The 57,671-nt window shown below is 41.0% G+C and carries 39 protein-coding genes and 4 tRNA genes (2 of these 43 cut by a window edge); 17 read left to right on the forward strand and 26 right to left on the reverse strand.

Features of this window, described 5'->3' with window-relative positions; translation table 11 throughout:
- Both W7W_RS0105365 and W7W_RS0105370 read right to left on the reverse strand, forming a co-directional pair.
- Nucleotides 1-1,925, reverse strand: the 5' portion of a protein-coding gene (locus W7W_RS0105365) for a UvrD-helicase domain-containing protein (RefSeq protein WP_010662798.1). It extends 1,357 nt beyond the left edge of the window; 1,925 of the gene's 3,282 nt are visible here — the first part of the coding sequence; its start codon is at nucleotides 1,923-1,925; its stop codon lies beyond the left edge, outside the window.
- Between the two features lie 86 nt (nucleotides 1,926-2,011).
- On the reverse strand, nucleotides 2,012-2,560 hold the full coding sequence (locus tag W7W_RS0105370; RefSeq protein WP_010662799.1) for a glutathione peroxidase: 549 nt from the start codon (nucleotides 2,558-2,560) through the stop codon (nucleotides 2,012-2,014).
- 442 nt (nucleotides 2,561-3,002) lie between these two features.
- Here W7W_RS0105370 and W7W_RS0105375 point away from each other — a divergent pair, with 442 nt between their 5' ends.
- Nucleotides 3,003-3,770, forward strand: a complete 768-nt coding sequence (locus W7W_RS0105375; protein ID WP_010662800.1) for an MBL fold metallo-hydrolase — start codon at nucleotides 3,003-3,005, stop codon at nucleotides 3,768-3,770.
- Between the two features lie 324 nt (nucleotides 3,771-4,094).
- Here W7W_RS0105375 and W7W_RS0105380 read toward each other — a convergent pair whose 3' ends face one another.
- Nucleotides 4,095-5,273 (reverse strand): MFS transporter, encoded by a 1,179-nt coding sequence (locus W7W_RS0105380; RefSeq protein ID WP_010662801.1) that lies wholly within the window; start codon nucleotides 5,271-5,273, stop codon nucleotides 4,095-4,097.
- Nucleotides 5,274-5,479: 206 nt separating this feature from the next.
- Here W7W_RS0105380 and asnA point away from each other — a divergent pair, with 206 nt between their 5' ends.
- From asnA to W7W_RS0105400, 4 genes are all read left to right on the forward strand, one after another.
- The gene (gene asnA / locus W7W_RS0105385) at nucleotides 5,480-6,520 is read left to right on the forward strand and encodes an aspartate--ammonia ligase (protein WP_010662802.1); all 1,041 of its coding nucleotides are present in this window, start codon (nucleotides 5,480-5,482) and stop codon (nucleotides 6,518-6,520) included.
- Between the two features lie 134 nt (nucleotides 6,521-6,654).
- Nucleotides 6,655-7,857: a cofactor-independent phosphoglycerate mutase gene (locus W7W_RS0105390; protein ID WP_010662803.1), complete on the forward strand. Its 1,203-nt coding sequence runs from the start codon at nucleotides 6,655-6,657 to the stop codon at nucleotides 7,855-7,857.
- Between the two features lie 29 nt (nucleotides 7,858-7,886).
- Entirely contained in the window at nucleotides 7,887-9,188 is a 1,302-nt protein-coding gene (gene thrC, locus W7W_RS0105395; RefSeq protein WP_010662804.1) for a threonine synthase, read from the forward strand.
- Between the two features lie 122 nt (nucleotides 9,189-9,310).
- A complete protein-coding gene (locus tag W7W_RS0105400) occupies nucleotides 9,311-9,955 on the forward strand; it encodes a tetratricopeptide repeat protein (protein WP_010662805.1) in 645 nt (214 codons plus the stop codon).
- Between the two features lie 534 nt (nucleotides 9,956-10,489).
- Here the strand turns inward: W7W_RS0105400 and W7W_RS0105405 are convergent.
- Nucleotides 10,490-13,060, reverse strand: a complete 2,571-nt coding sequence (locus W7W_RS0105405) for an ATP-dependent Clp protease ATP-binding subunit (RefSeq protein ID WP_010662806.1) — start codon at nucleotides 13,058-13,060, stop codon at nucleotides 10,490-10,492.
- 254 nt (nucleotides 13,061-13,314) lie between these two features.
- On the opposite strand from W7W_RS0105405, the gene gyrA reads away from it, so the two are divergent.
- Entirely contained in the window at nucleotides 13,315-15,846 is a 2,532-nt protein-coding gene (gene gyrA / locus W7W_RS0105410; RefSeq protein ID WP_010662807.1) for a DNA gyrase subunit A, read from the forward strand.
- A 35-nt stretch (nucleotides 15,847-15,881) separates the two neighbouring features.
- Nucleotides 15,882-17,033, forward strand: a complete 1,152-nt coding sequence (locus W7W_RS0105415; RefSeq protein ID WP_010662808.1) for a tetratricopeptide repeat protein — start codon at nucleotides 15,882-15,884, stop codon at nucleotides 17,031-17,033.
- Between the two features lie 392 nt (nucleotides 17,034-17,425).
- Here the strand turns inward: W7W_RS0105415 and W7W_RS0105425 are convergent, their stop codons facing one another.
- The 10 genes from W7W_RS0105425 to W7W_RS0105475 form a co-directional block, all read right to left on the reverse strand.
- The gene (locus W7W_RS0105425; RefSeq protein ID WP_010662810.1) at nucleotides 17,426-18,721 is read right to left on the reverse strand and encodes a serine hydrolase domain-containing protein; all 1,296 of its coding nucleotides are present in this window, start codon (nucleotides 18,719-18,721) and stop codon (nucleotides 17,426-17,428) included.
- Between the two features lie 402 nt (nucleotides 18,722-19,123).
- Nucleotides 19,124-20,227, reverse strand: coding sequence for an Lnb N-terminal periplasmic domain-containing protein (locus W7W_RS0105430; RefSeq protein ID WP_234409096.1), 1,104 nt, complete (start codon nucleotides 20,225-20,227; stop codon nucleotides 19,124-19,126).
- Nucleotides 20,228-20,404: 177 nt separating this feature from the next.
- The gene (locus tag W7W_RS0105435; RefSeq protein ID WP_010662812.1) at nucleotides 20,405-21,316 is read right to left on the reverse strand and encodes a dihydroorotate dehydrogenase; all 912 of its coding nucleotides are present in this window, start codon (nucleotides 21,314-21,316) and stop codon (nucleotides 20,405-20,407) included.
- Nucleotides 21,310-22,083 (reverse strand): dihydroorotate dehydrogenase electron transfer subunit, encoded by a 774-nt coding sequence (locus W7W_RS0105440; protein WP_010662813.1) that lies wholly within the window; start codon nucleotides 22,081-22,083, stop codon nucleotides 21,310-21,312. The genes W7W_RS0105435 and W7W_RS0105440 overlap by 7 nt, the downstream gene beginning before the upstream one ends.
- Before the next feature lie 319 nt (nucleotides 22,084-22,402).
- Nucleotides 22,403-22,948 carry a helix-turn-helix domain-containing protein gene (locus tag W7W_RS0105445; RefSeq protein WP_010662814.1) on the reverse strand — a complete coding sequence of 182 codons (546 nt, stop codon included), beginning with the start codon at nucleotides 22,946-22,948 and terminating at the stop codon, nucleotides 22,403-22,405.
- Nucleotides 22,949-24,036: 1,088 nt separating this feature from the next.
- A tRNA-Lys gene (locus W7W_RS0105450) sits at nucleotides 24,037-24,112 on the reverse strand.
- 88 nt (nucleotides 24,113-24,200) lie between these two features.
- Nucleotides 24,201-24,719, reverse strand: coding sequence for a flavodoxin (locus W7W_RS0105455; protein ID WP_010662815.1), 519 nt, complete (start codon nucleotides 24,717-24,719; stop codon nucleotides 24,201-24,203).
- A gap of 39 nt (nucleotides 24,720-24,758) precedes the next feature.
- The gene (locus tag W7W_RS0105460) at nucleotides 24,759-26,810 is read right to left on the reverse strand and encodes an alpha-ketoacid dehydrogenase subunit alpha/beta (RefSeq protein WP_010662816.1); all 2,052 of its coding nucleotides are present in this window, start codon (nucleotides 26,808-26,810) and stop codon (nucleotides 24,759-24,761) included.
- A 174-nt stretch (nucleotides 26,811-26,984) separates the two neighbouring features.
- Nucleotides 26,985-28,325 (reverse strand): dihydrolipoamide acetyltransferase family protein, encoded by a 1,341-nt coding sequence (locus W7W_RS0105465; protein WP_010662818.1) that lies wholly within the window; start codon nucleotides 28,323-28,325, stop codon nucleotides 26,985-26,987.
- 226 nt (nucleotides 28,326-28,551) lie between these two features.
- Nucleotides 28,552-30,015 carry a tryptophanase gene (locus W7W_RS0105475; protein WP_010662819.1) on the reverse strand — a complete coding sequence of 488 codons (1,464 nt, stop codon included), beginning with the start codon at nucleotides 30,013-30,015 and terminating at the stop codon, nucleotides 28,552-28,554.
- 351 nt (nucleotides 30,016-30,366) lie between these two features.
- On the opposite strand from W7W_RS0105475, the gene W7W_RS0105480 reads away from it, so the two are divergent.
- Nucleotides 30,367-33,702, forward strand: coding sequence for a ligand-binding sensor domain-containing protein (locus W7W_RS0105480; RefSeq protein ID WP_010662820.1), 3,336 nt, complete (start codon nucleotides 30,367-30,369; stop codon nucleotides 33,700-33,702).
- 57 nt (nucleotides 33,703-33,759) lie between these two features.
- Nucleotides 33,760-33,831, forward strand: a tRNA-Gly gene (locus tag W7W_RS0105485).
- 57 nt (nucleotides 33,832-33,888) lie between these two features.
- Here the strand turns inward: W7W_RS0105485 and thrA are convergent.
- Together thrA and W7W_RS0105495 are read right to left on the reverse strand one after the other, a co-directional pair.
- A complete protein-coding gene (gene thrA / locus W7W_RS0105490) occupies nucleotides 33,889-36,324 on the reverse strand; it encodes a bifunctional aspartate kinase/homoserine dehydrogenase I (RefSeq protein WP_010662821.1) in 2,436 nt (811 codons plus the stop codon).
- A gap of 188 nt (nucleotides 36,325-36,512) precedes the next feature.
- Nucleotides 36,513-37,382, reverse strand: a complete 870-nt coding sequence (locus W7W_RS0105495; RefSeq protein ID WP_010662822.1) for a histidinol-phosphatase — start codon at nucleotides 37,380-37,382, stop codon at nucleotides 36,513-36,515.
- 361 nt (nucleotides 37,383-37,743) lie between these two features.
- Here W7W_RS0105495 and W7W_RS0105500 point away from each other — a divergent pair, with 361 nt between their 5' ends.
- Together W7W_RS0105500 and W7W_RS0105505 are read left to right on the forward strand one after the other, a co-directional pair.
- Nucleotides 37,744-39,318 carry a peptide chain release factor 3 gene (locus W7W_RS0105500; protein ID WP_010662823.1) on the forward strand — a complete coding sequence of 525 codons (1,575 nt, stop codon included), beginning with the start codon at nucleotides 37,744-37,746 and terminating at the stop codon, nucleotides 39,316-39,318.
- 11 nt (nucleotides 39,319-39,329) lie between these two features.
- Nucleotides 39,330-39,908, forward strand: a complete 579-nt coding sequence (locus W7W_RS0105505; protein ID WP_010662824.1) for a DUF2179 domain-containing protein — start codon at nucleotides 39,330-39,332, stop codon at nucleotides 39,906-39,908.
- A gap of 13 nt (nucleotides 39,909-39,921) precedes the next feature.
- Here the strand turns inward: W7W_RS0105505 and W7W_RS0105510 are convergent, their stop codons facing one another.
- The 3 genes from W7W_RS0105510 to W7W_RS0105520 all read right to left on the reverse strand — a co-directional run bounded on the left by W7W_RS0105510 (nucleotide 39,922) and on the right by W7W_RS0105520 (nucleotide 42,188).
- Nucleotides 39,922-41,298, reverse strand: a complete 1,377-nt coding sequence (locus tag W7W_RS0105510) for an exonuclease domain-containing protein (protein ID WP_010662825.1) — start codon at nucleotides 41,296-41,298, stop codon at nucleotides 39,922-39,924.
- Between the two features lie 616 nt (nucleotides 41,299-41,914).
- Nucleotides 41,915-41,998: transfer RNA gene (locus W7W_RS0105515), tRNA-Leu, on the reverse strand.
- Nucleotides 41,999-42,115: 117 nt separating this feature from the next.
- Nucleotides 42,116-42,188: transfer RNA gene (locus tag W7W_RS0105520), tRNA-Gly, on the reverse strand.
- 544 nt (nucleotides 42,189-42,732) lie between these two features.
- Between W7W_RS0105520 and W7W_RS0105530 the strand changes: the two genes are divergently transcribed.
- On the forward strand, nucleotides 42,733-44,184 hold the full coding sequence (locus W7W_RS0105530; protein WP_010662827.1) for a glycoside hydrolase family 16 protein: 1,452 nt from the start codon (nucleotides 42,733-42,735) through the stop codon (nucleotides 44,182-44,184).
- A gap of 363 nt (nucleotides 44,185-44,547) precedes the next feature.
- Here W7W_RS0105530 and W7W_RS0105535 read toward each other — a convergent pair whose 3' ends face one another.
- Nucleotides 44,548-46,332, reverse strand: a complete 1,785-nt coding sequence (locus W7W_RS0105535; protein WP_010662828.1) for an SLC13 family permease — start codon at nucleotides 46,330-46,332, stop codon at nucleotides 44,548-44,550.
- A 224-nt stretch (nucleotides 46,333-46,556) separates the two neighbouring features.
- On the opposite strand from W7W_RS0105535, the gene mazG reads away from it, so the two are divergent.
- The gene (mazG, locus tag W7W_RS0105540; RefSeq protein WP_010662829.1) at nucleotides 46,557-47,333 is read left to right on the forward strand and encodes a nucleoside triphosphate pyrophosphohydrolase; all 777 of its coding nucleotides are present in this window, start codon (nucleotides 46,557-46,559) and stop codon (nucleotides 47,331-47,333) included.
- Nucleotides 47,334-47,544: 211 nt separating this feature from the next.
- On the opposite strand, the gene W7W_RS0105545 is transcribed toward mazG, so the two are convergent.
- Genes W7W_RS0105545 through W7W_RS0105555 form a run of 3 tightly spaced genes read right to left on the reverse strand, consistent with a single transcriptional unit; the run spans nucleotide 47,545 to nucleotide 50,662 of the window.
- Complete coding sequence (locus W7W_RS0105545) at nucleotides 47,545-48,141, reverse strand: DNA-3-methyladenine glycosylase I (RefSeq protein ID WP_010662830.1); 597 nt, start codon at nucleotides 48,139-48,141, stop codon at nucleotides 47,545-47,547.
- Nucleotides 48,142-48,166: 25 nt separating this feature from the next.
- The gene (locus tag W7W_RS0105550; RefSeq protein ID WP_010662831.1) at nucleotides 48,167-49,969 is read right to left on the reverse strand and encodes a TrkH family potassium uptake protein; all 1,803 of its coding nucleotides are present in this window, start codon (nucleotides 49,967-49,969) and stop codon (nucleotides 48,167-48,169) included.
- Nucleotides 49,970-50,662: a potassium channel family protein gene (locus tag W7W_RS0105555; RefSeq protein WP_025007181.1), complete on the reverse strand. Its 693-nt coding sequence runs from the start codon at nucleotides 50,660-50,662 to the stop codon at nucleotides 49,970-49,972.
- Nucleotides 50,663-50,811: 149 nt separating this feature from the next.
- On the opposite strand from W7W_RS0105555, the gene W7W_RS23445 reads away from it, so the two are divergent.
- The gene (locus tag W7W_RS23445; RefSeq protein ID WP_010662833.1) at nucleotides 50,812-50,979 is read left to right on the forward strand and encodes a hypothetical protein; all 168 of its coding nucleotides are present in this window, start codon (nucleotides 50,812-50,814) and stop codon (nucleotides 50,977-50,979) included.
- Between the two features lie 187 nt (nucleotides 50,980-51,166).
- Here the strand turns inward: W7W_RS23445 and W7W_RS0105565 are convergent, their stop codons facing one another.
- The 3 genes from W7W_RS0105565 to W7W_RS0105575 form a co-directional block, all read right to left on the reverse strand.
- Nucleotides 51,167-51,559 carry a YidH family protein gene (locus W7W_RS0105565; RefSeq protein ID WP_010662834.1) on the reverse strand — a complete coding sequence of 131 codons (393 nt, stop codon included), beginning with the start codon at nucleotides 51,557-51,559 and terminating at the stop codon, nucleotides 51,167-51,169.
- A gap of 122 nt (nucleotides 51,560-51,681) precedes the next feature.
- Nucleotides 51,682-52,683: an ornithine carbamoyltransferase gene (locus W7W_RS0105570; RefSeq protein WP_010662835.1), complete on the reverse strand. Its 1,002-nt coding sequence runs from the start codon at nucleotides 52,681-52,683 to the stop codon at nucleotides 51,682-51,684.
- Between the two features lie 53 nt (nucleotides 52,684-52,736).
- Nucleotides 52,737-53,714: a carbamate kinase gene (locus tag W7W_RS0105575; protein ID WP_010662836.1), complete on the reverse strand. Its 978-nt coding sequence runs from the start codon at nucleotides 53,712-53,714 to the stop codon at nucleotides 52,737-52,739.
- Between the two features lie 207 nt (nucleotides 53,715-53,921).
- Between W7W_RS0105575 and W7W_RS0105580 the strand changes: the two genes are divergently transcribed.
- From W7W_RS0105580 to W7W_RS0105590, 3 genes are all read left to right on the forward strand, one after another.
- Complete coding sequence (locus W7W_RS0105580) at nucleotides 53,922-54,638, forward strand: membrane protein (RefSeq protein ID WP_029510378.1); 717 nt, start codon at nucleotides 53,922-53,924, stop codon at nucleotides 54,636-54,638.
- 131 nt (nucleotides 54,639-54,769) lie between these two features.
- Complete coding sequence (locus tag W7W_RS0105585; protein WP_010662838.1) at nucleotides 54,770-57,262, forward strand: FtsK/SpoIIIE family DNA translocase; 2,493 nt, start codon at nucleotides 54,770-54,772, stop codon at nucleotides 57,260-57,262.
- A 44-nt stretch (nucleotides 57,263-57,306) separates the two neighbouring features.
- Nucleotides 57,307-57,671, forward strand: partial view of a LolA family protein gene (locus tag W7W_RS0105590; protein ID WP_010662839.1) — the 5' portion only. It continues 292 nt past the right edge of the window; only the first 365 of its 657 coding nucleotides appear in the window; its start codon is at nucleotides 57,307-57,309; the stop codon falls past the right edge of the window.

A 57,671-nucleotide genomic window follows, 5' to 3' on the forward strand; every position in this document is an offset into this window, starting at 1 on the left:
AGATTGCGTTCCCAATGCAGACGGATAAAAGCTTCCAGAACTTTATCATCCGGAGAGAGAATGAATTTAAGATGGTTGATGATAAAAAGCACGGCAGGAGAGCTGTTCAGTCTCAGGGTTTCATTACTGATTACGGGCAAAGGAGACTTGTCAGGATGATATTCTCCCGACAAAAGCGCATTCGTTATGGCAATGCCTTCTTTTTTCTTACGCACCAACACACAAATGTCTGATGGTGAAAACCCGCTGCTCAGCAACTCTTTGATTCTGCCGATGCTGGCTTCAATGGTCTGGTCCCGGAAATCGTCTTTGTTGGCTGCCTCCAGAAACTGAAAGGAGACGTGGCCTTCGTTATGCAGGTTTTTGGAGGCTACTTTTTGAGCTACATCGTGATAAGCTTCCGATATTTTTGTTTCAAATCCTGGAGAATCAGAAATATGACCTTCCGATTTTTGAATCAGTTGTGCCTGCAGTGCTCTTGAAATGTGTTGAAAGAAACTGTTGTTGAAAGCGATGACATTGGCACTGCTTCGAAAGTTGGTGTCCAGGGTGTTTATGCTCGTCCCAAAGGTGTCAAACTCCTTTTCCACCTGCCCGGCAAGCAAAGTCCAGTCGGAGTTTCGCCACCTGTAAATAGATTGCTTTACATCTCCAACGAGCATGGCAAAGTTGTTCTGAGCCAAACTGTTGTTGATGAGTGGTCTGAAATTGGCATATTGCATCGATGAAGTATCCTGAAACTCATCAATCATGTAATGATGGTAACGGGTGCCGGTTCTTTCGTATATGAAAGGAGCATCGTCGTGACGTATGATTCTGGTCAGAAGGTGATTAGTGCCCGACAGAAGAAAAACATTTTGTTCGCGTGATACTTCCAATATTTTTTGATATACATCATTGATAATGCCTAACGTGTAGAAGTTCTTTACAATAGCTTTGGCAGTTTGAAAGTCCTTTCCCTGTTGATTTTTGAGCGACACATATTGCTCCAGGAGGTTATTTAACCCATCATTATAGGCCCCCTCTATGGCCTTGTTGATATGCCCGGAATTGGTCTTTTTTTGCCATGCTTCAAGGTTGTTGTGAAGGGCAAAAATTTGGGCTTCATCATATTTTACTTCTTCACTGAGTTTCTTAAATACCAGGATCTTACTACGGCTTCCTCCATTGAAATCTTTGGAAATATCCAGATCCCATTTCCTGATGATTTCCAATCCCTTAACTCCAATATTTTTAAGTGATTGTTCATGGGTTGAAATAATCTTCTGAAGCTTTGAAAGATATTGATTCATGAAGTTACGGTCGCTCAGTTTTTCAGAGAGTGGACCGGCAACGGATTGATAAGCTTCTTTGAAAATTTCCTGGGAGAAATTACTTATTTCATTGTTGATGTTCCAGCTTTTTCCTTCTGTTATCTTTTTCTCTGCAAAATCAAGAAGCCATTTTTTAAGCGTTTCATGGCCTTTCATGTCCATTTCCAGAACCACCCGGTCGATGGCCTGTGTCATTACCGACTTATGGTCCAGTTCAGTTCTGAAGCCCAGTTGCAGGCCTGCATCACGGGCAAATGCTCTTATTATTTGCTGAAAAAAGCTGTCTATGGTGCTGACGGAAAATCGGGAGAAGTCATGAAGCAGTAACCTGAGAATAAATCTGGCACGTTCCCTGATTTTTTCTTCTTTCAATTCTGTTTCTTGTATCAGTTCGTCCAGATAATCAGGTTCTTTAATAGCAGGATTACCCAACTCAAAGAGTTTTTCCAGTATTCGGCGTCGCATCTCCGCAGTTGCCTTGTTGGTAAAGGTAACTGCAAGAATATTACGATATTCTGATGGTTGTTTGAATAATAATTTTATAAATTCACGGGTTAATGTAAATGTTTTTCCCGAACCGGCGGATGCTCTGTAAATGGTAAGTTGTGACATAATTTGCCTGATGTTTTTCTACATGGTAAAAATAACAAAACAGGCCGGTTTCAGGAAAAAAGAACTCCTTATTTATCGGAATGGCACTACTCATTTGCCCCGGATGTAATCCAGTTTATGACTTCAGCATCGTCGGGTTTTGTTTTGGGAGGTATTACTTTCTCAAGTTTACCGTCGGGTCCAATAAGATATTTTTGAAAGTTCCATTGTACGTTACTATCTGCTACTCCGTTTTTGGTTTTTTGAGTAAGCCATTGATAGAGGGGATGCTGATCGTCGCCTTTAACACTGATTTTTTCCATCATGGGAAAGGTCACACCATAGTTTAACTGACAAAATTCTGCTATTTCCTCTGCAGTTCCGGGCTCCTGATTCATAAAGTTATTGGCTGGAAACCCGATAATTTCAAAGTCTTCACCACCGTATTGCTCATAGATGGCTTGTAATTGTTCATATTGCGGTGTTAATCCACATTTGCTGGCGGTGTTCACTACCATTACTTTTTTACCCCGAAGAGCATTCAGGTTGAATGTTTCTCCCTGCAGGGTCTTAACAGAAAAGTCGTAAAACTTTGTCTGGCTCTGGGCTGCTGCCATCCCCAGACTCAATAAAATAAGGAAAAGTGTGGTTTTCATCCGTTTAAAATTTTGTAATTATCCTACAAATTTAATTCAGTTATGCTTACTCCTGAATCAGTTTTCTAATCTGCACTATCGTGTGTAAACTAATACTATGGTCACACCAAAGTTTTGCTTTAAATTAACACTTGGATAGGAAAATAGTTCTCTCTTTTGCTATTCTGGCAATGTATTCAATGGTGAAACGAATTAGTGTTTGTCTATAAAGTCCAACTTCTGCGTTGTTGCTCAAAATCTAAATCCTCAAATACAATAGTATTCTGCGGTTTAGATTTTTCACACGCCTTGAATTTGAACTTTCTATTTCAAACACGTGAAAAACGCTATAGTTTATGGATAGGCACGAATTAATGTTATTAAGTGGTTAGCGTTCCTTTTTTGATTCTCCTGTCATTGTTTTTAAATTTGCTCAGAAACAGACAGCTAAAACCGGATAATTTTGAAGATAACTTTGCTTGGAACAGGCACTTCTATGGGCGTGCCAATGATTGCCTGCAATTGCGCAGTATGTCGCTCTGCAGATTCCAGAGATAAACGTACCCGGTCATCAGTGAAAATTGAATATGATGACCGGATTATTGTAGTAGATGCCGGACCCGATTTCCGGCAGCAAATGCTGGCTTCTGGTACACAACGTTTGAATGCCATTCTTTTTACGCATGAACACAAGGATCATACCGCTGGTCTTGATGATGTAAGAGCCTTTAACTGGATCAACAGAGAACCTTCTCATTTATATGGCGAGAAAAGGGTTTTGGATGCACTGAAACGGGAATATTCCTACGCCTTTAAAGCTAAGGATGAGCGGTATCCGGGAGTGCCGGAGTTGTTGTTGAACGAGATTGATTTAAACCCGTTTGTTGCTGCCGGTTTGACGGTGCAGCCCATTCGTGTTTTTCATCACAAAATGCCTGTGCTGGGATTCAGAATAGGGGATTTCAGTTATATTACCGATGGAAGTTTAATTCCTGATGAAAGCATGACACTGATTCGTAACAGCAGGGTTTTGGTAATTAATGCTCTCCGGATTGAGCCACATATTTCACATTTCAGCCTGAGTCAGGCTTTGGAGGTTATTGAAGAATTGCAGCCTGAGCGGGCATACTTAACCCACATCAGTCATCACCTTGGCTTTCATGAAGAGGTATCAAAAAAACTGCCTCCCAATGTATTTTTGGGGTATGATGGTCTTGAAATTGATATTTAGTGTTTGTCTATAAAGTCCAACTTCTGCGTTGTTGCTCAAAATCTAAATCCTCAAATACATTAGTATTCTGTGGTTTAGAATTTTCACACGCTTTGAATTTGAACTTTCTATCTCAAACACGTGGAAAACGCTTAGTTTATGGACAGACACTATTTAGCCTGAACTATTCATAAATTATCTATTACAATGTTCAACTACCGGCTAAATACAGGCGTCCTCAATAAAATTGACTTGAAAATAAATTTTTATTCCCTTCATCAATTTTCTTTGCGGTTGCTCGTATTTATTGGTATACTGTATTCAATATAAGAGCGGTTGGTTACATCACCTCTTAAGGGTTCTGAGAAAAAGAGTAACCGTGCTTAGTGCCAGGGCCATAAATACCAGTCCCACAATCCACAAGGCTTCGGAAAGTGACAATGTATCACTTATCCAGCCAAACAGGGGGGCCATTACAGCAAAGATAGCCCGGATAAGCAGACTGCGCACTGAGAGCACTGTGGCGCGAATGTCGGATGGAGTGATCTGATTAATATAGTCTTTTAAAACGGGGGTGGCAATTCCCCGTGCCATATAAAATATGGCAAGTACGGGCAGGAAAAATATGGCTGTATGAGTGAAGCCTGCTGCAATGAATCCTCCTGTAATAATGATGCTGGTGCTTAAAACAGTTACCTTTTTTCCCATTTTTCGTTCCAACTTTGATGAAAAAAGAGTTACCGTACCTACCAGAAGGTTCAGTCCGGTAGCTGTCCCTCCAATAAACAATTCGGTGAAACCAAATTCATGGAGTTTTAGCTGATAAACCCATGCCATGGTTAATGTGGAAGTGCCTATGATTGAGGAATAAATGAGGTTCCATCTCAATCGGTTGTTCTTTATTAAGGCATATTTTACCACGTTCAGAATATCGATGAATCCGGGGCGTTTTCGTTTTTCAATTCGCGGAGGTTCCAGTAAGGTTAGTGCTGCCGGAATTCCGATGAATGCAATACCGGTTTGAAAATAGAAAGGCAGATGAAGACTGATTTCAGCCAATGCTCCACCGGCCAGTCCTGCCAACGCTTCAGAGTAATTTCCAATGGAAAAATTGAGTCCTTCGTATTTTAGATATTTATGACTTTTCCCGTCGGCTTTAAGAGAATCGAAAAGCATAGCCGAATCTGACCCTGAGATAAAACTCTGACCTATACCCAATGTCATTTCGGCGGCCATGAAAATCCAGTATCCTGTGCCCACCGAATAAAAAATAAATCCCATGGTACCCAGTATTGTTCCCAATATCAGAGTGAATTTACGTCCCAGAATATCAGCCAGATACCCGGATGGAACTTCAAATATTACAATGCTGATGCTGTAAATGGCCTTGAGTTGAAATGCTTCTTCATGGGTAAGTCCGGAATCTTTGTAAAAGAGCATTATGATTGGCATGGTCAGCATAAACCATTTGGCAATCTTTATGATGTATAATCGGAGGATATTTCTGCTGAAAGTTCTGTGCATTGCATTTTATTTGCCCGCCAAAGGTAAAGAATTCACAAGTATTATAACAATTGGTTTCAAAAAAAGAGTTTTGCTTTCAATCAGTCAATAAATATTGTCGTAATAATAATAAAATGATAAAAAAAGTCCCCTAAAATTTTTTAATTGTAATTTAACCGTGTAATTTTGTAAAGAAAACAAAAGTTGACCTTGTATTTTTTTGTATTATGATAGATAATTTATTCATTCCCAGAGGGTACCGTCCTTTGTTGGATTTGAAACAAACTGAACATGCCATCACGGTCGTTAAGGATGCTTTTCAGTCCGGATTGTCTTCCGAGTTGAGACTGCGCAGGGTTACCGCTCCGTTATTTGTATTAAAGGGGACGGGAATTAATGACGATCTCAATGGAATAGAGCGGCCGGTCACTTTCCCGGTAAAAGATCTGGGAGACAGGGAAGCCGAGATTGTTCACAGTCTGGCCAAATGGAAGCGGATGGTTCTGACCGATTATGATATTGAGCCCGGTTATGGAATCTATACCGATATGAATGCCATCCGGCCCGATGAAGTGCTGGATAATACTCACTCAATATATGTGGATCAGTGGGACTGGGAGAGACACATTACGAAGGAGGAGCGCAATGCAAAATTCCTGAGAAAGGTTGTTCGGAGTATTTATGAGGTTATAAAACGTACCGAATTTATTCTTTATGAGAAATATCCGCAGTTGACTCCTTTGCTTCCTTCAAAGATCCATTTTATTCACAGCGAAGAGTTATTGCAGATGTATCCCGACCTGACTGCCAAGGAGAGAGAGGATGCTATTTGTAAAAAATACGGGGCTGTGTTTTTGAGTGGAATCGGGGGGGATCTCTCCAACGGAGAACCGCATGACGGCAGAGCTCCGGATTATGATGACTGGATTTCGGAAGATGGCGAAGGCTTTCAGGGGCTGAATGGTGATATTTTGCTGTGGAACCCGGTGCTCGAAAAAGCTTTTGAAATTTCCTCCATGGGAATCCGTGTTGATGCTGAGGCTTTGAATAATCAGTTGAAAGAAAAGAATTGTGAAAATCGCAAGGAATTCCTTTTTCATAAAAGATTGCTCAATGATGAATTCCCCCTGAGTATTGGTGGTGGAATCGGACAGTCTCGCCTGTGTATGTATTTTTTACGGAAAGCACACATCGGAGAGATTCAATCAAGTATCTGGTCCGATGAAATGAGAAGAGTTTGCAATGAAAACAATATTCCGATTGTCTGAATGTCGGTTTGTTTTAAATAATCACTAATTTCGAAGTATTAATCCCTGAAGTACCTGAGATAGGGTGTTTCAGGGATTTGTTTAACGCCGCTCCTACGGGCTCGCAGGAGCGGCAATATTAAACCTTGAAAACTATGAAGTATATCGTAGTATTGGCCGATGGGATGGCTGACAACCCAATTCCCGAATGGGACAATAAAACCCCGTTGATGGCGGCTCACAAACCGGTAATGGATGAGCTTTGTGCTCAGGGACAAACGGGATTGTTAAAATCGATCCCTGTAGGGTTGCATCCGGGTAGTGAAATCGCTAATATGAATATTTTGGGCTTTGATCCACGCAAATATTTTCCGGGACGGGGCGTTCTCGAAGCTGCTGCTTTGCAGGTTCCGATCCGAGATAATGAATTGGTTTTCAGGTGCAATCTGGTGACTATTGAGGATAATAAACTGATGAATCACTCGGCAGGTCATATTTCCAACGACGAAGCCGGTGAATTGATTACCTATCTTAATGCCAAATTGCATACTGAAGGAGTTCGGTTCCATCAGGGGGTCAGCTATCGTAACCTGATGATGCTGGAAGATGGGAAAACCGGTGTTTTTTGCAGGCCTCCGCATGATCATCCCGGTGAAAATCTGGAGGATTTGTTACCCGTTGCTGAAGGGGCAGCGGATAAAACAGCCAGGCGACTTCGTCTGTTAATAAAGCATTCGATTGAGATTCTGAGTAATCATCCTATTAACAAGAAAAGAATTAAAGAAGGAAAAGCACCGGCCAATGCTATCTGGCCCTGGTCGCCAGGTAAGCCCGGAGGATTTCCTACGTTTGAAGAACGCTGGGGGATTAAGTCGGGTGCGGTAATTTCTGCGGTTGACCTGATCCGGGGAATTGGTGGAATGGCCGGTCTGGAGAATATTTATGTAGAGGGAGCTACCGGTTTGTTTGATACCAACTATGAAGGGAAAGCAGCGGCAGCCGTTAATGCACTTCAGAAGGTGGATTTCGTATTCTTACATGTAGAAGCGGCGGATGAAGCAGGCCATGAAGGAGATAAAGATTTGAAAAAGAAGGTTGTTGAGGACTTTGACCGACGTCTTTTGAAACCCTTGTGGCAGGGCATTCAGGGGCTTCATGAGGATGTGGCACTGGCATTGTTGCCTGACCATCCAACTCCGTGTGCGTTGCGTACACATACCTCAGATCCGGTACCGTTTTTTATTGTTAAACCGGGATTAGCTTCGGATGATGTTCAAACTTTTGATGAATTTTCGGTAAAAGAGGGGGCGCTGGGGATGCTTTCTGATGGTGAGGTATTGGAGAAATTGTTTGAGTAACTTATTGTTAATTATTGTATCTTAGGTATATGCAATTTAAAAGTTTGGGAAATAACCGGCAAATCGTTTCATTGCCGGAAGCTGTTTTCAAAGGACTTGCCGATGATGGAAGTCTTTTTATGCCGGAGGAGATTCCGACCTTATCGGATGATTTTTTTGATAAATTACAGGAGATGTCTCTGTCCGAAATAGCTTTTTCTGTTTTGAAACCTTTTCTTGGTGAAGATCTGGGAGCTGACGAACTGAAAGAGATGGTGGAGAGCACTTTTTCTTTTCCCATCCCGTTGAAGCCGGTTGATGAACGAATTCAGGTACTGGAATTGTTTCACGGACCCACTCAGGCTTTTAAGGATGTGGGCGCACGATTTTTGTCGCGATTGATGAGTCGGCTACATCCTGTAACCGAAAAAAAAATGGTGGTACTTACAGCGACTTCCGGTGATACCGGAGGAGCAGTGGCACACGGATTTTACAAGGTTCCGGGTATCGATGTGGTGGTATTGTATCCCGATGGAAAAATTAGTCCTTACCAACAGAATCAGATGACCAGTCTGGGCCATAATATTCACGCCATTGCAGTAGATGGTGCGTTTGATGATTGTCAGCGTTTAGTGAAGCAGGCTTTTAACGATCGTAGTCTCAGACAGGATGTGGCGGTTACTTCTGCCAATTCAATTAATCTGGGACGTTTGCTTCCACAGATGGTTTATTATTTCCAGGGTGTTGCCCGTATCATGGAACAAAACGGGCAGAAACCCCCGGTTGTTTGTGTACCCAGTGGTAATTTTGGCAACATTACTGCGGCTGTGCTGGCCCACAGAATGGGACTTCCTGTGAAGCGTTTTGTTGCGGCAACCAATGTCAATGATGTGGTGCCACGGTTCCTGAATTCGGGAAATTATGAGCCAAAAGATACCATTGTGACTCTTGCCAATGCCATGGATGTGGGAGATCCCAGCAACTGGCCCAGACTTTTCGAATTGTACAATCAGGATACTGATAAAATAAAAAAAGAGATTGCGGCAACGGTGGTCAATGACAGGGAAATACAAGAGACCATAAAAACTGTTTTTTCAAAAAACAGCTATTTGTTAGATCCTCACTCGGCAACAGGTTATCTGGGTTTATCACGCGAGTTGAAAGGCGAGGAGTCCGGATTTTTTGTTTCCACCGCTCACCCGGTAAAGTTTTTGGAAACAATTGAGGCTGTACTTCCCGATGAAGCTCTTAAGATAAAGAGGGAGTTTGGAGATGCATTTGAGGCAAAAGGAACCCATGAAACCATGAATTCCTCTTACAAAGAGTTGAAGGAATACTTATTGAAGTTGTGAAATGTTGCTTTTTTTATATAAATTTAAGGTTTGGCCTGCTTTTTGTTTTCATTTAAACTCAAAAAGGCTATTTTTACAGCCGGAAGAAAAAGAGAAATCCAAACATTAAATTAGATTACGTTATGAAGTACTTATTGACAGTAAGTTTTGTGTTGTTTGCACTTGCAGGAAGTGTGTTTGCCCAGGATAAAACAGCGGCAGATTATAAGAATGAAGGAAATGACGCCCTGAGAAATAAAGACTATCAGAAAGCCCTTGAGCTTTATGAGCAGTCGGTTGCAAACTGGGAAGAAGGAGAACCTCTGGAAGATGCAATGCTTTACAATATGGCTACATCTGCCCGTCGTATTGAAAACTATGAAAAAGCAATTAAGTATTATGAAATGACAAAGGAGCAGGGCTTCCGTCCTGACATTTCTGCCTATTACATTGCTTTTTCGTACAATAAGCTGGATCAAGAGAAGGAAATGGAAAGCTTTCTTGTGGATGCCGTTGAGGAATTTAGTACAAGTAAATATGTAGGTCATATGAAGAAAATGCTTGTGACTTACTATCTTAAGAAAGGTTCTGAGCCCTATAATGAGGCTTCTCAGATTCTTGCCTCAGCGCAAAATGCGGATCCTTCTCAGTACGATGAGATCAATGCCCGTGCTAACGAAGCATTTTCGAATGCCAAACCCTGGTTTGAGAAAGTATTGAAGTATGATGCTGACAATGCCAGCGCTAAAGCTTCATTGCAGGAAATTAATAACAGACTTGCTCAATAAATCAGAGCATAGTTCTTGCATAAAAAGACGGGTGGTTCAATTTTGATGTTGAACTACCCGTCTTTTTTTATATCCTGCTTCTTTTACCTATCATATATACATAAAACAGATAAGATGTACACAGACTGAAAGCCTGGGGCAACGCCCATGCTATTGCTAAAAAACCGTCGCCTATTTTAAAACACAACCTCGCTTTGTTAAATTAGTAGTATGTATTCTCCGAAATGAAAAAAGTCGCGCTTTCAGAACGACTAATTTATTGACTTCGTCGAACTTCGTTTCATCAATTAATTTCTGATGACCGGCTTAAAGGGAAAGAATTTAATGCAATATTTATCATGTTTTGATAAATATTGCATACAAGGGGTTATCTATGTGCTTTGATAATCCTTGTCATAATCAGTTTGTTGTGAAACGGAGTTGTTTCATTAGGTACCAATGATGAAACTTTGCAGAATCAAATGGATGGGGTATAGAATAAAAAAGGGCTGTCTCACATTGGAAACAGCCCCATTAATTGATATCTGCTATGTTTTAATTTTTACTGGCTTGTTTTGATTGTTCTTCTGCATCGTCGGATTTTTTTCCGCCTTTTTTAGGAAATTTCACAATGCGGGTGGTTACCTGCTCGTTTTCCTTGTCAAATCCAACTTCAATGGCATCACCTTCAGAAATACTTGCCTGAATGATCACTTCTGCCATCTCATCTTCGAGGTATTTCTGTATTGCCCGTCTTAAAGGTCTGGCACCATATTGAACATCAAATCCTTTGGCTGCAATAAAATCTTTAGCCTCTTCCGATAACTCCAGCTTGTAACCCAGTGATTCCACGCGTTGATACAGACCTTTTAGTTCAATATCAATAATCTTACGGATATCCTCTTTTTCCAGACTGTTGAAAATCACAACATCATCAATCCTGTTGAGGAATTCGGGGGCAAAGGCTTTTTTGAGGGCTTTTTCAATAACACTTTTGGCATGTTCTCCATCGGTAGCCTGATTGGCGGTTGAAAAACCAATTCCCCGTCCGAAATCCTTCAGTTCGCGGGTACCTATATTGGAGGTCATTATTATTATGGTGTTTTTAAAGTCCACCCGGCGTCCCAAACTATCGGTCAGACGTCCCTCATCGAGTACCTGAAGCAGAATGTTGAATACATCGGGGTGTGCCTTTTCTATTTCATCAAGTAAAACTACTGAATAGGGGCGACGACGTACTTTTTCTGTCAGCTGGCCACCTTCTTCATAACCAATATACCCCGGAGGAGCTCCCACGAGTCTGGAGACACTGAACTTCTCCATATATTCACTCATATCAATTCTGATGAGTGCCTCAGTTGTATCAAAAAGATATTGGGCAAGAATTTTGGCCAGATGGGTTTTACCCACACCTGTCGGACCCAGAAAAACAAATGAGCCAATGGGGCGGTTTGGATCTTTCAGGCCGGCTCTGTTCCGCTGAATAGCTTTAACTATTTTCACAATAGCATCATTCTGCCCTATTACTTTGCCTTTAAGCTGTTCACCCATCTTTAGTAAGCGGGCCCCTTCGGCCTGAGCTACCCTTTGGACAGGAATACCGGTCATCATGGCAACAACTTCAGCTACTTTTTCGGCATCCACGGTTTCTCTGTGTTGCTGAAGTTCTTCTTCCCACTTCGATTTTGAGCTTTCCAACTCATCAATAAGTGTCTTTTCCTTATCCCGGAACGAAGCAGCCAGTTCAAAGTTTTGAGCTTTTACGGCTTTAATTTTATTCTCTTTGGTCTCTTCAATTTTCTCCTCCAACTGGAGGATTGTTTCCGGAACCACAATATTGCTGATGTGAACACGTGATCCTGCTTCATCCAGTGCATCGATGGCTTTATCCGGAAGATGACGGTCGGAGATATATCTTTCGGTGAGTTTTACACAAGCCTCGATAGCTTCACCGGTAAAGCTTACATTGTGGTGGTCTTCGTACTTCTCTTTGATATTATTAAGGATTTCGATGGTTTCATCCACAGAGGTGGGCTCAATCATCACTTTTTGGAAACGACGTTCCAAAGCTCCATCCTTTTCAATGTGCTGACGGTACTCATCCAAAGTGGTTGCACCGATGCATTGAATTTCTCCGCGCGCCAGGGCAGGTTTCAGCATATTGGCCGCATCCAGCGACCCGGTGGCACCACCGGCACCTACAATGGTATGGATCTCATCAATAAAAAGAATAATGTTCGGATTTTTTGACAACTCGTTAAGAATGGCCTTGATACGCTCCTCAAACTGACCACGATATTTAGTGCCGGCAACAATGGATGCCAGGTCCAGGGTTACCACGCGCTTGTCGAAAAGAACACGGGAGACTTTTTTGTCGATGATGCGAAGCGCAAGGCCTTCAGCAATGGCAGATTTTCCAACTCCCGGTTCTCCAATCAGTACAGGGTTATTTTTCTTCCTGCGACTGAGAATTTGTGCCAGCCTTTCAATTTCACGTTCACGTCCCACAATGGGGTCGAGGCGACCTTCTTCAGCAGCCCGCGTAATATCAATTCCAAAGTTGTCCAGTACCGGTGTGTCAGAGCCGGGTTTTCCTGCACCTGGTTTGCCTCCTTCATGGCCTCCGCCGCCACCTCCCTGTGAGGAAAACGGAGAATCCGCATCATCATCATCAGGCATCTGTGCTTTTCCCTGAGGCGACATTTGTTCGGCCAGTAAATGAACCTGTTCGTATTTTACATTATAATCATTCATGATTTCAGAAATTGTGCTACTCCTGTCTTTCAGCAAGGCCAGCAACAGGTGCAGCGTGTTAACTTTGGAGCTTTTTAACGCTCTGGCCTCAAGATGTACCAATTTTAAAATTTGTTCTGTTGATTTTAAAAGAGGTAACTGGTTGTTATTGTTCAGTGGTGTATGTTCTTTTATTTGTTTCTCGATATTGTCGCGCACATACTCCACATCCACCTTCAGGTGTTCGAGCATCTTAACGGCTTTACTGTTTGGGTGATTGAGTAATCCCAGCATCAGGTGCTCGGGAGCCAGGAATGGATTTCCCAGCCGTGAAGCCTCCTGACGGCTATAAGAGATTACCTCTTTTATCTTGGGTGAAAAGTTTAGATCCATAAAGTACCTTTTATAATTATCAGGTTGTTTAATTTACAAAAACTGTGCAATGTTTCATCAGATGTCATATTTACAGTTTTTGCTATGCTCAAAAATACTATAAAAAGCCTAAAAATCCCAAGAACAAAAGGGGATAAAAAACAAGGTCGGTTTTTTTTCGATTCGGGGGGAAATGCTTAATTTAGGGCGGCGAAAAAAATGGCCCTCAGCTATGGGCATTTTTTCATTTTCAGACTCATCTAAAGACTATCTAAATGGCTGATGAAGAAAGAATAATAAAGATTAACATTGAAGAGGAAATGCAATCGGCATACATCGATTATTCGATGTCTGTTATTGTTTCCCGTGCCTTACCTGACGTTCGGGATGGCTTAAAACCGGTACACAGACGTGTACTTTTCGGAATGCATGATCTGGGAATGTCTCCCAACAAGCCTTACAAGAAGTCCGCAAGGATTGTGGGTGAGGTACTTGGTAAATACCACCCGCACGGTGATTCGTCGGTGTATCATGCAATGGTTCGGATGGCTCAACCCTGGTCGATGCGCTACATGTTGGTGGATGGACAGGGTAATATGGGGTCGGTGGATGGCGACAGCCCTGCTGCAATGCGTTACACGGAAGCACGAATGAACCGGCTTTCAGAAGAAATGCTGGCCGATATTGACAAAAACACTGTTGATTTTCAGTTTAATTTCGATGACTCTCTTAAGGAACCAACTGTTCTTCCAACGCGCATACCGGCACTGCTGGTTAACGGTACTTCAGGTATTGCAGTGGGAATGGCAACCAATATGGCTCCACATAACCTGGGAGATTCGATTAATGCCATTGTGGCATACATCGATGACCCTGAAGTCAGTATCGAGGAACTGATTAAGGTTATTCAGGCTCCTGATTTCCCGACAGGTGGTACCATATATGGTTACCAGGGGGTGAAAGAGGGTTACGAAACAGGAAGAGGCCGAATTGTTATTCGTGCCAAATCGGAAATTGAAGCGGATAACAATGGTCGCGAGAAAATCGTGATTACCGAGATCCCATACATGGTCAATAAGGCCGATTTGATTGTTAGAATTGCTGATCTTGTCAATGACAAAAAGATTGAGGGTATTTCGAACGTCAATGACGAGTCGGACCGTGATGGAATGCGCATTGTAATCGACCTGAAAAAAGAAGCTATCGCCAATGTGGTATTGAACCATCTTTATAAATATACGGCGTTGCAGTCTTCTTTTGGAGTCAATAATATTGCCCTGGTTAAAGGTCGTCCGCAACTTTTGAATATCAAAGGTATTGTTCAGAACTTTGTGGAGCACCGCCACGATGTGGTCACCCGCAGAACCCAATTTGAACTGGATCAGGCAGAAAAGAGAGCGCACATTCTTGAAGGACTTATCATTGCCAGTGATAACATTGATGAAGTTATCAAAATTATCCGTGCAGCTCAAAGTCCTGATGAAGCCCGTGAAAAACTCATTGAGCGTTTTGAACTGACAGATATTCAGTCACGTGCCATTGTGGAAATGCGATTAAGGCAACTTACCGGACTGGAGCAAGACAAGCTAAGGGCAGAATATGAGGCACTTTTGAAAGAAATTGATCGATTGAAGGAGATTCTGGAAAAAGTGGAGCTCAGAATGGAAATCATTAAAAACGAAATGCTGGAGATTAAAGACAAATACAACGACCCGCGTCGTACAGATATTGTCTATTCTTCAGAGGAGTTTAATCCAGAGGATTTTTATGCCGACGAACAGATGATTATCACCATTTCTCATCTGGGATATATTAAACGTACGCCATTGGCTGAATTCCGAACTCAAAACAGAGGAGGAGTGGGGTCGAAAGGAAGTACCACCAGGGATGAAGATTTTATTGAGCATATTTACCCTGCGTCCATGCACAATACCATGCTCTTCTTTACCAAATTGGGACGTTGTTTCTGGCTTAAGGTTTATGAGATTCCGGAAGGAACCAAGAACTCAAAGGGCCGGGCCATTCAGAACCTGTTGCAAATTGATCCGGAAGATACCGTGAAGGCCTTTATTCGTGTGAAGAAACTCAACGATGAAGAGTATTGCAAAAATCATCATATTGTGATGGGAACCAAGAAGGGAGTTATCAAGAAATCCCTGCTGGCTGATTACAGCAGACGGCGCCAATCGGGTGTTATTGCCATCAGTATTCGTGAAGATGATGAATTGATTCAGGCTCGCCTGACCAATGGGAACAGTGAAATTTTAATGGCTACTCGTTCAGGAAGAGCGATTCGTTTTAACGAAACAAAAGTTCGAAACATCGGACGTACTGGTCAGGGAGTGAGGGGGATAACCCTTGACTCAGATACTGATGAAGTGGTTGGCATGGTTTGTGTGAAAGATACGGTAGATGATATTCTTGTTGTTTCCGAAAAAGGGTATGGAAAACGTTCCAATCTGGAAGATTACAGGATTACCAACCGCGGCGGAAAAGGAGTGAAAACCATGCGTATTTCAGATAAAACAGGCGATCTTATCACCATAAAGAGTGTTAACGACGACAACGACCTGATGATCATGAATCGCTCGGGAGTGACCATTCGTGTGGCAGTTGCGGATCTGAGGGTTACCGGGCGTGCAACGCAGGGAGTCCGATTAATCAATCTGGATAAAAAGCATGATATGATTGCATCGGTAACCAAAGTAATATCTGAGTCAAAGATGGATGAAGATATTGTGGAGTCTGGTCTTCTGGAGAAACAATCGGATGATGTTGATGATGAAAATAACGAAGAAAAATCATAATTTTAATTTGTAAATCCACTCAAAAACAAATAACAATGAAAAAGTTACTATTTGTAGCACTTGCGCTGTTTGTAGGAGCAGGTGTGTATGCGCAGAAAGGTAAAGTGAATGCTGCAGAAGCCTATATTGACAATGGCGATCTGGAGGCAGCCGAAGAGCGTTTAGAGGATGCTTATACGCATAAGCGTTCTGTTGACTGGCCCAAAACTTATATTGTAGCAGCTAAACTTGAAACTGCAAAATATAAGAAAAGTAAAGATATTCAGGATCTTAAGGATGCTGTTGATCATTATATGAAGGCCATCGAATTGGATAAGGCTGACAAAGGGCGCTTTGAAAATGAGATTAAAGTGGCATTGACTTTCTTTGTAAATGAACTGACCAATGCAGGTATTGAAGGATTTAACGAACAGAACTATGAAAATGCCATGGTGGCTTTTGAAAATGTGCTGAAAGTTAATAATCTGGAGATGTTTCAGAAAGAGAATCCAACTGTGGATACTGCTATTATTTACAACACTGCTTTGGCTGCTTACAACGCAAAGAATTGGGATAAAGCTTCCAAATATCTTGAGGAATCGATCGAATACAGCTATGGAGGAGGAGATGCTGTGTTGCTTCTGCATCAGGTGTATGGAACCATGCAGGATTCAACCAAAATGGCTAAAAATCTTCAGACTGGGTTTGAGAAATATCCTGAAGATGACCGTTTGCTGACTCAGTTAATTAATTATTATTTGGAAACTAAGCAGAATGATGCTGCCAAAGCTTATTTGAATCAGGCCATTGAGCAAGATCCTGAAAATCCGACTTACTATTATGCAAGAGGCGTTTTGGCGGATCAGGCTAAAAAATATGACGAGGCTATTGAAGATTACAAAAAAGCGCTGGAATTGCAGGAGGATTATTTTGATGCTCTGTATAACCTTGGCGTAATTTATTACAACAAAGCCATTGAGCAGATGAATGTTGCCAATGACGAAACTGACCATGCTAAATTCCAAAAGGAAAAGGCTAAAGCTGACGAGTTATTCAAAACGTCGTTGCCTTATATGGAAAAGGCTCATGAGGCCAAACCTGAGGAAGTATCGGTTTTGGAAAGTCTTAAAGGTTTGTATTACAGATTCGAAATGATGGATAAATACGATGAAGTTGATGCGAAAATTAAGGCTCTGAAAGGAGAGTAAACTTACATTCAAAGAGAATAGAAGAACAGCAGGCCAAATTTGGTCTGCTATTCTTTTTATATTTAAAATTAACATAATGTCAATTATAGGACAAAGGGAAAGTTAAGGAAAATAGTAAAATTAGATTTCTCCACCAGGTTCGCTATTATGGGACTTTGCAGAATATTCAGCAATGCGAAGCAAACTCATTAAAAATAGGACTATCACACAATAGTTACTTCTATTAATAACTCTTTGAATCATCCTGACCGACATAATAAAATTGATTTTTAAATGGGTTGTTACCGCTAACAATGAGTTCTGATATATAATTTTGTTTTATAAAACCGGGGATAAAAAAAAAGCTTCCGTCCGTTAGGATGAAAGCCTTTGATTCATTAAAAATAAAGCTTTTATTTCCAATTACTGGCCAAATCAAAAAGATCATAATCAGGCCATTCAGCAGTTCTGCTAATGCCTCGTTCCATCATTCTGCGAATATCGCTAGCCAGCATCGGTCCCTTCCAGGTGCTGCTGTTAAACAATACAACATATGAAATGCCATTGTCTTTTTTGACCATTAAAGCTGATGTGCCTGCAAGTGTTCCGGTACGGTACCAATAATTCTTCCTGACACCGCGCCATCCCATAGGATCAAGATATTTCTTTACCGGAGTGGTCATTTTTTCAACTGATTCGGCCGACAAAATATCTTCCGGAAGATTCATTCCGTCAATAGCCAGCATAAACTTAAGCAGATCAGTGGATGATGCAAGCCAGCCACCTGCCGGCCCCAGAGTCCGAATATCATTTCCTCCATAACTTCGAAGTACTTTATCGTCACTCCTATGGTCAATAACTTTATAGGTATCAGCTGGTTCGTAATACTTTACCTCCAGTTCGGCACGTTCGGTCAGATAACTGCCGCCCAAACGCATATCAAAAATTCCTATTGGATAAAGAATATTCGTTTTAATGTATGATTCATAAGAATCTCCGCTCGCTTTCTCAATCACTTTTCCCAAAATTGCATATCCCAGATTCGAATATGAAGACATGGTTCCCGGTTTAAAGTGTAGTCTCTTCCCCAGCATATACTGAATGATATCGGTGGCATCAACCGGAAGTTCTTTGTCCAAACCTCTTGCAACAGCGTGCGGAATAAACATTGGATCACCCCATCGATTGGTCCAGCCTCCCGAATGGTTCAGAAGATGCTTAACTTTTATATCTTCTACGTTTCGGTCAATGTAAACATCATAAGGAGATTGGGTCAAGATGCCATCTGGCCCAAATACATAATCATCCAGGTTCAGTTTACCGTTTTCCACCAGCTTCATGATGCCTGCGGCGGTAATCAATTTGGAAACACTGGCAACTCTGAAGAGATGATATGGCTCTGTATGAATTCGATTTTCCATATCGGCCCACCCATAACCTCTTGAAAATACCAACTTGCCGTCTTTGGCAATGGCGACAGAAGCTCCTGCCATGTCATTGCGACGAAGAAAAGAATTAACGGATTGGTCTATGGATTCAAAAACTACATCATCAGAGAAGAATCCGGAAATCCGTAAAGACGAAACATTTGGCTCCGGTGGTGTAAAATCGGTACCAAATGATTGGATAGAGGGACCTGTAATATATTTGGCTGCCAAACCTGCCGAAACTCCGGCAAGAATGAGTAAAATCTTAAATTGTAATTTCATAAATCTGTTCTATTACCGAAAACAATTTAATTCTCTTCGGAAATAATGAAAACTTTTTCTTCTAAAACCCTTGATAGTTGGACGTAAAAATAGTCTTTTTGACAAAAGAACACAAAATTACTCCTTGCTTATTACGAAATTGAGTTAAAAAAGTTTCTGTTTTTTGATAAAATCAAAGAATTACGGTGAAATGAATTTAATTCTCAGAGAAAAGATTAAAACAATATTTTGACAAACGGGCAAACTAAAACAAGCATAGTTAACATAACAAACGTCTTGTGGATGCAATATTTTAATGCTTGACCAGTAGTTGGCAGGTATTGGAGTAGTTCTCCGGCAACAGGATGATTCGTAATGTAATGAAAGTAATAGGTTTTCAGCTGTTTATAGCGGTAATACGGATTAATTTATTTGTTTGCGACAGGAGAAAAGGCCACGGATTATCAATAGTAAAATAACAGGAAGACTTTCAAAAGGGAAATACTGAATTCCCATGGTCATAACAATGAAGAATATTACCAGCGCAACTCCCTGAGCATAACAAAAAAGTTTACGAAATTTACTTTTTACATTTGTAACCAATAAAATCCAGAATGGATTTGCCCACAACAAATTCCAATTGGGACTGGTAACCTGATGATTGGAAATCCAACTAAGGTAAAATATTACCAATCCCAGAAGGGAGACGGTACTGAAAAGAAAAAAATCAAAAACTTTTAATTTGCTTTTTCCCTCTCCATCAGCAAAAGACCAGAGGGCAATTAGAATTAACAATACCCATAATGTGGTAAGCGGAGACCACCAATCTGCAGTTTTAAAATCTGAATAATTGCTTAAATCCAATAAAATATTGGTCGTAACCACCATACTTTCAGTGCTATTGATGCGAATGCCTGAAAATTGAGCCATCAAATAATCTGGGAGAAACATAATGGAGGCAGAATCTGTTTGAGCATCGGCAGGAGCTCCCAGAATCAGGTCAATTCCAAACTTTGTCCAGGGTTGCTTATCCAGATAAGGATGAATGGCTTCCCGAAACGTTAAAGAGGCCGGAAGGTCTTCTGTGGAGAATTCCACCTGGTCGGTATCATATTGCTGCAAAACAATATCGGCCACCCTGGTGGCACAGTTGTCGTAGAAAAAATCATATTGATAAGCCCGGTTTTCCGGTTGTGCATTAACAATTAAAGCCCTAAACAATGATTTTTTTTGAGATTGCGTAAGCGCCAGTTCCTGTTCCCACACCGAACGATTGGTTATGAAATATTCACGCATAAAGCGTTTAAAAGGGGATACAGAAAGCAAATAATCCAAATTGCCATGTCCGAATTTCAGATAAAAAAAAGGCGTATTAAAATCAAAAGTGCCATAATTGAATACCAAATCTATATCGTTGTCCGGATCGGAGACTCTTATAGCAGTATGCCCAAATACGGAATATAGTTCTTCCCCCGGGGCGCAGGTCAACACTGAGATTATCGCATCATCTGAAAGTTGTTTCGACACATTACTTTGTGCTTTTATATTGACAAAAGTTGTAATTAACAACAGAAAAAGGAGAATAATTCTTAGTGGGGTTGTTACGGATGTAAACTTGAGATTTAACATGGTAAAATATATTATACACAAAAGTAAACAAAGCAATCACTGCAGGTTTTACTTTTGTAAACAAGCAGAAATGTATTAAACTTTTAAAGCACCAATAAGATCAGAAACCTTTGAAATGCCTCTTTCTTCCATATAATCAATGATACCTTCGACTATTTTTACAGTAACATCAGGTTCTCTGAAATTGGCTGTTCCCACCTGGATTGCGGAAGCCCCAGCCAGCAAAAACTCAATGGCATCGGTAGCCGAAGAAATTCCACCAAGACCAACGACCGGAATCTGAACAGCCGAAGCCACCTGCCAAACCATACGCAATGCCACCGGTTTCACACAAGGACCTGAAAGTCCACCGGTTACAGTGGACAACACGGGCTTTTGTGTTTTGGCATCAATGGCCATGCCCAGCAGGGTATTAATCAGAGAGACCGAGTCTGCACCTGCTTCTTCAACTCCTTTGGCTATTTCCACAATATCGGTGACATTTGGAGATAATTTGACCATCAGGTGCCGTGGAAACACTTCACGTACCGCTCTGGTGACTGCGATGGCTGAAGGACAACTGGTACCAAATGCCATGCCACCTTCTTTAACATTGGGACATGAAATATTTAATTCTATGCCCGGTACCTCTTCCAGGGCCGCTATCTTTTCGGCTGTTTCCACATATTCTTCCACTGTGGAACCGGAAACATTGACCAGAATACGGGTATCCCGATTGCTGATTCGAGGCCATATTTCATTGCAAAAAACATCAACTCCTTTATTTTGAAGTCCCACTGCATTGAGCATCCCCATAGATGTTTCGGCCATTCTGGGATAAGGATTACCTTCCCGCGCAGTTGCCGTGGTACCTTTCACAATAATACCACCCAATTCCGACAAGTCAATAAAATCTTCATACTCTTCTCCGTATCCAAATGTACCTGATGCGGTCATTACCGGATTTCGGAGCGTTAAATTTCCAAGGTTAACGGATAAATCTACCATTTTAAATATTTTGAGTCAAAAACCGGTCCATCTGTACACACACACTTATGCCCGTCTTGTGTCGGGGTTACACAACACAAACAGGCACCAATGCCGCAGGCCATGGTATTTTCCATAGATACCTGGCATTTGATGTCCCTTTCAGCTGCATATTTGGCCAATACTTTCATCATTGGCTCGGGGCCGCAGGTATATATGTATTCAAAATCGGGTTCAAATGTTTTCATTACCGGGTGATGAATTACATACCCTTTGGTTCCGCGCGTTCCGTCTTCGGTGGTTACCAATACCTCTCCTATGGTCTCATAGGAATTTAATTCTACCAGGTCGGCTGCAGTGCGACCGCCAATGAGAAAACGCGGCGTGATACCGTGCTCCTTTAGGTAACGACCGAGAAAAAGCAACGGAGCTACTCCGCATCCGCCCCCAATCAAAAGCACTTTATCACTTTCGGGGAGTGTGTAATGATTTCCTAATGGATAGACCAGGTTGAGCTGATCGCCTTCTTGCAGTGCACTAAGGGTACGGGTTCCAGGACCAACCTCCTGAATTAGTAACTTCAGTGTGTTGGAGGCATAATTCACATCATGAATGGATAGCGGACGGCGTAAATAGGTAGCGTTGGAGCCATCTACACGGGCTTCTACAAATTGCCCGGGAAACATTTCCGGCATCTTGCCGGGGTGTTTTAAGGTAAGAATTACAAATTCACGTGTATGCCGCTCATTGGCTACAATCGTGAAATCATCTATGTGTTTTTTTTGCATAAGGGCGAAATAAAACAAGAATTATTCAAAAAAGGTCATTGTCCTCCTAAATAAAGTGCTGTAAAGCGAATTAACCTTAATAAGCTTTCATTCTTTTACACTTTAAAGGCGTTGTAATGTCAATCGGTTTACATTTGTAAAAAACAGACCGGCTGTAACTTTGGACAAATATAAAAAAAAATGAGGTACAATTATGTTCTCAGAGACTTGCGATTGCCCATTGCTGGATTTTTTCGGCAATTCTGCAGATAGATGAGATAACCAGATGTTTAAAATGCATTCGATATTGAGCAATACAAGGTGTTTGAACTTCTTTTACCTACTCCGACGGGAAGAATGCTTCAAAAGTATTGTCATCATAAAAAAGAAGGGTTTTCACTATTTTCCTGGTTGTTTTGACCACAGACTCCGGCTTATTCACAGATAAATGCTCAGTACTTTCAGGATCTGAGTTGGGTCCGGATTTCTGATCTTCATCCTGAGTCTCCGCCTGGCCGGAGGTATCTTCTTTTGCAGTCTCTCTTTCCTTATTTCGTGTTGCATTGTAAAGAGCCTTTTCTTCCTCTCTGGCCGATGAAGCAAAAGAAGGAAATACAATTTTACCGTCAGTGCCTGACTGCTTAGTAGTTGCAATTCCCTGTCCGCTCAAGGCTTCGGAGCGTTTATAGGGGCCTTTGCCGGTAATTAACCAATCAGGACTGATATGCTCAAAATGTGTGAGGATTTTTTGAAGAAAATCGAGACTGGGTTTGTTTCTGCCCGAAATAATATGGCTTACGCTTGACCTTTGTACACCAACCAACTCTGCAAATCTTGCCGGACTGAGTCTTTCTTGTGATAGTATTTCCTTAATTCTTTCTTGCATGGTTCTTATTTCATTAACTACGTAACAAATGTAAAAGCTACTGGTCAATCACCACTACAAATGTATCATTGTTTTTTTAATATTAAAATTCATTGACCAAACCGGTATGGTTACATTTGTATACGATATATTGTGAGCTTATCGAAGAATCCAATTCTTCATTTACGGACCACTACCTCCTTAAAGTTAAATGTATATAATTATATGCTAACTCACTGTTCGTGCGATATTTAAATCAGTGTATTAAACGGTTAAAATCATGTTTTGTGAATTACAAGCCTTTATATTTACTGTGTTATGGGACTAGCACTCACCATGTAAATATCTGTCAATTAAATGATTTAGTCCCGTTCAATAACGAGTTGCACAAACACTTAATGTAATACAATTAAAGCACTGGTAATCAACCATAAAAGATTTAAATTGCTTCTCTGTTTAGACTGAATTGCATATTTATGCATGGCGTCTCAGGGTATTATAAAATAAAACTTCATATAACTAGATTAATGTACTGATAAAGTGAATTTTAAGGGTGTATGAATATTGTTTTTACAAGCATGAAAGGCTGTTATGTTTCTTGATCACAGGTGTAAACTTGAGAAAAATCTTCTTCTCTCCTACTTTTTTTATCAAAAACAGGTATTTATCATGATTATTCGAACTTGCAGAAGTCAGGATCTAAACCAAGTAATCAGAGTCAATGGATTTGACCGGAGATTTATATATGTGAGTCTAATGGAGCCTTAGAGTGAAGTGTTCCAATGTTTACAGATATTTGCGATATATGGGCCCTGCTGGTATCTTAGGGTAAGGAATTTCCGAAAACGACTGATTGAATAAATCAACAATATGGTGTAAATACCTCTCTTCAATGCGACCTAGTTTTATATATAGGGTCTGCAAGAAAACTAAGGTTTTGACCTTGTGAAACTGTAGTTGGAAAAAACTGAAGTGTGTGTATTCAATATTCTTATTTCTCCTGGCATCAATATGTGTGATGAACTAAAGATACCAATCTATGGTTTACATAATTAACGCCATAAAAAAACCGTATTTCGAATTGATTCGAAATACGGTTCGTAATAATGTGGTGACCCAGCAGGGATTCGAACCCTGGACCCCATCCTTAAAAGGGACGTGCTCTACCAGCTGAGCTACTGAGTCGCCTGTTTTAATTCAGCGGGTACAAAAGTAAAGTTTTGAAACTACAATCCAAAAAAATGCCGATAAAAGTTTCAATCAAAAGCTCACTTTACTTGTTTTTTGCATTAAATGCTTTTTCAACCTCTTTGATCCACTTTTCAATTCGTTCTTCGGTCAATGCGGCCTGATTTTCAATATCCAGAGCCAACCCCACAAATTGATCTCCCCGTTGTGCCAGAGAAGCTTCAAACTGGTATCCTTTAACAGAAGTAAAGCCTATCACTTCTCCTCCTCTTTTTTCAATGAAATCGGCCATTATGCCCAGCCCATCCACGAAATTCTCGGGATACCCTTTCTGGTCTCCTCCGCCAAAAAGTGCAAAGATTTTGCCTTTCAAACTGTCTTCATCAATGGTTGGAAGGAATTCATCCCAATAGTTGGGCAATTCTCCATCGAACCAGGTTGGAACAGCAAAGATGTAATTATCAAATTTTTCAAAATCTTTATGAGTTGCTTCGTCCACATCAACCTGCTCCACATTCTTTTCGCCGAGGTGTTTTACCATTTTTTTCACCTGTTGCTTGGTTTTATGGGAACGAAAACTATAAAAAATACCAATTTTCTTCATTTCTATCTTTGTTTTGTTTAAACCATCATTTGCCTTCCGCTAGTAGGCTGCTAATTCACGGGCAGCTTTTAGAACTTTCTCCGTATTGGGCAATGTTGCTGCTTCAAGGATTCGGTTAAACCCAACGGGTGTAAACTCAGCTCCAAGACGTTTGACTGGTGCATCTAGCAGTTCAAATGCTTCATCAGCAAGGATGGCTGCCAGTTCTCCTCCAAATCCGCCAAATACTTTATCTTCATGAACGACCAGTGCCCTGGATGTTTTTCTCAATGATTTAAGAATGGTTTCCTTATCCAACGGTATCAGCGAGCGAATGTCAATGACTTCCACCTCAAGGCCATCTTCTTTGCTCAGTTTTTCGGCTGCTTCCAAGCACATATGGGTAGTGTTTCCATAGGTAATCAGCGTCATTTTGTCTCCTTCGCGCCGAACACGGGCTTTACCAAAAGGCACTTCAAAATCATCCGGAACTACTGCTGCTGCCTTGGGCGAATTGTAAAGGGCCTTAGGTTCCAAAAATAAAGTTAATCCCTCAGATCGCATGGAGGTACGCAACAGACCTGCAGCATCATCAGCAAATGATGGATATACTACCCGGATTCCCGGGAAAGTAGCCAAAGCCCCTTCGGTTGTTTGCGAGTGATAAAGTCCTCCTCCGATGTATCCTCCCGAAGCCAGGCGAATGGTGATGTTGGGTGAAAACTGTCCTTTGGTTCGCCAGTATTCATGTGTGGTTTCCACATACTGCTCCATGGCTGGCCAAAAGTAATCAGCAAACTCAGCACCTTCAACCACAATTCGTATTTTCTTGTTGTAGCGCGACATACCATTGGCTGTTCCCATGATGTAGTCTTCTGCAATGGGAGCATTGAACACTCTATGCTTGCCAAATTCCTGCTGCATTCCCTTGGAGACGTTAAATACACCTCCTTTATCCTTGTTTGCTATGTCCTGTCCCCACAAATAAGTATCCGGATTGTGGCGGAATTCTGATTTCAATGTTCCGTTGAGCGCCTCGATGAGTTTAATGGAATTCCCTTCTCCTTTGGGAATACCATCAGGATATTTTTCACTAACATAGGGCTCAGGAATCACAAAATCGTGAATTGATTCAGGCTTGGGATCTGCGGCTTTAATGGCCTTCTTGTGCGCATCCTTTACCTCCTTGGTGACTTTCTCCTCAATTTCTTTTAACTCTTCTTCGGTGGCTTTATCGTACCGAAGCAGCATTCTTTTGTACTTAGCCAGCGGGTCGTACTCTTTCACGTAATTCAGCTCGTTTTCATCACGATACAACTCATGACGGTCGGAGTTGGAATGCGAACCTATCCGCACGCAGTTGGCATGTACCACAACCGGACGTTGTTCTTTTTTGGCCCAGGAAACTGCTTCTTCCATGGCATTCATGGAATCAAAAACATCTTTACCATTACAATAAATAATGCGCAGGTTTTTGAAGCCTTCAAAGTTATGGGCAACTTTCCGGTTGGCTGTCTGATCTTCCTTGGGTACGGAAATTCCATAACCATTGTCCTGAAAAACAAAGACCACCGGAAGTTGTTCGCGTGAGGCTCCGTTGATGGCCTCATACACATAACCTTCCGAAACAGAGCTTTCTCCCTGGGAACTGATCACCACCGCATCATTTTCCTTATAGGTTTTGAGGGCACGTCCCAGTCCGGAAGCATGTAATGTATGGTTCCCTGTAGCCGAACTCACATTGTGAATATTCCATTCCGGCTTAGCCAGGTGGTTGGACATATGTCGTCCACCTCCGGCCACATCTGCATCTTTGGAAATTCCGTTATAAATAACTTCCTCGGCAGTCATGCCTGCAGATACACAAGTTTGAAGATCACGGTAATAGGGAAAAAGGTGGTCTTTGTTTTTTTTGAAATTCTGACCAATGGCCAGTTGAATTCCATCGTGGCCGGCAGCCGGTGCATGATAGGACCACCCAATAGCCTGCTTAAGATAATTAGGGGCGCGCTCATCAAGTGTACGTCCCAGGAACAACAGACGATACCACTTCAAAAGTGTTTTCTTATCTGTTTTCTTTACTGAATATTTCTCAGGAAAATTACTCTTCATCAGTATAAAATTTATTTTTTAAAATCTGATAAAACCAACATGGGAAAGGTTTTCCTTGTGGTAACAAATTGGAACAATGCCATGCTTGTAGAATCAGAATCACTTTTATCAAAATTACATATCCTCAATAATTCGATCATAGAGCAGCAAATCGATGCTGATTCGGAAGGAAAATTAGATCTCCCGGTCAATATCAGCTTGTTCCAGATAATCGGCAACACGACGCAGGAACATACCACCCAACGCTCCGTCCACTACTCTGTGGTCGTATGAAAGAGACAGGAACATCTTATGGCGAATAGCTATCACATCACCGGTGGGCGTTTCTATAACGGCAGGTTTCTTTTCGATGGTACCGGTTGCCAGAATGGCCACCTGTGGCTGATTGATAATGGGAGTCCCGATAGTGTTCTTGAATGAACCGAAATTGGTAATGGTAAAAGTACCTCCCTGAATGTCATCTCCGGTCAACTTATTATCACGTGCTGCAGTGGCAAGTCTGTTCATTTCGGTAGCCATACCCACTACATTTTTCTGGTCGGCTTGTTTCACCACGGGAACAATGAGATTACCGGATGACAGAGCAACTGCAATACCGATGTTCACATTTTTGCGAAGAATAATATTGTGTCCGTCAACCGAAGCATTCACACCCGGGAAATCCCTCAGTGCTTTTGCGACAGCTTCCCCGAACATAGGCATGAAAGTGAGTTTTTCACCATATTTCTTCTGGAACTGGTCTTTAACTTTATTCCTCCAGAGTACCAGGTTGGTGACATCGGCTTCCACCATTGAAGTTACGTGGGGCGATACCTGCTTTGACATTACCATATTATCGGCAATCAGTTTCCGAAGACGATCCATCTCCTTAATTTCATCCCCCTCACCTGCAGTAACCTTCGGTGCCTGGATGGTTCTGGTTGCTCCCTGATCAGCCGGTTTTTCCTGTTTCTTAGGTTCAGCAGTTTTCTTTTCTGTCGATGTTTTGCCGGCATCTCCTGATTTCAGATAATTCAGCAAATCTTCTTTGGTTACCCGTCCTTCGCGACCACTTCCATCGATGGTATCCAATTCCTTAAAAGAGATTCCTTCTTCTTTGGCAATACTTCTGACGAGTGGTGAGTAAAAACGATCGCTCTCCTGTTGGTCTTCCTGATCTGAAGACTCACTCTTTTCAGGTGCTTTTGATTCAGCAGATGCTTTTTGTGATTCAGCTTTTGTGTCAGAAGATTCCTCTTTTGATTTGTCGCTATCATCTTCTTCCTCTTCTTCTCCTTCCAGCGCAACAATAGCAACAGGAGTTCCGACTGCTACCACATCATCTACCGCAAACTTGATTTCTTTAATAGTTCCGGCCACCGGAGACGGAATTTCCGAATCCACCTTGTCGGTGGCAATTTCAAGAATAGGATCATCCTCTTCAACGGTGTCACCTTCCTTGACAAACCATTTTGTAATGGTGGCTTCTTCTACACTTTCGCCCATTTTAGGCATCAATATTTCAAATGTTGACATATCAGTTGGGTTTAATTTTTGTAATTTACGAGTGGCAAAAATAGAACAATGTTTTATTTAAAACAAATCCAAATAAAAACAACAGTCTTTCATTGTTTTTCTCTACAAACTACTTCCAACGTATTTTTGTTCAACAAAACGGTATATTTTATTCTCAAGCATAAAAAAACCGGTATTTCCATATTCGAAAATACCGGTCAAACCTAAAATCTAATCTGTTCCGGGATTAGAGACTATTTCCAAAATCTTCTTTAAATTTTTCAACCAGTTTTTTAGGCCAGTCGCTCACGGGAGCCAGACGTCCCATAAAAAAGCGCAATACTTCCGGCTCATCAACAAATTTAAGTCCACCCACCAACTTTCTGTTTTCAAACAACCAATGAACGCGGTCAATGAGGAACTTGGTTTGTGATAAGGTAAAAACTCTTCGAGGAAATGCCAGACGCAGTAGTTCCATATCAGCCAGAACATCTTCCCCATTTTCGTCACGAACACTTGAAATGGTCCCTCTTTCCATTCCGCGACATCCTGAAATAATATACAAGGCCGCAGCCAATGCCCCGGCTGGATATTCTTTTTGCGGAATATGATCCAGAAACGACATGGCATCAATGTGACAGCCCAATGCCCCGGCAGGTGTAATTACCGGAATACCCATAGCATCAAGTTCTTTAACCGTATATTCAATAAATGAAGGCGACTGACTGATGACTGTTTCATCAGTAGTTTCCTGGAGTCCAACAGCCATTGCTTCGATTTCCCGAACTGACATTCCTCCGTAGGTAAGAAAGCCTTCATAAAGAGGTATCAGGTCCCGCATCTTCAAAAAGAGATCGTGGTTGTTGGTACAAATACCACCCCCGCGGGTAGAACTCACTTTGCGTGAAGAAAAATAAACAATATCGGCAATACTACACATCGTGCGAAGGATCTCGCGTATTGAGGTGTTTTTAAACTCCTCTTCACGCTGTTTGATGAACCACGCATTCTCCCCGATAAGACTTGCATCCAGAACAATCATAATTCCGTTTTCATCGGCCACACGTTTCACCTCACGCATATTCTGAATTGAAAAAGGCTGCCCTCCGATGAGATTTGTTGAAGCTTCGAGCCTGATGAACGGGATGTGCTCTGCTCCGTACTCCGAAATGAGATCTTTTAATTGCTGAATGTCAATATTTCCCTTAAAGGGATGGTTACTTTTTATTTTTAACCCTTCTTCTGTCAATATTTCAAATATTTTACCCCCATTTAATTCCATATGAGCTTTGGTGGTGGTAAAATGATAGTTCATGGGAATGATATCGCCGGGCTTTATAAAAACCTGAGAAACCACATTTTCAGCTGCTCTTCCCTGATGCACAGGCAAAATAAATTCTTTACCGAAAACATCTTTTAAAGCCTCCTCCATCCTGTAAAAACTCTGACTTCCGGCATAAGCATCATCGGCTTTTAGCATTGATGAAACCTGATTGTCACTCATTGCATTGGTGCCACTATCTGTCAGCATATCCAGAAATACATCTTTTGTATTCAGCAAAAATGTATTGTATCCACCTTTGGTTATGGCATCGAGGCGCTCATCAATCGGGCGAAGGTGGAGCTTTTGTACTATTCTGACTTTATGCAGTTCAACAGGAAAGGTTTCTTCACCAAAAAAACGGATAGAGGGTGTTGTCTGGTCGTTCATGGTTATTATAGAAAAGAGGTTTTGTAAAATGAAAAAATATTTAAAATATTAGGTTTAAAGAAATAAATTACAACTATTTGGTTTATTTTTCTTAAAAACCGTTACAAAGATAATGGTTTGATTGTGGGAAATATGACAAAAATCAATAAAAGTTTCAATTTTGAATATTTTAAACTGAATACAAATTAATTATACATTATAGTCCGCAGAAACTTATTTTCTGAAAAATAATGATGAATTTATTGCCGGTTATTATAACTTTTTTCATATAACGAAGTATACTATTATTAATAGTAGAACAATGGGTATTTATTGTTGGGATTGGGCCCCCGGCTTTTTAGGGTTAAAAACATGCGGGTATTAGTTACATTTCTTCTTCTGATTTGGGGGCAGCTGGTTTTTTATGGCCAGGCACAAAAACTATTTTTCAAATCCATTCCGGCACAGAAACAACTCTCCAGCCAGTTTACTACCAGTATCACACAAGATAAAAATGGATACATATGGATTGGCACCATTGACGGGTTAAATCGTTACGACGGACATGACATGCATGTTTACCGAAATAATGAAGAACAAAACACCGGGTTGGGCAATAACAATATTCAAACCCTTTATGCTGACAGCAAAAACAGGGTCTGGGTTGCAACAGCCTGGGGGGTGTCGGTCTATATTCCCGAGATTGATACTTTTAAAATGATCGCATCTGCAGAAAGCCCGAATGGTCTTGATTTTACTGTTATAAATCAAATAGCGGAAAACCGTAACAATGAGATTATGGTAGCTTCCGGGTCATCCATTTACCAATACAATGAACTAAAAAAACAATTTGTGCCTGTTATTGAATTGGAAGGAGGAGAAATTGCCTCCTTTTGTTTTGGCAGCAATAATGATTTATGGGTTGGACAAAATGAGGCGGGAGGAATTCATCATTTTCGGCACAATAAGAAATATGAAGAAAGGCAACTTCCCGGATGGATATCTGAGTCCCAGGCGAAGACGCTTAATGAATTTGAGATTACGGATCTTGTTTACAATGACAGCTTACTATGGTTGTCCACAAGGGGAAATGGCATAACGCAATTCAATTTCATCAACAAAACTACCAACAGGTTTCTCACGGAGGACTATAATGCCTTTGTTATTGATATTTACGTTGACAAACAGGGATTTTTGTGGACGTGTGATTATGCCGGACTAAAAAGGTACAATCCGGAGAAGAGTACATTTGTAGATTATTATGAAGAACCCGATGGTTCAAACAATGTGAAAAAAAACCCTATCGCAATATTTCAGGACAGACAACTTAATTATTGGGTCATTTATTCGGAGAAAGGGTTTGATTTTTCTCAGAAAGAGAGAGGTTTTCAGCTTTTTGACGCCACCCCGGAAAGTTATTGGCCCCTTGGGGACGAAAATGTTTATTCCATAGCAGAAGACCGACACGGAAATTTATTGACAGGGGGATTTAATGGGGGAATTACGGTTTTTCAATGGAGTGAAGGAACAGTTTCTCATTTTATGGCGGATTCCAAAAATCCTGCTTCTTTGGCAGAGGGCTCTATATTTGACCTGCACCTGGATAACGAGAATGATATGTGGGTGGCATCTTATTCAGGTGGACTTCAGAAGTATAACCCCCGTACGAATGGGTTCATCTCTTATTCACATGACAGCAATGATCCCGAATCAATAGCTGGAAATGACATCAGGGCAATAGAAGAAGATACTCATGGAAACTTCTGGCTTGCTGTTCATGGTGTCGGAATAGATTATTTCAACAAAAAGACCGGTACTTTTACCCATTATACTACCAAAAACAGCAATCTTTCCATTGAGTGGACAAACCATATTTTACTTGATTCGGAAAATAACTTATGGGTTGCCACCTCCAACGGCTTAAATCGGATGAATGCCGATACAGATACTTTTAAAGTATATTTATCTTATGGTAACGACAGCCGGAAATCAATAAAAAGCAATGATGTAATTTGTATTCATGAAACTCCGGACAGCACTATTTGGGTGGGAACAACCTTTGGATTGTATTCTTATAGTCCCGAAACCGATGATTTTACTTTTCATTCTGAAAATTTTAACAACCAGTATATTTGCAGTATTGAGCACGACATCAATGGCAATTTATGGGTCAGCACTCATGGCGGGATAAGGCAATTCAACCCGGAAAATAACCAAGTTTTCAATTTTGATAAATCCGATGGTTTACAGGCCAATGATTTCAACTTGAAATCATCATACCGCGACGGAAAAGGAAATCTTTTTTTCGGGGGACCTGAGGGACTAAATTCATTTGATCCAACTAAGATTAAATACAATCTTATTCCTCCAACTGTTGTTTTTACCGATTTAAAAATTTTCAATGAATCTGTTGATGATTATGGGAACGATAGTCCTCTTGCCCGGCATATCAGTTACGCTGACACCATAACATTAGACCATTCCGACAAGTTCTTTTCCATAAGCTTTACCGCTATCAACTTCATCAATCCTTCCAGAAATCGGTTTGCCTATAAAATGGAAGGCTTTGAAGACCGATGGCACTATATAGGAAACAAGCGCGAGGCTACTTTTACCAATCTTTTTCCGGGCACTTATACTTTTCATGTGAAAGCCGCCAACAATGACGGTATCTGGAATGAGAAGGGAAGTTCTATCATTGTTAAAGTAAAACCACCATGGTACATGACCATCTGGTTTCAGATCTCAATGATTGTATTGCTTTTTATTGTTATTTATCTTGTTGTTCGTATCAGAACCCGAATACTTAGGCATCAGAAAGTTGCGCTAACTGCTTTGGTAAAAGAAAGAACTAAACGACTCAATGAGAGAAATGTTTCACTGAAAAAGAGAACTGTCGAATTGGATGACATCAATCAGGAACTGGAAAAACAAAAACTTACGATACAAAAACAGGCCGATGAACTGAAGACGCAGGCGGAAGAATTGCAGCAAAGTAATGATAACCTCCAAAAACTGAACAACACGAAAGATCGTCTTTTTTCTGTTATTGCCCATGACGTGCGCGCTCCTTTTAATACGATCATTGGTTTTTCCAGTATTTTGAAAGAGCTGTTCAATGAGGGGGAAAATAACCTCTCAAGAGAATATGCAGGATATATTTACGATTCTTCCAATCAGGTGTTGGCACTAATGGAGAATCTGTTGTATTGGGCACGATCGCAAACCAATGAGATAAATTTGAATCCTGGGATTGTTTCCATTAAGGGGATCTTTGAAGACAATCTTAGCCTGTTAAAAGAAAGCATGATTAAAAAGGGGATTCAATTAAATTCTTCCGAGCTGGATTTTACCATCAAATTTGAAGCTGATTCTGAAATGATGCGAATTGTCGTACGCAATATTCTTTCCAACGCCATCAAGTTTACTCCTTATAAAGGCCAGATATCCCTAAAGTCAGAAGTTAATCACAATCAGCTAATTGTCTCTATATTAGATTCCGGACAAGGATTAACTCCCGGGCAGATTGAAAAAATAAAACAGCCAACTCAAATTTTTTCCACCCCCGGAACTCACGGGGAAAAAGGCTCAGGCCTTGGGCTTACAGTCTGTAAAGAATTTATAGAGCGACATGATGGAAAGCTAATTGTAGAAGGTTATCCCGGAAAAGGAAGTCGATTTGGATTTATTTTGCCCTTGCATCATTAATTTTTCTTTATCAGTTACCTCTCCGATTCAAATATTTTATATTTTTGTAGTAAAATTGCGGAAGTAGCTCAGTGGTAGAGCATCAGCTTCCCAAGCTGAGGGTCGCGGGTTCGATCCCCGTTTTCCGCTCATAAAAAAGCCCGGTATTTTCCGGGCTTTTTTATGTTTATCTATTTAACGTAGTTTTCAAACATTGGCTACTTTAATAATGTCCGCAAACACACCGGCAGCCGTAACATCAGCACCCGCTCCATATCCTTTGATCTGCATTGGGTGTTCAAAATAATGCTCCGACCAAATCAGCACAATATTATTGCTTCCCTCCAGATCGTAAAACGGATGAGACCTGTCCACCTCCATCAGTCCTACAACAGCTTTTCCATCAGACGTTAACCGGGCGCCATAACGAATTTTTTTACCTTCTTTCATGGCATTTTGCCTTCTTTCTTCAAAGGGCGCGTCCAGTTCTTTCACCTTTACCATAAATTCTTCAAGAGAAGGCATATCCAGATACTTTTGAGGCACAAACGGTTCCACCTGAACATCAGATTCTTCAATACTGTACCCCGACTCCCGTGCAAGAATCAATGATTTTCGAACCACATCGGTACCACTAAGGTCAACCCGTGGATCGGGCTCACTAAATCCTTTTTCTTTAGCTTCAATGATAACCTCCGACAGGGGCTTATCTTCCGAAAGAGTATTGACAATGTAATTCAGGGTTCCGGAAAGCACCGCCTCCAATCTTACAATTTTATCTCCACTGCGCACCAGATCATTAATCGGTGCGATAATGGGAAGTCCTGCTCCCACATTGGTTTCAAAAAAGAACCTGACCCCTTTTTCACGGGCAGTATCTTTCAATTTTTTATATGTGGAAAAGGACGAAGAACTGGCAATTTTATTGGCCGTAACAACTGAAACGTTGGCATCCAACAGCGACTGATATATGGAAGCCACTTCCCCACTTGCGCTGCAATCCACAAACACACTGTTGGCCAGGTTCATCTCAATAATCTTGTCTCTGAAATCCCCGACTGTCCCGGCAATGCCCTCTTTATCAAGCTTCTCTATTGCCGTTGATGCATCCATCCCTTCATTGTTAAGTATCATTCCTTTTCTTCCCGCAAGACCAATTAATCTGATTTTCAGCCTGTTCTCTTTCATGAGTTTTTCACTCTGAGCTGCAATTTTATTCAGAAGTTTACTTCCTACAGTTCCTTTACCCACCAGGAACAGGTTCAACCGTGAATAATCAGAAAGGAAGAACGATTCATGAATAACATTCAAGGCTTTCTTGATATCTCGTTCCTTAATAACAAAGGAAATATTCAACTCTGAGGCTCCCTGGGCAATTGCATATACATTTACCCCGTTTTTGCCTACACTGTTAAAAAGAAGCCCTGACATTCCGGTCGTATGCTTCATATTCTCACCCACAATGGCCACCACTGCCATTTGGTCATCAATATCTATTCCGCTGATGTGCCTGTCTTCAAGTTCTCTTTTAAACTCTTTCTCAATGGCTTTTCGTGCCTTTGATGACTGGTCACTTTCAATAACTATACTGATGCTGTTCTCCGAGGATGCCTGAGAAATCAAAATCACATTAATTTCCTGAGCTGCCAGGGATGCAAATAAGCGCATGGAGATGCCGGAGACACCCACCATTCCCATTCCGTGAACCGTGAGCAAGGATACGTTTTTTATAGAGGAAATCCCCTTAATCTGTCTGGGTTTTGGCGTCTCTTTATGCCCGTCAATCAGTGTTCCCGGGGCTTCAGGGTTAAAGCTGTTTTTTATGGTGATGGGAATTTTTTTCTGATAAGCCGGCAAAATGGTTGGCGGGTATATCACTTTGGCACCGAAATGAGACAATTCCATTGCCTCAGCATAACTCAGGTGTTCTATGCAGTAAGCCCTGCTAATGACCTTCGGATCAGCAGTCATAAAGCCATTCACATCGGTCCATATTTCAAGCATACTGGCATTGAATGAGGCTGCCAGCAAAGAAGCAGTATAATCCGATCCACCGCGTCCTAAAGTGGTATTGTCTCCCTTTTTATTACTGCTGATAAATCCGGGAAACAAAGATATTTTGTCAAGATCGGAAGCTATCGCCGGAAGCAGGTTGTTGGTGGCTTCCAGGTCCACCTGGCTCTTGCCGTATTCCACAAATGTTTTGATGTATTTACGACTGTCAAACCATTTTGCATCCAAAAAGGAAGAAATGATTTTTGACGAAAGCCTTTCTCCAATTCCAGATATGCTTTCCAGACTTTTTCTGCTTAGCTCCCGTATCAGGAAGACGCCTTTGGTAATGGAGTTGAGTTCATCCAATTCGGGGGCTACCAAATCAGAAACTTCCTGTTGCTTTTTTTCATCTGAAAACAGACTAACAATGGTATTTTGATGAATTTCAACAATTTGTTTGACCTCAGAGGCGTACTGGCCATCTCCTTCAGCGGCCATTGTGGCTGCTTTAATGAGTCTGTCAGTTATTCCCCCCAGGGCCGACACCACAATTACAACCTGGTCGTTCTGGTTTTGGATAATATCTTTTACTCTTCGAATATTGTCGGCTGAACCAACGGATGTGCCTCCAAATTTCAGTATCTTCATTCCTGATTTATTTTTCTATTACAAGTAGTATGGAACTCGCAAATGTAGCAAAAAAGAGATAAAATATGACAAATGTTATGACTTTAGGTAACCTGATTTGTTTAAAAATTGAAAACCAATAAAACGAGTATGGAACTTTGATTTCACAAAACTGCCTAGGATTGGGAAAACTCGCTAACGTTCGGTTTTCACCACTCAATACCGGCTATATCAAATTTTTTGGGAACAAAATTTCCGGTGCTGTTATCATATTGCCATAAGTGTTCAATGCCATGATATAGTAGCATTTCAGCAACCTCTGTAAATCCGGAAAGCAGATTTTCCGGTTTGTGAGCATCGCTGCTCAAAGTCATTGGAACATTGTTTTGAGACATCCATTTAAAATGATCTGATGAAGGGAAAGTGTACTCAGCCGCATCATAATATTTTGTATTTATCTCCACAATTACATTCTTCTCAGCAGCCAGCTTCAGGGTACTCCTCACCTCTTCCACGTACCAGTCGGAAGTTTCATCAAAAAAGAACCGGTTTCTGTTGTGCATTCTAATTTTATCCGGATGTCCAAGTATCCGGGGTGGTTCTTTTTCCAGCATTTCTTTTTGCAAATTGAAATACCGTTTTATAATTTTTCGGATGTCACCCCAAAAAATTTCGTCCACTCCTTTAACAAATTTTGGTGTGGCATCGTCAATGGAGAAAGGAGTCCCGTCATGAAACGCATCAACAAAGTGCACCGAGCCTACGGTATAATCCAGTAATGCATTCGGAATACGCGAATGCTGAGGCCCGGCACAGTCGGGAATATAATCAACCTCCAGAGCTGAAAGCAGATTAATTTGATTATGGTATTTTGTTTTAAGGTCAGCCAATTCCTTTAAATACAGTGGAAGTTTCCCGGAAAGCATATTCCAGTCTGTAGAAAATGGCACCGGAGCATGACTGGAAATCCCTATGGTATTCATTTCTAAATCAATGGCTTTAAGTACGTATTCTTCAGGATTACCCTGTCCGTCGCAATAAAACGAATGTCCGTGATAATTGGCCCAACTTCTGTCCATAAAATTACATTTTTCTGGTTCTGATTGCTTTGATTACAAATAAAGGGATAAAAGGCTTAAACCGCAAAAAGAAGGTCAGCTGCCTTTCCGGATTTCATCGAACTTATGCCTTTGAAAACCACAAACTCATTTTGCAAAAAAAACCTGAATATCAAAGATATGTGCACTAAAAGGAAAAACCTTGCTTTTAGGAGTACTGATTTATTTACAGAAACCTGATGGTATGGGGAAATCCAGTTTTACTGTTTCCTTTCAGGTTATTAGAAAACTTCAATGTGAAATCTTATAAATAAAACAGTTAAAAATAGTGGTAAGGTTCGGTTGCAATGACTAATTTTGCACCCCTAAATTCACAATGACAATGACATTTAAAGAAGAGATAAAACGCCGACGCACTTTTGGTATTGTAAGTCACCCCGATGCCGGAAAGACCACGCTGACCGAGAAATTCCTGTTATTCGGAGGTGCCATTCACGTTGCCGGGGCGGTAAAATCCAATAAAATAAAGAAAACGGCTACTTCCGACTTCATGGAGATTGAGAAGCAAAGAGGAATATCTGTGGCTACTTCGGTTATGGGATTTGAGTACAACGGATACAAAGTGAACATACTTGACACCCCCGGACACCAGGACTTTGCAGAAGACACTTATCGTACTCTTACCGCAGTGGATAGTGTAATTATAGTTATTGATGCTGCAAAAGGAGTGGAGGCACAGACCCGGAAACTCATGGAGGTTTGCCGGATGCGTCAGACACCTGTGATTGTCTTCGTTAACAAAATGGATCGCCCTTCACGGGATCCTTTTGAAGTATTGGACGAAATAGAAGAAGAACTCAAAATAGAGGTACGTCCTTTAAGTTGGCCAATTGGAAACGGACCCGATTTTAAGGGTGTTTACAATCTGTTTGATAAAAGCTTGTATCTGTTTACGCCCAACAAGCAAACCCTGGAGGAAGGTCTGAGTCTGGATGTTCATGATAACCAGCTATCAGAGGAGATTGGGAAGAATTCAGCCAATACGCTTCGCGAAGAGCTGGAACTGGTAGAAGGTGTTTATCCTGAATTCGATAAAAATCCGTATCTTGAAGGTAAGCTTGCTCCTGTGTTTTTTGGTAGTGCTTTGAATAATTTTGGAGTCAGAGAACTTTTGCATTGTTTTCTGGAAATAGCACCCCCTCCCCGTCCATCAAAAGCTGAGGAGCGGATTGTAGAACCCGATGAGGAAAAGTTTAGTGGATTTGTTTTTAAAATTCATGCCAACATGGATCCAAATCATCGAAATAGATTGGCTTTTGTAAAGATTTGCAGTGGGCATTTTCAACGAAACACCAATTACCAGCATGTGCGGTTAGGTAAACAAATGAAGTTTAGCAGTCCGACGGCTTTTATGGCAGAAAAAAAATCCATCGTAGAGGACGCTTTTCCGGGCGATATTATAGGAATTCCGGATTCGGGAAATTTCAAGATTGGCGATAGTTTGAGCGAAGGTGCTCCTTTGAATTTCAAAGGATTGCCAAGTTTCTCTCCGGAACTTTTCCGATATATTGAAAATGCAGATCCGATGAAATCCAAACAGCTCGCCAAAGGAATTGATCAGCTGATGGATGAGGGAGTTGCCCAGTTGTTTGTCAGCCAGTTTAACGGGCGAAAAATCATTGGTACGGTGGGTGCTCTTCAGTTTGAGGTGATTCAGTACCGGTTGTTACACGAGTATGGAGCCTCCTGCCGTTATGAACCCATTAATTTGTATAAAGCCTGCTGGCTGGAAGCTGAAGATCAGGCCGAATTACAGGATTTTAAAAAGCGAAAGAACCAGTATATGGCCACTGATAAGTCTGGACGTGATGTTTTTCTGGCAGATTCTTCCTATATGCTCGACATGGCCAAAGAGAACTTTAAGGGCATCAAGTTTCATTTCACCTCTGAGTTTTAAAAGATAGAATAATGATTACAGAAGGCTTTTGGTACACGTGGGTTTTGATTCCGGCACTAATATTTATTGCCCGGGTTGCAGATGTAAGCATCGGAACCATACGGATTGTTTTTGTTTCCAAAGGATTGAAGCTGCTGGCTCCCTTGCTTGGCTTTTTCGAGATTTTTATTTGGCTCCTTGCCATGACTAAAGTTTTTGAAAATCTTGATAACTGGTTTTATTTCATTGCTTATTCTGCCGGTTTTGCCACCGGAAATTATATTGGATTACTTATTGAAGAAAAGCTGGCACTGGGATACGTTAATTTACAAATAATCACGCAGAAATCGGGAATTGATCTGGCCCGTAAACTTTCGGATGAAGGTTTCGGGGTAACCTGGAACGACGCCAATGGATCGCGTGGTGAAGTAACGGTGATTTATTGTGTTATTAAGCGTTCCAATTTTAAGCGCGTTTCAGAAATAATCAAAAAATACAATCCACGGGCTTTTTATACCATTGAGGATATTCGTTTTGCAAATCAGGGCGTTTTTCCAATGCGCACCATTCAGCGTTCCGTGGGCTACTTCCCCTGGAGAAAGGGAAAATAGTGCGAACCCTATATTAATATTTCAGAATCTTTGTGCTACGATTGGCATTGTTACGAAGCCAGGAACGCACGATCTGACGACTGTCCCGGTTATCAGTTCCTCCAGCCAGATAATCTTCCAAATCATCGGGTTTATGAATCGGGTTTTCATTTTGAATCCATCCATAACCTTTTACCGAGTTTCGGGTAATCCATACGAATGATTGTTCCCCTGTTTCCCTTCCGTCGTCAAAAATCACAAAATTCCGGGAGGCAAAATTCAGGTGTTCCATCATTTTTTCAGCTCTGATGTTATAAGACTCCGAAGATTCCTCACCCACGCAGGCTCCATTACATAAATGCACCGAATGATTGAAACATGCTCCGGTTGATTGTTCCAACCCGCAAAGTCTGTGACATAATCCAAATTCGTCGGCCCAACCCAATAGAGCCGCGACTGCCGCATCTTTTGTTGAGAAGGAATCCATCGGTTGATTGACATTGTCTTTTAACCTGTCAATGAAGAATCTGTGAAAACCATTGCGGTCCTTGATTGAATAGATACCCCAGTTAAAAAGTGTACGGCGCCCGGCTCGGTTGAAGAGTGGTTTTTGTTGTTTAATTTCATCAGATTCCTTGAGTAAAGCAACCAATTCACTACCGGTAAGTTCAAAACTTACATCTACCAATTGTTCTTTCATTCTGAGGCTTCGTTTTCCTTTTGCTGAAAGATGAGAAAGTACCCGTTTGCGAATATTTTTGCTCTTACCAATATAGATTACATCTTTCTCCGCATTGTGAAAATAATAGATACCGGGGGCTTCGGGAAGTTGACGTAATTTAGCCATTTCCAAATCGGGATGAATACCTTTAATGTCCAGATCCTGTTCAGCAAAAATATAGTCACCTTGTTGATCAATCAATCGATTTAACAACAAAGCAGTTGCATGAGCATCGCCCCCTGCCCTATGCCTGTCTGAAAGAGGAATTCCCAAATCATGACAAATATTTCCAAGACTGTAGGATCGATGGCCTGGAATAATTTTCCTGGACAGACGGACGGTACAAAGTACCTCACGTTGATAATTGAATCCCAGTGACTCAAACTCCTTTTTTACAAAATTGTAATCAAATGGAGCATTATGAGCCACGAAGATGGTATCCTCAGTAATTTCAACGATTTTTTTGGCTATTTCAAAAAAACGGGGGGCATCTTCAACCATCTGGTTGGTAATGCCAGTCAGTTGACTGATATAAGGAGGAATATGGCATTCCGGGTTAACCAAAGAGACAAATTCATCAACAATCTTCTTTCCCTGCATTACATAAATGGCAATTTCTGTAATACGACCAATTCCGGCTTTACCCCCTGTGGTTTCTATATCAATTACTGAATATTTTGGCAAGTCCATGTTGCAAATTTATTAAATTCCACTGAACCTGATTGCAGGATGGATCATTAATCAGTTTTCTGTTTGGTGAGAAAGGCAGGCATCAGGCCAAAAATAAAGTCTGTTTTTATATTGGTTAAAACGAAGACCGGCGACATCAATTAGGCAGGTCAAAAAAGTCCCTTAAAACTTTATTTTTTTTGGTAACTGACCATCAGATACATCCGGGGAATAGCAATGGCTTAACCGTTAAAAAAGCCTCAATTGCTTGCATACGACAGCAGTTTAGGCTACTTTTGTATTAGAACATTGACTTAAGAAATGCCACGCCGGTATTATTGATTGTTAAACTCAACACTACAATTATACCGAGTAAAACTATCTGGGAAAAGGGCAGGCCTCAACCTTCGGGTTGTCTTCGGACACGGAGGATCCCCGCTTTTCAGGTGTACTCAAATCCTGTCGTCAGGAGTTTAAATAATCCAACCGGCGTGGCGCCTATTATATAAAAGGTAATTCGTTTATTCGGGTTACCTTTTTTTCTTATTTTTTTTGCCCCCCCTTTCTGATGTAATACAGCTGCAATAAAGAAAGGCTGCAATCGACTTATGAATAGTCAATTACAGCCTTTGAATCGTGCCCAGAACAGGACTCGAACCTGCACGGCCTTAAGGCCACCAGCCCCTCAAGCTGGCGTGTCTACCGATTTCACCATCTGGGCAGTAGACAAAATAAAAACGAGATTTATCAAATTTCATGATATATATCTCGTCAGAATTTAGAGCAAAAAAAGAAACTTCACTATGATTCGGCATAGCCTTCTCGTCCCTTTTTTCTGAGCGAAAAACGGGACTCGAACCCGCGACCCCGACCTTGGCAAGGTCGTGCTCTACCAACTGAGCTATTTTCGCATTTAAATAATTACTCATTACTGAATGAGAATGCCGATGTTTTAGTGAATTCTTTAATTCCAACAGCGTGTGCAAAGGTATAAATTTTTTGTTTCCACAAAATAGTTTTTCAAATAAAAATGTGCTCTCAGGTCAGGAAAAAAGGCTAATGACCTCATTTTCTGACAAAAAAATATTGAAAAAAAAACATTGGTGTCCGGTTAAAAAATTGAGATTGCTTCACTACGTTCGCAATGACGGACCTTTGCAGGATATTGGGGGTTGGTAGGGGGTGATTTTTAAGTTTTAAAAAGAATGCTTTATCCTGCCCATGCATGCCTGTATGATAATCGAATTTTCTTACCATAAGAAACTGTTTTTGTGGTTAGCTATAAAAATATCATACTCGTTTCGTTTTTTTAAAAGCATCAAAATGCTATATTCGTTGTAATTTTGTATGAAAAAGCTCTATACACATGACATTGGGTTAATTTTTAGCCATAAAGATTAACTCAAATGCTTTTTTTACGTAGAAATAAAAACGACTAATTTAATATACAGTAAAATGGCTGGCATATTTGGATCACTTTTTGGCGGAAAATTTCCGGACACCGTAAAGTTTGAAGCGGAGCAAAACCAATTACAGGATGATTATAAGAGATTTAAAGAGATCGAATCATCTGCTTTGCTTCAACGCTACCGGGAGCTTGATCAGGAGATTCATTCCGGTGAGTTTGAAAAACGAGTCAATGACTTAAAAAATAAAAAGTTTAAAGACACGGAAGAATTCAAACATCTGGAGCGATACAAGCAACTGAGCAAAAGCACTGATATTAAAACTTATCTGAAGTTTAAAAGCTCCGGTAAGGCAAGGAAAGTTGAAGAAACTCTCGAATCGGAGCGATACGAAAGATTTCGTGAATTGGAAAAGTTTGTCAACTCTCCCGAATTTTTCAAAGAAAAATCGGGACCAGACTTCAAAAAGTCTGATGCCTACCACAATTACAAAGAATATAAGAGACTTAAAAATGATCGCTCTGTAAAATGGACAGTTAAAACGGAGAAATCATCCCAGTATCAGATTTACAAAAGGCTCCGGGAAAGTGACAGAATAAACGAATATTACAATCTGCAAGCAGCTGTTGAAGCCCCAGATTTTAAGCAATTTAAGGCTGATATGGAGGACAAAAACCGATTCAGGAAATCAGATGAAGCTGCATTAATTAAAGAATTTGAAGAGTTAAAAAAACAACCGGATATTGTTTGGTATCATAAAGTAAAAGAGAAAAATCCATTTGAAGAACTTAAAAAATGGGAACTTACTTTTGAGGATAATTTTGACAGTGCCTCTCTGGATTCCGAAAAATGGATTACAGGTTACTATTGGGGAAAAGCTCTGATGAATGACTCTTATGTTCTTGAAGGTGAGCATCAGATGTTTAAAGATGAAAACATTGATCTTCGTGATTCCTCTTTAAGGATAAGGGTGCAGCCTGAAGTCTCCAAGGGAAAGGTTTGGAATCCAACCTGGGGATTCCGTGAAAAGGAGTTTGAATACACCTCAGGAATGATAAGTACCGGACAAAGTTTCAGGCAACAATTCGGACGTTTCGAAGCTAAAGTCAGATTTACAAATTCTTTTCCTGTGCTGAATGCATTTTGGATGGTTGGAGAGCGAATGACGCCACACATCGACATTTTCAAGACCATTTACCCCGGAGGACGGATGATAGAGGCAGGAATCATTTCAGATGTTCAGGGAAAAGGAATTACCGAATCAACGAAAAAAGTGAACGGGGCAAAATTCGTCAATAAATACTTTATTTACTCTTTTGAGTGGTCTGAAAACGAAATGGTTTGGAGCATCAATGGTGTTGAAATATATCGTCAGACGCACAATATTCCTAAAGAACCAATGTATCTGACCTTCTCTTGTACCTTGCCGGAAGAGCCGGGTGACAAACATCTTCCCTCCGAAATGGAAGTCGATTGGGTTAAGTGTTATCAACGGATTTAATACCAAACGATTACAAAGAATTAAGGCTGTAGTTCAAAAGAAGGGTTTTTCTAAAGTCCCCGAATGGGGGCAAATTTAATTAATCCACGGTACACGTGCCCGGGGAGGGATGTCAGGGACTAGCCTGCTTTATACATAAGGCAGGTATGATGTGAACAGGCTGAAAGCCTGATAGCAATATTGCCCCAGGCTATTTCTTAAAAATCTTTGGCCTTTTAAAAACGCAACAACCTTATATATTCCTTTTAAAGAAATACATATATATAACCAATAGAAATTAAGGTTTCTACTTAAGATGACGCAATTTTACAGCATTTTACTAATTGCAGGGGATGTTTTTTGAAATAGAACGTATGTATATAATTAAAAATACATCAGACTAAGAACCGTGATAGTAACAATCATATAAATAATGGTCAGCGGAAAACCTATCTTAAAGAAATCCTTAAAATTATAATTTCCCGGACCATAGACCATCAGATTGGTTTGGTAACCGATTGGGGTAATAAAATTGGCAGCTGCAGCAAAAGAAACCACCAGGGCGAACGGTTCAGGTTCCAGTCCGAGTGTTTTGGCAGCCGTCAGTGAAATAGGAAACACAATGGCAACAGCTGCTTTATTTGTGATGTAAGCCGCCAAGACCGCAGTCATCAGGTAAATCCCAAAAAGCAAGGTAACACGGCCGAATGGCAGAAAAACACTGATAATCAGGTCCGCAACCATATCTGCCACCCCGGTTTTGATCATGGCAGTTCCCAAAGCCAGTGACATGGCAATAATTACGGCAAGATTGTAATCAATACTTTTGGGCATATCCTTGGGAGATACAATTTTGAGTGTGGAAACCACAATCAGTACCACAAACAAACCAATAAATAAAGGAACCAGCTTAATTGCAGCCAGAAGAATGGCAAGCAATGTACCACCCAGTAAGGTGTATATTTTGTATTTTTCCGTGCGATTAAATTCCCGGATTTTTGAAATCAGATAAAAATCCTGTTCACTCTCGGCACGACTCATAAATGCCTCTCCTACCAAAAGCATCAAAACGTCTCCCGCTTTTAGTTTTGCCTCATCTATTTTTCCAACAACACGTTCACCATTTCTGTGCAATGCAAGCAGTGCAGAGTCGAAACGTCCTCTGAAATTTACTTCTTTAACTGTTTTGGTTATGAGAGAAGAATTGTGTGAAACTACGACTTCCACCACCTGTGTTTTCTTCAGTTTGGACATCATCCCGACTGATGGCAGAGTCAATCCGCAATTTTCCGATAGCAGCCGAACCACATTTTTGTTTTCTCCGGCAAAACGTAATAAATCTCCTTCCTGAAGTCTGAAATTATCCGAAAGTAGTTGGTATATCCTGTTGCCTCTGATTATTTCTATCAATACCAACCCATCCATATCGCGGATTTCTGATTCCTCCAGGGTCTGACCAACCAAATGACTGTTTCGTCGAACTTCAGCTTCAACAAGGTATTTTCTTTCGGCACTGGAATACTCTTCCATCACACTTTTTCTGTCGGGCAGCAGCTTGTATGAATAGAAGTAGAGATAGGCCATTCCAATGATCAGCATGGGAAAACCAACCCAAAAGAAATCAAACATCCCCAGTGAGGGCATATCCGGAAAAATCTTCTGATCAACCACCATACCATTAACGATCAGATTGGTGGATGTTCCGATCAGCGTAACACAACCGCCAAGAATTGCCGCATAAGAGAGTGGCATAAGCAGTTTGGACGGCGCAATATTGTTTCGACGGCTCCATTGATGTACATAAGGCATCATAACCGCCACCAAAGGAGTGTTGTTCAGAAATGCAGAGAATCCACCCACCCAGATCATCATCCTGGCAAGAAAACCTTTGTATTTCATGGATCTGGGAAATGCTTTTTCAAAAATGGCTTCTATGACAGATGTTTGCCGGATGGTATCTCCCAGAAGCAACAGCATGATAATGACTGCAATCTGTTCGTTGGCAAAACCGGCAAGAATTTCGGAAGGTGTCAGGATTTTAAAAATTCCCAGCACCATAATGGCAATGAAGAAGGTAAAAGCAGCCCCCATCAGTTCCCGGTAGAGGGAAATCAGTATAAATGCAAGTACCAGAAATACAAGTATTACATCAAATGTGGGGACACTCATAAGATCTTGTTTTCTCAGTTTTCAGGGGGTGCAAGTTAAAACTATTTTCGTAAAAATTAACAAATCTGTTTTTAAAACCATTCCCACTCATGGTGTTTAATATTGCCAAAAACTCTACCGACGAATAATTTCTCATCAAATTCTAAATTACTACTTTTGATGACTAAACTGATTTAAAGCAATTCACAGATATTTTTTCATCCAGCTTTTAATTCAATAAATCAATGCAAGAAAAGAAAGAATCCTTTGGCCGGTTACTTGAAGTAATGGACGAGTTGCGCGAAAAATGTCCCTGGGATCGGGAACAAACCAATGAATCGTTGCGAACATTAACGATTGAAGAGACTTATGAACTGGCCGATGCTATATTAGACGGCTCACAGGATGCCATCCGCAAAGAACTGGGAGACTTGCTTCTTCACATTGTATTTTATTCAAAAATAGGTGAAGAAAAGGAGACTTTCTCCATCAAAGAGGTTATTGACTCGCTTATTGAAAAACTCATCTATCGGCATCCACACATTTTTGGCGAAACAGAGGTGAAAGATGCACGTGAGGTGGAACAAAACTGGGAGGCACTCAAACTGAAAGAGAAAGACGGAAATCGTTCGGTGTTGGCTGGTGTGCCTAAATCGTTGCCGGCCATGGTAAAGGCCAACAGGATTCAGGACAAAGCCAGGGGGATGGGATTTGACTGGGAAAAACGTGAACAGGTTTGGGATAAAGTGCAGGAAGAGCTGGAAGAGTTGAAGACGGAAATGATTAAAAACGATCAGGATGCCATTGAAGATGAGTTTGGTGATCTCTTTTTCTCGCTTATCAATGCAGCCCGGCTCTATGGCGTTAATCCCGAAAATGCACTGGAACGAACCAATCAGAAGTTCATTAAACGCTTTAATTATCTGGAACGAAAAACGATAAAACAGGGCATAGATCTTAAAAAACTTTCCCTGGCAGAGATGGATGAGATTTGGAATGAAGCAAAACGGGAGGAATATTGAATTCTGAGTTTGGCGTGCTGAGTTTAATCAAATAATAAATAATCATTATTGTTTCAGAAACCTATTTTGGGGTGAAAGTGATTGCCTGGCATTGATTGAAAAATCATGAATAGTCGTGTCATTGGTAACATAGTGAAGCAATCTCATTTTTTACTGAACCTGATTGATGAGAATTTTTTATTACAAGGGTTTTTCAGCGATGATCAGGGAATTAGCAGCTCCCACCCCTATGCTCCAGGCTCTCTGCTCTTATAGCGCACTCAGTGACATGGTCATTTACCATTCCGGTGGCTTGCATATGTGCATAAACAATGGTACTTCCAACAAATTTAAAACCTCTTTTCTTAAGGTCTTTGCTTATTTTATCGGATAGTGGTGTTGCAGCAGGAATCTCTTCCATGGTTTTAAAATGATTTACAATGGGAGAACCATTCACAAATCCCCAAATATAGTTGCTGAAGGAACCAAACTCTTCACGCACCTTCAGAAATGCCTGTGCATTAGTCACAGCAGCTCTGACTTTTAACTTGTTACGAATAATCCCCTCGTCCTCTATGAGGCGATTAAAATCTTTTTCCGTATATCGGGCAATTTTATGAAAATCAAAGTTATCAAAAGCTTTTCTGAAATTTTCCCGCTTCCGAAGTATGGTAATCCAGCTCAATCCGGCCTGAAACCCTTCTAAAATTAGAAATTCGAAAAGTGTTTCATCGTCGAATACCGGCCTTCCCCATTCTTCATCATGGTATTTTACATATAATGGATCGGTCCCGCACCATTCACAACGTTTCATTTCTTTAAAAGACATCTTCTTTTTTTTTATTAAAAAATTTCTACCCTATCATCAATTTGGCATTTGGATATCTGTAAGCTCCGGACATAATGCGACGGCTAAAGATTACCACCATTGTTAAAGATCCGATTCGTCCGACAAACATGGAAACAACCAGGATGATTTTCCCTGCTACCGAAAGATCTCCGGTAATTCCTAATGTTAGTCCAACTGTTCCCATTGCGGAGATTTGTTCAAAAAGAAGCTCACGAAATGAGAACCCCGGATTGGTAATTGCAAGCAGAATGGTAAAGATAAATAGAAAAGTAAGTGCTACAGCAATAATTGCGTAGGTTTTATTGACCGAAGCCCAGCGAATAGTTTTTTTATAAACCTCCACATGCTCCCGCCCCCGGATATTGGCCCATGCAGCTTTTAATGCCACAGCAAAGGTGGTAGTTTTAATACCCCCACCGGTGGAACCCGGACTGGCACCGACAAACATAAAAAGCATAAAAAATAATAGTGTTGGGGTGGTTAGAATAGATGTATCAACAGTGTTAAAGCCTGCAGTTCGTGTGGTGGCTGACTGGAAAAAAGAAGCCACAATTTTACCTGCCAGAGAATGATCTTTCAACGTATTGTTGTATTCAAAAGCAAAGAATAATATTGCCCCTGAAACCAACATCCAGAATGTAATGGTCAATACAACCCTGGAGTTAACCGTTAATTTTCGCCATAAGATATTTTTTCTTTGGCGGTAGGCGGGGTTTGTAAAGACATCCTGCAGTACAATAAAACCTAGTCCCCCAACAACGATCAAAACCATAATGACAAGCTGCGCTCCATACTGAAAACGTACTGGTGCTTCAAATAATCCATTGGTAAAAAGTGAAAAGCCTGCATTGTTGAAAGCAGAAACAGAATGAAAAACAGAAAAGAAAATTCGTTCAACCGAGTCCTGAAAACCAACCTGATTGCCCCATAAAAAGTACAACAATACCGCACCGGCTATCTCAAAACTCAAACTGTAAAAAATTACCTTTCTCAGAATCCCCGTCAGACTTCCGATATGCTCTGTATCCAGCACATCCTTTAGTATACTGGATGTATATAAGCTACCGCTTTTTCGGTAAAAAGAACCAATAAAAGTTGCAATGGTAAGCATATTGAGCCCTCCAAGCTGAAAAAGAAGCATGATTATCAATTGTCCCCGGAAAGTAAAAAATGTGGCAGTATCCTGAACAATCAGGCCGGTAACACAACTGGCGCTGGCAGATGTAAATAAAGCGTCAACCCAGGATATGGTACTGTACGTCATTTCAGGCATTTTAAGTAGTACGGTACCCGTTAGTATCAGAATAAGGAATGAGAGTGCCAGAAAAGCACCGGGACTGATGTGCAGCTTGCGCATGTTCATGGATTCACGCCCTGTTTCCCGGAGAACAACCACCCAGAAAATGCTCTGAACCAGTATGAAGTATCCCTGAACCGACAAGCCGGCCAATAGAGACACCTGGAACAGCCAGGCTTTCCCGAAAATAAAATATACTATTGATTCACTGAGAATGAGAAGCATAATAAAACCTTCCCAGATATTTTCTCGCAGGAATTTTTTCGGGTTGAAATCAAAAAATACCCGAAAACAAAACTGTAGAAGAAAAAAATCAAGAACCCGATGTAATTGAAAAATAAGATCAGCAGTAGTTACATTATCGGGTGAGAAGCCAAAAAAATGAATGATAAAGTAGATACCGGCCAAACCGGCAATAATAGACAAGACATTCATTACGCGAAAAAAATTCGTCCTGATGTCGAACAAGAAAATATTGATTCGTTCGCGCAGGTTTCTTAACCGCCCCATTTACTGATTTATTTCGATAAATCGTTCAACATGATCTCTTTTCCCAAAAAGAACCAGAGAGTCGTTATCCCGAATGAGACTTTCTCCTTTGGGAATGCCATAGATGTGCTGTTCACGCACCATCTCCCCTTTTCTTTCAACTTCCACGCTTCTTTTCATTGTAATCAAATTCAAATGATAGCGACGTCGAAGATCAATGTCTATAAGTGAACGGCCAATTACATCGGGAGGGGCAGCAATTTCCATAATGCAAAACTCGTCCGGCAGATCCAGATACGAGACGATTGAGGGGTTTATCAATCTTTCTGCAACGTTGATTCCCACTTCATCTTCAGGAGAAAGAATCTCTTTTACGCCGATTTTTTCCAGTATAACACGCTGATTTTTCCCCCGGGCACGAGCCATTATCCTTTTTACACCAATGTCCATCAAAAGGGTGGTACAAAGCAGTAGTTGTTCAAAGTCCTCCCCAATTGCCACAACTACCGCATCAAAATCAAGAATACCTTGTGATAGTAAGGTCCTTTTATCGGTGGCATCCATTGCCACTGCCAGAGCTACACGGTCGCCCATTTCTTCAATAATGTGCTCACTGCGGTCGATGGCCATGACTTCAGCCCCTTTTTTAGTCAGTGATTTCGCAATGGCCATACCAAACTGGCCCATTCCTATAACCGCTATTTTCTGCGCCATATGTGATCTAGATTATAGGAACGAAAGTATCAAAAAATACTCCAAAGTGCAATTAGGAATTCATCATGAAGAATGATTTTACCTCTGCGGCATAAATACGATTAAAGATTTGTTCTATATTGCCGAAATAAACCTCAAATATTTAACTCATGGGTTCGGACATCATCATCAATACAGCCCGACGCTTTGGGACCGCCCCGGTTTTTATCACTGCCATATCTACTATTTTAGAGGCTATTTTATTTCTTCGTTTTGGTTATGCTGAAGGAACCATAGGTTTCCCAGGCAATTTGTTGCTGGTTATTCTCGGACATTAAATAACCATTCGCATTGCCTTGGCCATTTCTGAGTTATCGACCAATACCCGGGTATAAAATTGCGGCGAGTATTTTCAGAATTTGGAGGATGTATTATTTGTAAATGTTTCACAGGCCAGGACTATTGTTGAAGTAGGAATGAAAAGGAGGGATTGAGTTGGCAAAGGGTTGAAATCATCCGGGAAAATCAACCAAGCATTGGGATGAGATACCAAACAAAAACCAGAATTCCGGTAATCACAAGGAAAATGGTCAGGACAAGAGAGAATATTGTCCGGTTTGTAAATGTTTTGTTGTTCAGTTGCCGGGATATTTTTCTGTAACGGAGGTAGGAAAGCAAAGCAATAATAATTCCGATTCCAACTAAAACAATACCTATTACAGGTGAACTTTGGTCGGTTTTACCCGAATCCGGTTCTACCCAATAAGCCAGTTCCTGAAGAAACAGGGAGAATTTTATAATCACAAAACCGAACCCCATTAATGCAATACTGGTTCTTATCCAGGCCAGAAAAGTGCGTTCGTTCGCAAGATGCTCACGGGACATGGAAAAAGTATTCTTATCATTAGTATTGTCCATTGATTGACAGAAATGAAAAGTTCTCCTTTAATATTAAAAATCGTTTATTTAAGAATTTATCCGGGGTTTTATATATTTCCCCTGAAATGCTTTAAAGCCCTGTCAGGGGAAATAAAAACTCATTAAGCACCCAGCGTTGCCACCATCACCGCTTTAATGGTATGCATACGATTTTCAGCCTGATCAAATACAATAGATGCCGGAGATTCAAAGACCTCCTCGGTTACCTCCAGTCCGTCCAGCCCGAATTTCTGAAAAATCTCCTCTCCCACCTTGGTTTCGCGGTTGTGAAATGCTGGTAGACAATGCAGAAACTTACAGGATGGATTGCCCGTTAGTTCCATTGTTTTGGCATTTATCTGGTAAGGCTTCAACAGGTCTATTCTCTCTTTCCAGGCATCATCGCCCTCTCCCATTGAGACCCATACATCAGTATAGAGAAAATCGCATCCGGCAACCCCCTCTTCCACCTTATTCGTAATGGTAATTTGGGCCCCTGTCTCTTCAGCAATCTGACGGCATTGTGCCACCAGTTCAGCATCAGGTTGAAGAGATTCAGGACCTACAATACGTACATCCATGCCCATTTTAGCTCCTCCAACAAGGAGGGAGTTGGCCATATTGTTGCGCGCATCACCCAGATAAGCAAAGGAGACCTGATTTAACGGTACATTCGAATGCTCTTTCATGGTCAGAAAATCCGCAAGAATCTGCGTCGGATGGAATTCATCGGTAAGTCCGTTCCAGACAGGCACCCCTGCATATTCAGCCAGTTCCTCCACAATTTGTTGTCCAAATCCGCGATATTCAATTCCATCATACATACGTCCAAGAACACGAGCAGTGTCTTTCATCGATTCTTTATGCCCTATCTGCGAACCGGAAGGTCCAAGATAAGTAACATGTGCTCCCTGGTCATGTGCTGCCACCTCAAAAGCACAGCGGGTACGTGTGGAGGATTTTTCGAAAATCAGAGCGATATTTTTCCCTGAAAGCCTTGATTGTTCAGTGCCGGCATATTTGGCAACCTTCAGTTGTTCAGCCAAATCAAGCAAAAAATGCATCTCCTTTTGTGAAAAATCCAGTAACTTTAAAAATGATCGGTTTTTTAAACTAAAAGCCATTGTATTTATTTTAAGTGTTCATTTTCAGATCTATTCTTAGCATAATCTCAGCCTTAATCATACTTATGTAAATCCTTCTCATCGTACTCCATGGTAATTTTGGTCCCAAAGGATTTATCTTCCAATTTTTTGGATTCTGTAATAATACTTTGACGCCCTCCTTTTTCAATAAAAGACAAAGCAGCCCTGATTTTAGGGGCCATATTACCTTCGCCGAAAGTTCCTGTTTCAAGATACTTCGAGGTATCTGTATGATTTAAAAACTCCAGTTTTTGTTCATTGTCTTCTCCGTAATTAAGATAGACAAACGGTACGTCCGTAAGCACATAAAATTCATCCGCTTTAATTTGCGTAGCCAGTATAGAACTTGCCAGATCTTTATCCACCACAGCTTCAGAAGGCCGTACCAGTCCGTTTTCATCGGTATAAACGGGAATTCCGCCTCCACCAACTGCAATAACAATGGTCCCGGCACGGGCATTACTCTCTACCACTTCACAGTTCATGATGGATTTAGGCTCAGGAGAAGGAACCACTCTGCGATATCCGTCCTTGTTCTTCTTTTCCTCCTTAAAGATCCATCCTTTCTCTTTATTGAGCCGGTCTGCTTCTTCTTTTGTCATCATCTTTCCAATCCGCTTGGTCGGATTATTAAATGCTGAATCGTTCGGATTCACCTCCGTAAGGGTCATTAAAGTAAGAACATTTCTTTTAAGGTTGTGTTTACGCAAAACATTCAGCAGGCAACGTTCAATCATATACCCAATCCCTCCCTGACTGTCAGCAACACATATATCCAGAGGCATTTGCGGAACTCCATACTGATTTTCTCCTGCATCGTTGCGCAACAGGATATTTCCCACCTGGGGGCCGTTTCCATGAGTGAAAACCAGATTATATCCCTCTTTAACAAGAAAAATAAGATTCTCAAGTGTTTCGGTGGTGTTGGCTTCCTGCTCTTCAATCGTCCCCGACTGATTGTTTCTCAGCAGTGCATTGCCACCCAGGGCAATTACAGCAAGTTTGGTCATAGTTTAGATTTTGTCTTATTAGAACACTATTTTCGTCAAAAAAAGAAGGTTTAACAATGACCTTTATCAATAATTCCTAATAGTTCTGTGCCTTCTCTTTTTTGACCAGTAAACAGAATCGGAAGACAAGCGCTTGTTAATTTTCTGATTTTTGCGTTAATTTTGAAAAGTGCAAGCCATTTATACCATACATAGATAATTCATTTTATGAAGCAAAGCCCACGTTTTATTTTAGCATCCCTTTCTCTGTGTACAATGTTTGTCTTCCTGGTTTTAGCAGGATGTAAGCAACAACCAAAACAAAAAACACCTGTGGTTTCACAGGGGGTGGTAAATTATGCTATTTCTTATTCGCCCGAAATAAAAGCAAAGAGCTATTCTTTTCTGCTGCCTGAAGAAATGCAATATTTTTTCCGGACCGGACAGGAACGGATTTCATTTGCCGGAGATTTAGGAATTTACACATTGGACTTTATATCCAATCATCGTACCGACAGCAGTGCAACGCTGTTAAAGATTATCAACAAAAAAATGTATGTCCCGGCATCAGAGAGCAATGACCTTTTCATTTTTCAGCAGCTTAAAGAAGGAAAAGTTGTGTTTGAAAAAGATACCACTCGTAACATCTTAGGCTATAAGGCACAAAAAGCTATAATAAAATTACCAAAAAAAAACAGTGAGATCATTGTCTGGTACACGCCCGAGATAGCCACCCCCACTACCAATAAAAACACTCCTTTTGCCAAAATTCCGGGTGTTATGCTTGAGTACGCTATCTATTACAACGATGTATTATTTACACTGACCCCGATTTCTGTAATCGGTGACACGCTTTCTGAGTCCATATTTGAAGTTCCGGAAGATTATCAGGCATCAACTATTCAGGAAATTGAACAAACCATCTCAACAATAATCAAAAAATAAAACAATTAATAATGCTTTTAGCCGTTGAATTTTCGCCAACCTTTATGCTTCAGGTTAAACTTTATTTCTCTTAATAGCATAAAAGGCCCGTTCAATTATTATTTTTGCAGGAGGAAAACCAATTTTACATCATGAGTAACGGCAAAAAGACAACAAAAAGAAAAAGAAGTCAAAAATCAGGTCTCTCCAAATGGGAAACCAATCTGAAGAATTTCAAGTTTAGATTTATCTCAGGTCTGTTGCTGGTAGCACTTTCGTTTTACCTGGCACTGGCCTTCATGTCGTTTTTCTTTACCGGTTTTGCAGACAGAAGTAAATTTGACATTGCCTTTTGGGAGTTTATAAAAGATGCTGAAATTACCGTTGAAAACTGGACCGGCAAATTTGGCGCCTGGTTGGCAGATACTTTCATAAATGACTGGTTTGGGGTCGCTTCCACATCGGTTGTTGTGTTGTTGTTTATGACAGGGATAAAACTGGTAGGGGCCAAAATCATGAAACTCTCTACCGCCTTCGCCCATGCAGCACTTATTACCATTTGGATTTCGCTGACGCTTGGATTCTTTTTCATCGATTCGGTTAATGACAGATATTTATTGCTGGGGGGGGCACATGGATATTTTCTGAGCACCTGGTTACAGGCTGCTATCGGATGGGCAGGAACTTTTATTCTTATTTTAGTTACTCTTTTTGCTTATTTATCATTTAGTTTCGATTGGTTTATTGACCTAATTTCCCGTCCGTTTCACAAAAAGACTGTCGCCAAAGAGGCAAATTCAGGACTCGAATCTCAAAGTGATGAAGTCCGTTCAGATATTTCTTCTTCATCGGTCGAAGAAGAAAAGCATCAGCCAGCAAAACCACTGGATGAAGATCTATCTCTGGAGCGGGCCGTCAGCGGTCTCTCAGATGTGTCAGCACAAGCCAAACCAACTCATGAAACGAACGAAGGAGTGGCCACTGAAGTTCATGATGAAGAAACCCTGGAGATGGATTTTAAGCCTGAGAATACAGATAAATCTCTTGAGCATGACGGTGATGAAGATCTGGAGCTTAAAATTGAGAAAGCTGCCACCGAGGAGATGATGGAGCACAATAAAGATATCCCACTGGGGGATTATGATCCCACACTGGATTTATCATCCTATAAACTTCCTACTTTTGATTTGCTTGATGAACATGATGCTGGTTCAGGCCAGGTGGGTGAAGAGGAGTTGATCTCTAATAAAAACAAGATTGTTAAAACCCTTGAGGATTACAAAATACAGATTAAGAGTATTAAAGCCACTGTGGGACCTACGATTACCTTATATGAAATAGTTCCCGCCCCCGGAGTTCGCATCTCTAAAATAAAGAACCTGGAGGACGATATTGCGCTTTCTCTTGCTGCACTTGGAATACGGATTATCGCTCCCATACCCGGACGGGGAACCATCGGTATAGAAGTGCCTAATTCAGAACCGGAGATCGTATCCATGCGGTCAATAATTACTTCCCGTAAATTCCAGAACAGTAAGTTTGAACTACCCATTGCCTTTGGTAAGACCATCAGCAACGAGACTTACATGATTGACCTGACCAAAGCTCCTCACATGTTGGTTGCCGGAGCCACCGGGCAGGGTAAATCAGTAGGATTAAATGCGATTATCACCTCTTTGTTATACAAAAAGCACCCTTCGCAACTGAAGTTTGTATTGGTGGACCCAAAAAAGGTGGAGCTGAATATTTACAGCAAAATTGAGAAGCATTTTCTGGCCAAGTTGCCTGATGAAGAAGAGTCAATCATTACAGATGTGCAACGGGTGGTGGCAACCCTTCATTCCCTCACTATTGAGATGGATCAGCGTTATGATTTGCTAAAAAAGGCTCATGCCCGAAACATGAAAGAGTACAACCACAAGTTTGTGAAACGTCAGCTCAATCCTGAAAAGGGACATCGTTTCCTTCCGTATATTGTGGTAATTATTGATGAGTTTGCCGACCTTATTATGACTGCCGGAAAGGATGTGGAGATGCCAATTGCGCGAATTGCCCAGCTTGCCAGAGCTGTGGGTATCCACATGATTATTGCCACTCAGCGTCCATCTACCAATATTATTACAGGCGTTATAAAAGCCAACTTCCCCACCCGTGTGGCTTTTAAAGTTGCTTCTATGATCGACAGCCGAACCATCCTTGATTCTCCGGGAGCCAATCAGCTGATTGGTCGAGGCGATATGCTCATTACACAAGGCAGTGATCTGATTCGTGTTCAATGTGCCTTTGTGGATACCCCTGAAGTGGAAAAAATCAATGATTATGTAGGAGCACAACAAGGTTATCCTTCTGCCATGATATTGCCCGAATACACAGGTGGAGACAACGAAGGAGCAGAACCCGGAGAAGTTGATTTATCCAAGCGTGATTCCATGTTTGAAGAGGCTGCAAAAGTTGTGGTAGCCAATCAAAGTGGTTCCACTTCTCTCATTCAGCGTCGGTTTTCCATCGGGTATAACCGGGCCGGACGAATCATTGATCAGTTGGAAGCTGCCGGAGTTGTTGGGCCTTTTGAAGGAAGTAAAGCCCGTCAGGTGCTTATTCCCGATGAATACGAATTGGAAAAACTTTTTGATAATATAAGGTAGTTTGGAACGGAAATTGAACGTCGGATAGAAAAAGACAACATACAATGAAGAAGTTTATTAAATTGCTAAGCATTACCCTGTTATTTACGAGTGCAACGACCCGGGCACAAAGTCCTGAAGTGCTACAGGGCAAGGAGATACTGGATAAAGTCTCGGAAGTGACGAAATCATATAATTCCATCAAGGCTCATTTTACTTTTACTCTTGAAAACAAACAAGCTGATATAGAAGACAGCTATGATGGAACTATTTTGATCTCGGGAAATAAATATAAAGCTGATGTAATGAATGCAGAAAGCTATTTTGACGGTGAAACCCTTTGGACTTATCTTACTGAAGTTGGAGAAGTGAATATATCAACTCCGGATCCCAACGATGAAATGTCTTTAAGTCCTTCCAATATTTTTAG

It is taken from the genome of Marinilabilia salmonicolor JCM 21150, assembly GCF_000259075.1.
Classification (GTDB): domain Bacteria; phylum Bacteroidota; class Bacteroidia; order Bacteroidales; family Marinilabiliaceae; genus Marinilabilia; species Marinilabilia salmonicolor.

Excerpts from the sequence above, each read along its gene's own strand:
- W7W_RS0105455 (WP_010662815.1), bottom strand. The coding sequence starts at position 24,719 with ATGAAGAAAATTGGTATTTTTTATAGTTTTCGTTCCCATAAAACCAAG.
- W7W_RS0105555 (WP_025007181.1), bottom strand. The coding sequence starts at position 50,662 with ATGGCGCAGAAAATAGCGGTTATAGGAATGGGCCAGTTTGGTATGGCC.
- W7W_RS0105405 (WP_010662806.1), bottom strand. The coding sequence starts at position 13,060 with ATGGATCTAAACTTTTCACCCAAGATAAAAGAGGTAATCTCTTATAGC.
- W7W_RS0105570 (WP_010662835.1), bottom strand. The coding sequence starts at position 52,683 with ATGGCTTTTAGTTTAAAAAACCGATCATTTTTAAAGTTACTGGATTTT.
- asnA (WP_010662802.1), top strand. The coding sequence starts at position 5,480 with ATGATAGATAATTTATTCATTCCCAGAGGGTACCGTCCTTTGTTGGAT.
- thrA (WP_010662821.1), bottom strand. The coding sequence starts at position 36,324 with ATGAAGATACTGAAATTTGGAGGCACATCCGTTGGTTCAGCCGACAAT.
- W7W_RS0105390 (WP_010662803.1), top strand. The coding sequence starts at position 6,655 with ATGAAGTATATCGTAGTATTGGCCGATGGGATGGCTGACAACCCAATT.
- W7W_RS0105435 (WP_010662812.1), bottom strand. The coding sequence starts at position 21,316 with ATGGTAGATTTATCCGTTAACCTTGGAAATTTAACGCTCCGAAATCCG.
- W7W_RS0105510 (WP_010662825.1), bottom strand. The coding sequence starts at position 41,298 with ATGGACTTGCCAAAATATTCAGTAATTGATATAGAAACCACAGGGGGT.
- W7W_RS0105380 (WP_010662801.1), bottom strand. The coding sequence starts at position 5,273 with ATGCACAGAACTTTCAGCAGAAATATCCTCCGATTATACATCATAAAG.
- W7W_RS0105475 (WP_010662819.1), bottom strand. The coding sequence starts at position 30,015 with ATGAACGACCAGACAACACCCTCTATCCGTTTTTTTGGTGAAGAAACC.
- gyrA (WP_010662807.1), top strand. The coding sequence starts at position 13,315 with ATGGCTGATGAAGAAAGAATAATAAAGATTAACATTGAAGAGGAAATG.
- W7W_RS0105400 (WP_010662805.1), top strand. The coding sequence starts at position 9,311 with ATGAAGTACTTATTGACAGTAAGTTTTGTGTTGTTTGCACTTGCAGGA.
- W7W_RS0105440 (WP_010662813.1), bottom strand. The coding sequence starts at position 22,083 with ATGCAAAAAAAACACATAGATGATTTCACGATTGTAGCCAATGAGCGG.
- W7W_RS0105545 (WP_010662830.1), bottom strand. The coding sequence starts at position 48,141 with ATGTCTTTTAAAGAAATGAAACGTTGTGAATGGTGCGGGACCGATCCA.
- W7W_RS0105535 (WP_010662828.1), bottom strand. The coding sequence starts at position 46,332 with ATGAGTGTCCCCACATTTGATGTAATACTTGTATTTCTGGTACTTGCA.
- W7W_RS0105460 (WP_010662816.1), bottom strand. The coding sequence starts at position 26,810 with ATGAAGAGTAATTTTCCTGAGAAATATTCAGTAAAGAAAACAGATAAG.
- W7W_RS0105575 (WP_010662836.1), bottom strand. The coding sequence starts at position 53,714 with ATGACCAAACTTGCTGTAATTGCCCTGGGTGGCAATGCACTGCTGAGA.
- W7W_RS0105425 (WP_010662810.1), bottom strand. The coding sequence starts at position 18,721 with ATGAAATTACAATTTAAGATTTTACTCATTCTTGCCGGAGTTTCGGCA.
- thrC (WP_010662804.1), top strand. The coding sequence starts at position 7,887 with ATGCAATTTAAAAGTTTGGGAAATAACCGGCAAATCGTTTCATTGCCG.
- W7W_RS0105585 (WP_010662838.1), top strand. The coding sequence starts at position 54,770 with ATGAGTAACGGCAAAAAGACAACAAAAAGAAAAAGAAGTCAAAAATCA.
- W7W_RS0105505 (WP_010662824.1), top strand. The coding sequence starts at position 39,330 with ATGATTACAGAAGGCTTTTGGTACACGTGGGTTTTGATTCCGGCACTA.
- W7W_RS0105550 (WP_010662831.1), bottom strand. The coding sequence starts at position 49,969 with ATGGGGCGGTTAAGAAACCTGCGCGAACGAATCAATATTTTCTTGTTC.
- W7W_RS0105465 (WP_010662818.1), bottom strand. The coding sequence starts at position 28,325 with ATGTCAACATTTGAAATATTGATGCCTAAAATGGGCGAAAGTGTAGAA.
- W7W_RS0105500 (WP_010662823.1), top strand. The coding sequence starts at position 37,744 with ATGACATTTAAAGAAGAGATAAAACGCCGACGCACTTTTGGTATTGTA.
- W7W_RS0105580 (WP_029510378.1), top strand. The coding sequence starts at position 53,922 with ATGAAGCAAAGCCCACGTTTTATTTTAGCATCCCTTTCTCTGTGTACA.
- W7W_RS0105530 (WP_010662827.1), top strand. The coding sequence starts at position 42,733 with ATGGCTGGCATATTTGGATCACTTTTTGGCGGAAAATTTCCGGACACC.
- W7W_RS0105415 (WP_010662808.1), top strand. The coding sequence starts at position 15,882 with ATGAAAAAGTTACTATTTGTAGCACTTGCGCTGTTTGTAGGAGCAGGT.
- W7W_RS0105370 (WP_010662799.1), bottom strand. The coding sequence starts at position 2,560 with ATGAAAACCACACTTTTCCTTATTTTATTGAGTCTGGGGATGGCAGCA.
- W7W_RS0105565 (WP_010662834.1), bottom strand. The coding sequence starts at position 51,559 with ATGGACAATACTAATGATAAGAATACTTTTTCCATGTCCCGTGAGCAT.
- mazG (WP_010662829.1), top strand. The coding sequence starts at position 46,557 with ATGCAAGAAAAGAAAGAATCCTTTGGCCGGTTACTTGAAGTAATGGAC.
- W7W_RS0105480 (WP_010662820.1), top strand. The coding sequence starts at position 30,367 with ATGCGGGTATTAGTTACATTTCTTCTTCTGATTTGGGGGCAGCTGGTT.
- W7W_RS23445 (WP_010662833.1), top strand. The coding sequence starts at position 50,812 with ATGGGTTCGGACATCATCATCAATACAGCCCGACGCTTTGGGACCGCC.
- W7W_RS0105495 (WP_010662822.1), bottom strand. The coding sequence starts at position 37,382 with ATGGACAGAAGTTGGGCCAATTATCACGGACATTCGTTTTATTGCGAC.
- W7W_RS0105445 (WP_010662814.1), bottom strand. The coding sequence starts at position 22,948 with ATGCAAGAAAGAATTAAGGAAATACTATCACAAGAAAGACTCAGTCCG.